This is a genomic window from Kitasatospora sp. NPDC004240, assembly GCF_053603215.1.
Genome location: NZ_JBSGFD010000043.1, coordinates 1 through 52,328 on the forward strand (window position 1 = coordinate 1; position 52,328 = coordinate 52,328).

Genomic DNA, 52,328 nt, shown 5'->3' on the forward strand with positions numbered 1-52,328 from the left:
GCGCGAGGCCCCGCGCCGACCGCTGCTGGCCGCCGCGGCCGTGGCGCTCGTGTCGCTGCTGATCTACGCCGTCGTGCGGCACTTCGTCGGCACCTCGATGGTCGACATGATCGTCTACCGTGCGGAGGGCGCGGCCGTCGCCGACGGCGGCGACCTCTACGGCCTGCGGGTCACCGAGTGGAACCTGCCGGCCACCTACCCGCCGTTCGCCGCGATGCTGTTCGTGCCGACCACCTGGTTCGGCATCGGCTTCCTGCGGGTGGCGATCACGCTCGGCAACATCGGGCTGCTCGGACTGCTCGCCCACCTGTCGTTCAAACTCGTCGGCTGGCCGCGCCGCGAGCTGCGCCCGGTCGGCGTGCTCCTGATCGCCGGCCTCGGCGTCTGGCTCGAACCCGTCTTCACCACGCTGCGGTACGGCCAGATCAACCTCGCCCTGGCCTGCCTGATCCTCTGGGACCTCACCCGCCCGGACGGGCGGCGCAGCAAGGGCGTGGCCATCGGCATCGCCGCCGGGATCAAGCTCACCCCCGGCCTGTTCGCCGTCTACCTGCTGATCACCGGCCGGATCCGGGCCGCCTTCGTGGCCGGCTTCACCTTCCTCGCCACCTTCCTCCTCGGCGCGCTGGTCCTGCCGGACGCCACCTGGGGCTTCTGGACCAAGTACCTCTACGACTCCTCCCGGGTCGGCAAGACGGAGATCGTCGACAACCAGTCCGTACGCGGCGCCGTCGCCCGGCTGCTGCACACCCCCGAGCCCGGGCTGCTCGCCACCGCGGCCGGCGCCCTGGTCGCCGTGGGCGGCCTCGCCGTCGCCGCCTGGGCCGCCAACAGCGCCCGCTGGCTGCCGCGCTCCGAGGCGTGGGGGGTCTGCTGCGCGGCCGTCACCGCCGTCCTGATCTCCCCGATCAGCTGGACCCACCACTGGGTCTGGTGCGTCCCGGTGCTCGTCCTGCTCGCCTGCGAGGCCGCGACCGAGCACGCCCGTCCGGCGACCGTCCGGCGGCTGCGCTGGCGGGCGGTGTTCGGGGCGACGCTGCTCGGCTACTTCTCCTTCGCGATGTGGGTGGTCCCGCACAAGGGCGACCTCGACCTGCACCTCGGCCCGCTCAGCCAGATCCCGGCCGCCGTCTACCCGCTGGTCGGGATCTGCTTCCTGCTCGTCGCGGCGCTGCGCATAAGGGCGCGCAGGCTGGCCGCCGGTGCCCCGCTGCTACGGGTGCCCGGCCAGCGCTCGGGCGACCGGCCCGGCCCCGCGCACGACCGTCAGCAGGCCCCCGCGGCCCGCTGAGCCCGTCCGCGCCGGGGCGGTGGTGCGGCCGGTGCCGTCCCGTCCGCGGTCGCGGACCGCCAGGCTCGGGGCTCGATGCGTCACGTCGGTGGCCCGGTGCGTCACGTCGGCGACCCGGCGCGTCACGCCAGCAGCTCGGCGAGCGAGCCGTCCAGGTCGAGCGCGGCCAGCTCGCTGCCGGGCGGGACCAGCCGGTGCGCCCGCTCCAGCCACGCCGCCACCGCCGGCAGCGGCGCCTCCAGCAGCGCGTCACCGGCCGGGGAGCTCAGCGCCAGGCAGAGCACGCTGCGCCGTCCCGTGGAGGCGCCCCCGGCCGAGGAGCGGGGCAGCGTCGGCCAGATCCGCACGTCCCCCTGGCCGCACGGCCGGAAGGTCCCCTCCACCAGCAGCTCCCGGGCGAACACCCAGGTCACCGGCGAACCGGTGTCCAGGTGGAAGGTCATGTGGACCGCGTACGGGTCGTGGCTGCCGTACGACAGCCGGGCCGGGACGGGCACGCTGTGCTCGGGGGAGAGCACCAGGTTGAGCTCCAGTTCGTGCTCGACGACGCCCGCCGGGCGCTCCATGCGCTCCATGATCGGCTTCCTCTCTGCCTTGGGTTCATGCCCGTTTCCGGGCCCTTCCACCTTTGAGAGCGCGGCCCACGCGGGCCCTTACACAGGTTTTCGCGATTTCTTTGCGGGGCTCGGTGAGGAGTGGTGAACGCGGGTCGGCCGGCGCGTGAGCGGGTCCGCGCGCCGGGGGGTGGGGGAGGGGCGGCGGCGGGCGCCCGGCGCGGGCCGGGGTCCGGTAGTACCCCGAATGGACCTGCGCTGTCCGGTGAATGGCCAACTTCCAACCAGAACGCCGCCGAAGTACTACCCTTTGTGACTGCCCCGCGACTGTCCGCCCATCGGCGGCGCCCTGCGCGCCGACGGCGAATCCGCACGTCGGGCGCGCCGCATCGGCCCTGCCAGGAAAGAAGACCCCCATGACGGACCGGCCTTACGGTGGTGGCGCGGACACGGCCGTAGGCCCCACGCCGGGCTACTACCCCGACCCCTCCGTCCCCGGTTTCGTCCGCTACTGGGGCGGCGCCTCCTGGGTGCCCGGCACCAGCCGGCCCGCCCCCGCCGAGGGCGAGGTGCTGGAGCCGCCGCGCTTCGCGGCCCGCCACCGCCCGCCGGTCGGTGCCCGGTACGTACCGCCGCCGGCCGCCCCGGCCGGGGAGTCCGCGACGGGGCCGGAGCCGGGAGAGGGGGCGGGCGCGGGGGTCGAGCAGGCGTCGGGGCCCGGGCCGGGGGACACCGGGCCGGTGTACTTCGACCAGACCACGGGCGGGGCCTCGTTCACCCTCGCGCCGCACGTCGAGCGGGAGCTGGAGCTCGGGCTGGAGCTCCGGGCCGGCGCCGCCGCCGAGGAGGCCCGGCAGGCTCCCGGGGCGACCGGGGCGACCGGCTGGCAGGCGGACCCGCGGGAGCAGCGGGGGCTGCTGGAGCCGGGCGGGGCCTCGCGGCCGATCTCCTGGGGCGTGCAGCCGGCCCCGGGGGAGACGGCGGTGGAGCCCGTCGGGATCGTGGCCGGTTCCGCGGCTCCGGACGATGTCGCCGCCCAGGGCGGGTCGGTCGGGGCCGCCGAGGTGCGGGAGCCCGAGCCGGTCGCGGAGCCCGTACCCGCGTCCGTGCCCGCGCCCGCGCCTGTCGCCGTACGGGCCGCGCCGACGCGGGAAGCCGTCCAGGTGACCATCCCCGCTCCTTCCTCCGCCTCCGCCTCCGCCTCTGCCCCTGCCTCCGCCTCTGCCCCTGCCTCCGCCTCCGCCTCTGCCCCTGCCTCTGCCTCGGCCTCTGCGCCTGCCTCGGCCTCCGCCCCGGCCCGGCCGCGACCGGCCGCGCGTCGGCGACGGCCCGCGGCGCTGCCGCCCGCCGGGCCCGTGCGCCGGCTCGCGGCCCGGGTGGTGGACACCGCCGTGCTGGTCGTGGTCGCGGTCGCGGCCGGTCTGCCGCTCGGCAACTCGGCCGCCGCCCACGTCGAGCAGAAGCTCGCCCAGGCACGGATGGCCAGCACCCTCAGCCGGCACCAGGTGCAGGTGTGGCTGGTCGACGGGGTGGTGCTGGGAAAGGTCGCGGTGCTGCTGGGGATCCTGGTGTTCGTCGGCGTGCTGTACGAGGTCCTGCCGACCGCCCGCACCGGCCAGACCTTCGGCAAGCGCCTGGTGGGCATCCGGGTGGTGGACACCCGCACCTCGCTCGGGCCCGGTCCGATCGGCCTGCGCCGCTCGCTGCTGCGATGGCTCGTCAGACAGGCCGGGGTGCTGCTGCTGATCGGCGTCTGCTGGCCGCTGTTCGACCGTTCGGCCCGGCGCGGCTGGCAGGACCGGGCGGCCGGCACCCGGGTGGTCCGGGGCTGAGCCCGTCCGCCGTGCCGACCGGCCACGGCGCAGACCGGCCGCAGCGTCGGCGCCCCAGGGCGAGCCGGGCAAAACGGACTGAATATCCCAAGCTCGAACAATCCCTGATGTTCTACTCGGGTCATGAGTACCCACGACCCCTCAGGCCCCGAGCCGGAGGGGGGCGGCACGCCCTCCTTCGACAAGCAGCCCCCGCGGCAGGGCGGCGGCACTCCGGAAGGTACGCCGTCCGACCCGTACGGCAACCAGCCGCCGCCCGGCGGCCCGTCCGACCGGCCGGGCGCCTACGGCGGAGAGTACGGCGGCGCCCCCGGCGGCTCCCCGTACGGGCAGAACCCCTACGGCCAGTCCCCGTACGACCAGCCGCCGCCGGGTTACGGCCAGCCCGGTCACGGGCAGGCGGGCCCCGGACCGGTGCCCGGGATGCCGCCGCTCGGCAGCTGGCCCAACCGCATCCTGGCCCGGCTGATCGACTACCTGCTGGTGCAGGTCGTCGCGATCCTCATCGTGCTGCCGTTCGCCAGCCTCACCGACCGCTCGGGTTCGGCCGGTTCCTTCTGGCTGGCCTGCGCGATCTGGCTGATCTACGAGGGCGTGATGGTCAGCCGCGACGGCCAGACCCTCGGCAAGAAGGCCATGAAGGTCCGCGTCGCCATGCTCATCGACGGCAGCACCCCGACCCCGGCCGCCTCCTGGACCAGGTCGGCGGTCTTCATCCTGCCCGCCGTGGTCTGCTGCGCCGGCCTCTGGTGGTTGATCGACGGGCTGTTCGGGGTCTTCGACAAGCCTTACCGCCAGTGCGTCCACGACAAGGCGGCCAAGACGGTGGTGGTCTCCACGGCCTGAGCTCCGGGTGCCGGGGCCGGGGCCCGCGCGGACGGTACCGCCCGGTGGCGCGTCAGTGCTGCCGGGCGTACTCGCGCGCCGCCCCGGAGGCACCCGCGGTACCGGGCCCCCCGGAGGCACCGGCGGCCGGCCCGGGGCGGTGACCCGGCGCGGCGGAACGGGCGGTGACGGACATCGACAGCAGCGTCGCCAGCGTCCCGAGTGCGAGCGCGAACGCCACCAGGACGGCCACCTGCAGGACGCCCGTGGCGCCCGAGACGGCCAGCAGCGCCACCACGGCGGCGACGACGGTGAGGGTGCCGGTGCAGAGCTGGGCGGCGGTGGGGCGCGTCATGGCGGTCGGTCCTTCACGCGTCGGGTTCGTCGGGCCGGGTCGGTGCGGGGGCCGGCCGGGACCGGTGGGTCCGTACAGGAGTCCTACCCGGCAGGGGAGTTGGGTAAGTCCAGGCTAACCCGCCGGATCCGGGGCACGGGGGGCGCACGGGCTCACCCACGGGTCGTCCGCCCCGGTCGGTACGGTGAGCACCGCCGGCCCGGGTCCGCCCCCCGCCGGCACCCGCGCATCCGCACCGCCCGCACCCGGGCACTCCAGGGGGACCGAGCATGCCCATTCCCGCCGACTGGCCGACCACCGAGGCCGAGGCCCTCGCCGAACAGGAGCGGCTGCGCCCGCTCGTCCTCCCGTACGGCGGGGCGGCCCCCGCCGACGGGCTGATCGCCGGGGTCGACGTCGCGTACGACGACGAACGGGACCTCGTGGTCGCCGCCGCCGTCCTGCTCGAACGCGACGGCCTGACCGTCGTCGAGGAGGCCACCGCCGTCGGCCGGATCGCCTTCCCGTACGTCCCCGGGCTCCTCGCCTTCCGCGAACTCCCCGCCGTCCTCGACGCACTGGCCGCCCTCGGCCGCACCCCCGACCTGGTCGTCTGCGACGGCTACGGACTCGCCCACCCCCGCAGGCTCGGACTGGCCAGCCACCTCGGCGTCCTCACCGGCCTGCGCACCCTCGGCGTCGCCAAGACCCCGTTCACCTTCGACCACCGCGAACCGGGAGCCGAGCGCGGCGCCTGGACCCCGCTCGTCGACACCGCCACCGGGGAGGAGGTCGGCCGCGCCGTCCGCACCCGGCCCGGCGTCAAGCCCGTCTTCGTCTCCGTCGGCCACCGCATCGGGCTCACCGAGGCCGTCGACACCGTCCTCGCCCTCGCCCCGCGCTACCGCCTCCCCGAGACCACCCGGCACGCCGACTCCCTCTGCCGACGGGCGCTCGCCGCGCGGACGGGCGGGGCGGGGGAGCGGACCGGTTGAGCGGTTGAGCCGTTCTCAGGGACTGAAGAACCGGCAGTTACCCGGCGGTTCCGCGCCCGTCGGCCCTGCCCGGGGCCCGCGGCGCGCGGCGCGGGCGGCATTCTGGTTGACCGGAGCATGTGTTAGACATGTCCTTCCGGGACCCGGCACGCGCGGCCGGGACACACGGCTACGGGCACGGGGGAGGCACCGGGAGTGGGTACGGGCACGGGTTCGACCGGCGGAGGAGCCGCCGGTTACCGCGTGGAGGTCGAGCAGCTACGGGCGTTCGCCGCCCAGGTGCGCGGCCTGCTGGCGGAGTTCCAGAACCAGGCGGACGGCAGCAAACTGCACGGCCAGAGCGGCGTCGGCAAGACCGCCTTCGGCACCTTCGCCGAGGCCGTCGACATCCACAACCGCTACCAGGTCATGCGCGACAGCCTGCGCGACGTCCTCAACCAGCTCCAGCAGGCCGTCGACGACGCCCAGCGCAAGGCCGAACTCACCGCCACCAACTACGAGGAACACGAGCACAACACCTCGCAGAAGCTGAAGGTCAAGCTCGGCGAGGACGGCTGGTCCGTGGCCAACCCCTCCGCCACCAGTGCCGCCGCCTACACCCGGACCGTCGCCCCGGCCCGGCACGCCGACGGGAAGAACACGTGGTGACCGCGACCGCTCGTACCGCCGGGGCCGCCGGGACCGCAGCGGGGTGGGGAGAACGCCGATGAGCTACACCGACTTCCACCAGTACAGCCACGGCGACCTCCGCAAGATGGTGCAGGCCCTCAACTCCGGTGAGGTCATGGCCGCCGGAGACCCCTGGCGCCGTGCCGCCACCACCCTCAAGGCCATCCGCGCCACCCTCACCCGGGCCAGCACCGACGCGGCCGTCAGCTGGGAGGGCGTCACCAGCGACGCCTTCCACAGCCGGATGCTCCACCTCGCCAACACCATCAACAACGCCGCGTCCTACGCCAACGACGCCGCCAACACCCTCAAGTCCATGGCCGAGGCCATCGACCAGGCCAAGCGCGAGATGCCCGAGGAACCGGGCAACTGGGACAAGCTCAAGGACGGCGTCGGCGACACCCTCTCCTCCGCGTTCGGCGGCGACGACGAGGACACCAAGACCCCGGTCGCCGACCAGAAGCGCGCGGAAGCCATCGCCGTCATGCAGACGCTGGCCCTCAAGTACCGCACCGCGGCCCCGATCCTGAAGCCGGTCCCCCCGGCTCCCCCGCCGCCGCCAGGCAAGGGCGGCCGCAACGACGAGTTCCAGGAGCAGCCGGACTCCGGCTCGGCGGCCATCGGTGCCCTGATGGCCGGTAGCGGTCCGTTGACCGGCAGCACACAGCAGAGGAGGTCCGGGAACCCGGCGCCGTCGGCACCGAAGTCGATCACGCCCACGGCGCCCAAGCGTGCGCCCGCTCCGCCGCCCCCGCCCACTGACGCCGGAATCAAGGGCGGCACCGCTCAGACGATCCCGAAGCCCCCGTCCACCGCCAACGTCGGACCGGGGACGGGGCTCGACAGCGCGAACCACACCCTGCCCTCCACCTCGAACAACACCACGACGACGCCGACCACCACAGGTCCGGGGACGGGGACCAACCCCAACCAGCCCGGCACCCCTCCCGGGGGTCAGGGAAGCGGCTACGGCAACAAGCCCTTCAACGGCGGTGGTTCCTCCGAGAAGCCCCCGGGTGGCAGCCAGCCCAAGACCGGCGGCCCGACGGGCAAGGCACCGGCAGGTGGCACCAACCCGATCTCAGGGCCTGCGGGCACCCGTGCGGGGAACGCGTTCGGCACGGGTGGGATCCAGGGCGGCGGCCTCGGTCCCGTCGGCGGCGCCGCCCGCGGTGGCAAGGCCGTAGCCGACACAGGTCGCCGGTCCGGAAGTGTCGTCGGCGGGAGTGAGCACGCACCTGCCGGATCCAGTGGGAAGCGGGCGGCGTTCACCGAGGGCGGCTCCGGCCTGGGCGCTCGTGGCCGGATCAAGAGCGAGATGGGTGCCACCGCCGGTATGAGCGGGATGGCTCCCGGGATGCCGATCGCCAACGCCCAACGCCGGAAGAAGGACGAGGAGAACGGCGGCAAGCGCCCCGACTACCTGGTCGAGGACGAGGAGACGTGGGCGTCGGACAAACCGAGGAACCCGAACGTGGTGGAATGACCTTCGGTCGTGGGAGGACCGGCCGAAACTGACCGCTTCGCTGAGTGAGGTGACCTGGCTTGACGAGCAGCCGATGGGTGAGGGGAGCGGCCGTCGTTGCTGCCGGGAGCCTGTTGTGGGCGAGTGCGTCCACACCCGCGGCTGCGGATCAGGTCCGGGACTCACAGTGGGCGCTGCAGAAGTACGAGGCCAAGAGCCTGGTTTGGCCGGTGAGCCAAGGAGACGGTGTTGTCGTCGCGGTCGTGGACAGCGGCGTCAACCCGAACCATCAGGATCTGGTGGGCCAGGTCGTGCCCGGCGCGGACTTCAGCGGTGAGAAGACCGATGGCAGGGTCGACACCGATGGCCACGGCACCGGGATGGCGAGCCTGATCGCCGGGCATGGACACGGCCCCGGTGCCGACTCCGGCGTGATGGGTCTTGCACCCAAGGCGAAGATTCTCCCCATCAGGCTCAACTGGAGCGAGGATGCCCCGGCGCAGCAGAGTTCGGACATCGGACAGGCCATCCGCTTCGCGGTCGACCATGGGGCCAAGGTCATCAGCATGTCGATCGGTGGCTATTCGCGGCTCGACTCGCAGGCGCGGGCTGCCATCAGCTACGCCGTGTCCAAGGATGTCGTGCTGGTCGCGTCCACCGGCAACGGCGGGGGAGTCCAGTCGGCCCCGGTCGAGTACCCGGCGGCCTTTCCCGGCGTCGTGGCGGTGGGAGCGGTCGACTCCGAGGGATTCATGTGGGAGAAGTCGACGGCCGGCCCCGAGACGACGATCGCAGCACCCGGTGTCGGGATATACACCGCATCGGGGAAGTCCAACACCAGCTACGGGGTGGGAAAGGGTACCTCCGGGGCCGCGGCGCACGTCTCCGCGACCGCCGCCCTCATTCGGGCGAAGTACCCCAGCCTCTCCGCCGGGCAGGTCATCAACCGGATGATCAAGAGCGCCACGCCTCCGCCGGACGCGTCGTCGGTGCCCAACAACCGGTACGGGTACGGGATCCTCGCGCCCGCGAAGGCGTTGGAGGCCAATCCCGCCGTGGACAACGGTCCGCGGGAGAACCCGCTGGTGGCGCGCGCCGAGTCGCAGGGGCCGCCGCCGGCGAGTGAGCCCACCGCCGAGCCCGGGGACGGGGCGAGCGGGTATCCGCCGGCGCCGGGGGCGGCGACCGGGGAGAACCGGGGGATCACGTACACGCTGTACGGGATGGCGGCGCTGGTCGGGCTGGTGCTCGTGGTGCTGGTGGTGATCCTGGTGGTGCTGCGCCGGCGTCGGCGCCGGCGGGCGGAGGTGCCCCCGGCGCCGGTGTACGGCTACGCCCCGCCGCCGCAGGGCCCGCCGTATCACTGAGCGTGGTGCCACTCGTCACGCAGGGCGGCCATGTGCAGGACGTCGTACCGCTCGCCGTCCCAGAGGTGGGCCTGGCGGGCGCGGCCCTCGTGGACGAAGCCGGCCTTCTCGTACGCCCGGGCGGCGCGCGGGTTGTAGGAGTAGACCTCCAGCGAGACGCGGTGGAGGCGGACCTCCTCGAAGGCGTACCGGAGCAGTAGCCGGGTGGCCTCGGTGCCGATGCCGCGGCCGGTGCTGTCGGGGCCGAGGGCGATCCGGAACTCGGCGCAGCCGTTGTCCCGGTCGAGCTCGTTGAGGACGGCCTCGCCGAGGAAGCGGCCGGTGGCGGGGTCCTCCACGGCGAGGTCGAGGCGGTCGGGCTGCTCGGGGCGGCTCGCGCACCAGTCGCGGATCTCGTCCCGGGTGAAGTCCCGGCGGGTGCCGGTCAGGCGGTTGGTCCCGGGGTCGCCGAGGGTCCGCCACATCGCGTCGGCGTGGCGGGCCTCCAGGGGCACCAGGCGGACGGTGGGACCGATCAGGGTGGGCTTCCGGGCCAGCGCGGCCTCGTCGATCACGGTGGTGGCCTTCTCAGAGCTTCTGGTACATGACGTGCAGGCCCACGTAGCCCTTGTCGGGGTGGTGGAAGGCCTCCGGGACGGTGGTGAGGATCTCGAAGCCGAGCGACCGCCACAGGGCCACGGCCCGGTGATTGGTCTCCACCACGGCGTTGAACTGCATGGCCCGGTAGCCGTCGGCGCGGGCCTGGTCGAGGACGTGGGCGCAGAGCGCGCGGGCGACGCCGCGGCCGGAGTGGCGGGGGTCGACCATGAAACCGGCGTTGGCGACGTGGGAGCCGCCGCCGTGCTGGTTGCGGTGGATCTCGGCGGTGCCGAGGACGGTGCCCCGCTCGTCGACGGCGACGAAGGTGCGCCCGGGTGCCTCCTTGAGCCACATCGCGCGGGCGTCGGCCTCGTTGATGTCGCGGTCCCAGGTGAAGGTGTCGCCGGCGGCGACGATGTCGTGGAGGAACGGCCAGATCGCCGGCCAGTCGTCGGGGGTCGCTTCGCGGATGAGCATGGTGTCCAGCATCTCCCGGACCGTCCCGTCCGGACCAGCGGTTTTCGCCGTGCACGATCCGTGGCGGCTCCCGACGGGCGTGGCAGCATCTGGGCGTCCGCTGGCGGTTACGCCGCTGGTGGCGGGGCCGGGGCGGCGGCCATGCTGGGCACATGACCACTCCCGACAGCACCGCTCCCGCCGCCGACCCGACCGCTCCCGCGAACGCCGCCGGGGCCACCCCCGCGACCGCTCCCGAGGACGGGATCACCCCGGACACCAAGGACTGGACCTGGGTGCTGGAACGTCCCTGCCCGGACTGCGGTCTGGACACCCCGGCCGTGGCCCCCGAGGACGTGCCCGGCCTGATCCGTGCCAACACCGCGGTCTGGGCGGCCCTGCTGGAGGGCGAGGACGGGGCGCTGCGCCGCCGGCCCCGCCCGGACGTGTGGTCGGACCTGGAGTACGCGTGCCACGTCCGGGACGTCTTCCGGCTGTTCCACGTCCGGCTGGACCTGATGCTCGACCGGGACGACCCGCTGTTCCCCAACTGGGACCAGGACGAGACCGCGGTCACCGCCCGCTACGGCGAGCAGGACCCGAAGGCGGTGGCGCTCGACCTGGCCGACGGTGCCGCGGTCCTGGCGGACGCCTTCGCGCGGGTCGCGGGCGACCAGTGGGCGCGGACCGGACGACGGAGTGACGGCGCGCGCTTCACGGTCGAGTCGTTCTCGCGCTACCTGATCCACGACCCGGTCCACCACCTGTACGACGTGACGGGCGAGCGGGTCGACGCGGCCGGGGCGCGGGAGGTCTGAGGGGGCCGCGGGGCGCGGTCCGGCGGTGCCGGCCCCGCGCCCGGGGTCTGCGATGACGGGGTCTGCGGTGGCGGGGCGCGCGGCGCTCGGCGGGGGTCACCAGCCGGAGGCCTCGCGCAGCATGGTGCGGCGCAGTCGGCCGGCCACGCTGGCGGTGTCGGTGCCGATCACGTCGGCGATCTCGGGGGCGGCGAGCCCGACGACGTAGTGCAGGATCGCCAGGTCGTCGTCGGCGGCGTGGTGGTCGCGTGCGCGGTCGCCGCAGCGCAGGGCGTACTCGCCGACCGCGCCGCGCAGGATCTGCCAGGCGTTCGCGGTCGGGTTGGAGCTGCCGAGCAATTCGCGCCAGTGGACGGCGATCTCGGCGAAGGCCTGTTGCACGGCGCCGGAGGCGTCGCTCTGGTCGGGCAGCCAGACCCGGGCGTAGCTCAGGTACCGGGGTCGGTGCAGCTCGCAGAACGCCGCGAACTCCAGCGGTACGTCGGGCGGTTCGCCGGGCCTCGGGGGCGGCTCGGCGGTGCTGTCATGACGGTTGGTCATCTCTGCTTCTCGCCACGGGAGATGGGCTGCTGACGGGGTCGATCACGTGTGCTCACTCTACGGTAGGCGCTCGGTGCACTGGGTTACCAATCGGATTGAATGCCCGGAACGCGCCGCCGCTCGTCCGGTTCCACGGGGGTCCGGCGCCAGGGGTCGGTGGGAGAGGGGTGCGCAGCGGCACCCGGGGGGTTGTTGCGAGCACGTCGCAGCTGGTCAGAGGCGGTAGAACGGCAATAGCCGCAAGGCAGTTGATGTGCCACCGTAGGGCCTATGGAGGCTCACGTCCACGCCCGCGACAGTCATCCGCACCCGCACGAGCATTCCCACCCGCACCGTGATTCCCACTCGCACGACGGCGCACACCAGGCCGCTCACCACCATGGGGACGGTCACCCGCACGGCGACGCGCACGGGTATGCGCACGAGGGCGCGCACGAGCACTCTCACGACGGTCCGCGCGCCTCCCCGCGCCACCGGCCCGCCCATCTCCGCCAAGGAATCGCCCATCTGCGCCACCGGTGGGGCCATGAGCTCGCCCATCTGCTGCGCCCGCACTCGCACGACGCCGCCGACCGGGTGGACACCGCGCTGGAGTCCTCGGCCGAGGGCCTGCGCACGCTCCGGACGTCCCTGGTGGTGCTCGGCGCGACCGCGGCGCTGCAGGCCGTGACCGTGGTGCTCTCCGGCTCGGTCGCGCTGCTCGGCGACACCGTGCACAACCTGGCCGACGCGCTGACGGCGGTCCCGCTGGGCATCGCCTTCCTGCTCGGCCGCCGGGCGGCCGACCGCCGCTACACCTACGGCTACGGGCGGGCGGAGGACCTGGCCGGGGTGGCCATCGTGTTGGCCGTGGCGGCCTCGGCGGTGTTCGCCGGGTTCACCGCGGTGGAGCGGCTGCTGCACCCGCGCCCGGTGGACCACCTGGGGGCGGTCGCGGTCGCGGCGCTGGTGGGCTGCCTGGGCAACGAGTGGGTGGCCCGCTACCGGATCCGGACCGGTCGGCGGATCGGTTCGGCGGCGCTGGTCGCGGACGGGCTGCACGCCCGCTCCGACGGGCTGACCTCGCTCGCGGTGCTGCTCGGGGCGCTCGGCGCCGCGGCGGGCCTGCCCTGGGCGGACCCGGTGGTCGGGCTGCTGATCACGGCGGCGATCCTGCTGGTGCTGCGCGGCTCGGCGCGCGAGGTGGGCCGGCGGCTGATGGACGCGGTCGACCCGGCGCTGGTGGAACGGGCCGAGGCGGCGCTGCGCGCGGTGGACGGGGTGCGCGCGGTGGGCGGGCTGCGGATGCGCTGGATCGGCCACACGCTGCGGGCCGAGGCCGAGGTGGTGGTGGACGGCGCACTCACGGTCGCGCAGGGGCACACGGTGGCGGTGGCGGCGGAGCGGGCGCTGATCGGGGCCGTCCCGCGCCTGCTGGCCGCCACCGTGCACATCGACCACACCGAGCACGCCGGGTGCACCGATCACGCTGATCACGTCGGCCACGCCGAGCACGCCCGTCACGCCGAACAGGCCGGCCGCACCGAACGATCCGACCACGCCGAACGATCCGGCCGCACCGAACGGGCCGGCCACGCCGGTCACGACGGCCACACCGAGCACGCAGGTCTTCCGGGGAACGCTGCCCGTACCCCGCGGACCGGGCCCGGTGAGCCGTCCGCCCCCGCCGTGTCCGACGGTCATCCGCGGCAGGGTCACGCGCGGGCCGCGTGACCTCCGCCCACCCCCGCTCCGCCGGGGTTCAGGGAGCCCGGCGCTCCACCGGGGGGAGCCGGTCGTCGACCGCGTTCTCGCGCTCGACCTGGACCGGGAAGCACTCCACGGCGCGCCGCCCGGCCAGCCGGGCCGCCGGGGCGCCCGCCGTTCCCGCTGCCGCGCCGACCGCTCCGGCCCGGCCCGCGGTGGTGTGTTTGCGGCCGTCGACGGGCTTTCTGACGGCCCGTTCGGCGTGTTCCTCGGCCGCCTGTCTCGCCGCCAGGTAGGCCTGGACGGCCGCCATCCCGTAGACGGGCTGGATCAGTTGATGGCCTTTGAAGAAGGGTCGGGCCGGGGCGAAGCCGGCGGCCACCACCAGGTCGCGGATCTCGGCTATCTCGGCCTCGCTCCGGGCGGTGAACCGGACCTCCCAGCCCTTTTTGTACGTATGGCCCTGTTCGCCGGTGCGGCGGGCCGGGTCCGGCCGGCGGACGTATCCGGGCAGTCGGCCGAGTCGGAGCTGGGCCGCGCGTAGGCCGGCGGTCTCGTCACGTGACATGAAGGTAAGGGTAGGCAATGCGGAGTGGTGAGGTGACTCCTGGTATGCCTTTACCGTACACCTGTGGTCACCGACCGTCAGACTTCCTGGTCAGCGATCGAATCTGATCGAGTGCGACAAGCGTATGATCGCCCATTACTCCAAATGGGTGAGGGTATGGGGACTTTAGTACGGGTAGGTCCCCGTTTCGCGACGGTTGGGTAACAGTGCGTCAGGCCGCCGATGGCGCGCCCGGGGTGTTGGGGATGGTGTCGGCATGAGCTACCAGATCCCCTCCCCGCCGCCCTCCCTGGAGGAGCTGGCGAAGCGTCAGCAGAACGTCATCACCGCGAGCCAGCTGCGCGCCCGCGGCGTGCCGGCCCGGGTGATCAGCGAGCACTGCCGCCGCGGCGGCCCCTGGCAGCGGCTGCTGCCGCGGGTGTACCTGCTGCAGTCCGGCGAGCCCACCCCGGAGCAGCGGATGTGGGCGGCCCTGCTGTACGCCGCGCAGAACGGCCGGGAGGAGGGCCGCCGCGAGGGTGCGGTGATCACCGGTGCGGCCGCGCTCGCGCTGTACGGCTTCAGCGCGGTGCCCCGGCTGCCGGCCGTCACCGGGGTGGCCGTCCTGGTGCCCCGCCAGCGCCGGCTGAAGGATGCCGGCGAGGTGCGGATCCGGCGCACCGAACGGGAGTTGGTCGCCCGGTCGGTACACGGGCTGGCCTGCGCGCCGGTGGCCAGGGCGGTCGCGGACGCGCTGCGCGAGTGGGCCGACGAGGGCGTGCCGGACTGCGCCGAGGCCGGTTCGCGGCTGGTCCGCGCGGTGCTGCGCGAGGCGGTGGCCCGTCCGGAACAGCGCTGCACGCTGCGGGAGTTGATCGCCGAGCTGGCCGAGTCGGGGCTGGCGGAGGACGTCCGGGTCCGGGCAGCCCTGGACGAACTCCTCGCCGCCGAACGGGAGTCGGTGCTCGACCGGGTGGGCGAGCTGGTGGACGAGTGGCTGCTGCCGGTCCCGCTGACCGGCCCGGAGCTGCGGATGCGCGGCGGCACGTACATCGCGGTGCCGGACCTCTACTGGCCGCAGGCCGGGGTCGCGGTGGAGGTCGACTCGGAACTGCGCTGCGTCAGCGAGGGGGAGGAGGCCTGGGTGCGCGGCGGCCAGCACCGCATGGAGTACCTGGGGGTGCGGGTGGTCTACGTGTCCGGCGACCGGCTGGCCGCCGAGCCGGACGCGGTCGGCGAGGAGCTGCGGGAGGCGTTCCGGGCGGGCGGCACCGACGTGGTGGAGCTGCTGGTCGCCGAACGGTGACCGGCCGCCGGAACGGGCCCGTTCCGTACCGGCCCCGGCACGCCCGTGCCCGGCCCGCCCTGTTCGCTCGTCCCGAACCCGGTCAGGCCGCCCCGGTCAGGCCGCCCGCACCACCGGCGTGCCGACCAGCTCCACGCCGGCCGCCCGCAGTTCCTCCAGCGCGGCCTCGGTGGTCGCCGGTGCGACCCCGGCGGTCAGGTCCAGCAGCACCCGGGTGGTGAACCCGGCGCGGGCCGCGTCCAGGGCGGTGGCCCGCACGCAGTGGTCGGTGGCGATGCCGACCACGTCGACCTCGCCGACCTGACGCTCGCGCAGCCACTCGATCGGCCCGCGGCTGTTCTCGTCCAGTCCCTCGAACCCGCTGTACGCCGCCGAGTAGGCGCCCTTGTCGAACACCGCCTCGACGGCCCCCGAGATGACGGAGGGCGCGAAGTTGGGGTGGAAGCCCACGCCCTCGGTGCCGGCCACGCAGTGCACCGGCCAGCTGTCGACGTAGTCGGGCTGCTCGGAGAAGTGCTCGCCCGGGTCGATGTGGTGGTCCCGGGTGGCGAGGATGTGCTGGTAGCCGGGGGAGGCCTCGGCGATCAGGTCGGTGATCGCGGCGGCGACCTCGGAGCCGCCGGCGACGGCCAGGCTGCCGCCCTCGCAGAAGTCGTTCTGCACGTCGACGACGATCAGTGCCCGGTGCATCTCTACGCATCCTCGGTCGGGGGGCCTGCGGCCCCGGCGGTGCGCGCCCCGGCGGCGGGCACTCCTGGGAACTCTGGGAATTCTCTGGGAACTCTACGGCCGACTCTAGGGAGTGGCGCGCGGAGGCGGAAGGGCTGTGACCGCCCCGGCCGGACGGACCCGCCCGACCGTACGGGGCTGTACGCGGCCGTACGGGCCGGCGCGCCCGCCGTCCGGGTCAGACCCGCAGCTCGGTGGCCAGCACCGGTTCGCCCTTGGACAGCTGGGTCGCCGACAGCGGCAGCCCGGCGCGCGCCCGGACGTGCCGTTCGCGCGCGGCGGCCAGCGGTTCGCGGCCGACCACCTCGCCGCCCAGCACCAGCGGCACCTGCACCAGGTGCGGGGCGAGTTCCGCCGGGAGGGGGCCGGTGCCGACCACCTCGGCCTCGGCGACGCCGTCCGCGTCGGGCCGGCGGGCGGCCCACTTGCGGCCGCCGACGCTGCTCTTGGCACCCGCCGAGCGCTTGGCGACCGGCACCAGCGGGCCGCCGTCGTCCTCCTCGCGGGCGACCAGCTTGTAGACCATCGCGCAGGTGGGGTGGCCGCTGCCGGTGACCAGGCTGGTGCCGACGCCGTAGCCGTCCACCGGGGCGGCGGCGAGCGCGGCGATGGCGTACTCGTCGAGGTCGGAGGTGACGATGATCCGGGTCCGGTCGGCGCCCAGCTCGTCCAGCTGACGGCGGACCCGGTGGGCGAGCAGGGTCAGGTCGCCGGAGTCGATGCGGACGGCGCCGAGCTCCGGACCGGCCACCTCGACGGCGGTGCGGACGGCCTCGCGCAGGTCGTAGGTGTCCACCAGCAGCGTGGTGCCGCGGCCCATCGAGGCGATCTGCGCCCGGAAGGCGTCCCGCTCGCTGTCGTGCACCAGGGTGAAGGCGTGCGCGGCGGTGCCGGTGGTCGGGATGCCGTGGACGAAGCCCGCCTCCAGGTCGGAGGTGGCGGTGAAGCCGGCCACGTACGCGGCGCGGGCGGCGGCGACGGCGGCCCGCTCGTGGGCGCGGCGGGCGCCCATCTCGATGCAGGGGCGGCCGCCGGCGGCGGCGGTCATCCGGGAGGCGGCCGCGGCCACCGCCGAGTCGAAGTTGAGGATCGAGAGGATCACCGTCTCCAGGATCACCGCCTCGGCGAAGGTGCCCTCGACGGTGAGCAGCGGCGAGCCGGGGAAGTAGACCTCGCCCTCCGGGTAGCCGTGGATGTCGCCGGTGAAGCGGTAGTCGGCCAGGAAGCGCAGGGTGTCCTCCTCGACCACGCCCTGCCCGGCCAGCCAGTCGAGCTGGGCGCTGGTGAAGCGGAAGTTCTCCACGGCGTCCAGGACCCGGCCGGTGCCGGCCACCACGCCGTAGCGGCGGCCGTCGGGCAGGCGGCGGGTGAACACCTCGAAGACGGAACGGCGGTGCGCGGCCCCGCTGCGCAGGGCGGCCTGCAGCATGGTGAGCTCGTAGCGGTCGGTGAGCAGCGCGGTCGAGGCGGCCGCGGGCACGGAAGTGGCGTCCATGAGGATGATGCTACTACCACTTAGCGTCAAAGTGACGATTTCTCTTCCGCGGCCCCGGGGCGGAATCGCCCGGGGATCCCCCGGATGGCAGCATGGGGACTGAAAGAGGCATGTGGACAGGTGTGCAGCGAGGAGGAGTCCCCTGTGGGTGTCGCGCCCGTGGAGATCGAACGTCCGGAGGTCGAGAGCCTGCCGGTGGTCGAACCGGACACGCCGTGGGTGACCATCGTGCACAACGACCCGGTCAACCTGATGAGCTACGTCCAGTACGTCTTCCAGGCCTACTTCGGCTACCCGAAGGACAAGGCCCGGAAGCTGATGATGGAGGTGCACACCAAGGGCCGGGCGGTGGTCTCCAGCGGTTCCCGCGAGGAGATGGAGCGTGACGTCCAGGCGATGCACGGCTACGGCCTCTGGGCCACCCTGCAGCACGACTGACCGCGCGCCGCACACACCACCGAGACGACGAGACGGGCTGACCGAAACTGATGGCTGGGTTGTTCGAGAGTGCCGGGGACGGGAGCGCGGCGATCGCGCTGGACGAGGTCGAGGCATCCATCCTGCGCTCCTTCGAGGTGCAGATGCTGGAACTGATCGGGCCCGGGCCGGGGGCGGAACACGAGGACCCGCTCGCCGCGCTGTTCGCCGAGGGGCCCACCGAGGCGCCCGCCGACCCGGCGCTCGCCAGGCTCTTCCCCGACGCGTACGGCGACCCGGAGAAGCCCGCCGACGCCGAGAGCCGGGCCGCCGCCGGTGAGTTCCGCCGCTACACCGAGCCGGACCTGCGCACCCGCAAGCGCGAGGACGCCCTGCACGTGGTGAAGACCCTGGACGGCCTCGGCGGCGAGGGCGGCCAGCTCGAACTCGACGGCGCCGACTGCCGGCGCTGGCTGGGCGCGCTCAACGACCTCCGGCTGACCCTGGGCGTCCGACTGGAGGTCACCGAGGAGGACGAGGAGGGCCTGTACGGGCTGCCCGACGAGGACGAGCGCAAGCCGCTGGTCGGTGCGTACCTGTGGCTGGGCGCCCTCCAGGAGTCGCTGCTGGAGGCGATCACCGCCTGAGCTCCCCCGCCTGCGCCCCCGCTCGGGCGCCCCTGCGGAACGCCTCGGCCCCCGTCCGGTATCCGGACGGGGGCCGAGGCGTTCCGGCCGCCCCTCGAACGGTGAGCGACCGGCCCTCGGACACCCCGCGGGCCGCCGCCGCGCCGTGGCTATCCTGACCGCATGCTGACCATCACCCGAGAACTGCGCGACGCGATCGTCGCCCACGCGCGCGCCGACCACCCGGACGAGGCCTGCGGCGTGGTCGCCGGACCGGAGGGCACCGGCCGGCCCGAGCGGTTCATCCCGATGCTCAACGCCGCCCGCTCGCCCACCTTCTACGAGTTCGACTCGGGTGACCTGCTCAAGCTCTACCGCGAGATGGACGACCGGGACGAGGTGCCGGTGATCGTCTACCACTCGCACACCGCGACCGAGGCCTACCCGTCCCGGACCGACGTCAGCTACGCGTCCGAGCCCGAGGCCCACTACGTCCTGGTCTCCACCGCCGAGGGCAACGGCCCGGAGGACCCCTTCGAGTTCCGCTCGTTCCGCATCGTGGACGGTGTGATCACAGAGGAAGACGTCCAGGTAGTCGAGGCCTACACGGCCTGACCAGCACCCACCTGGGCCCCGGCCCGCCGACCGTCCGCGAACGGCCGGCGGGCCTTCTCGTCGCCCCGGGTCTCGACAGGAGAAACGGAAACATCCGAGCCGTGAGACGGGCATGGAGGAGCGGGCCCGGGAATCTATACGATGAGCCCATGCGTTCCGTCGATGTGAGCAACCAGGCCCCGGGCACCCGCCTCGTGGCGCGCCTGCACATCGACCTGTGCCGGCACGCCGGAGCGATCTGTCCCGGTACGCCCGCGCGCTCGCGCTGAGCCGCCCGCACCACCGGCCCGCCCGCCGACCGGGCCCCGGGCCGACACGCCCTGCCGCGCCGCCGCGGCCGACCACCTCACGACTCGCACAGGAGCGCACCCATGGCCATCGAGGTCCGCATCCCGACCATCCTCCGCACCTACACCGACGGCGCCAAGGCCGTCGAGGGCTCCGGCAGCAACCTCGGGGAACTCTTCAACGACCTCGACGCCCGCCACCCGGGCATCGCCGCCCGCCTGCTGGACGGCGGCGAGCTGCGCCGCTTCGTCAACGTCTACCTCAACGACGAGGACGTCCGCTTCCTGGAGGGCATCTCCACGGCCGTCGCCGACGGCGACAGCGTCACCATCCTGCCCGCCGTGGCCGGCGGCGCGCGCTGACCTCCCGCCCTCCCGTCCGCGCCCGCGGACGGGAGGGCCGCCGTCCACGACCCTCACCGCGATCCTCGTCGCCGTTGCCGGAGGCATCCCTTGCGTTACGACAGCCCGCTCGAAGCCGTCGGCAACACCCCGCTGGTCCGCCTGCCCCGACTCTCCGCCGCCGTCCCCGGCAACACCGACGGCCTGGTCACCCTCTGGGCCAAGCTGGAGGACCGCAACCCCACCGGGTCCATCAAGGACCGCCCGGCGCTGCACATGATCGAGCGCGCCGAGGCCGACGGCCGGCTCACCCCGGGCTGCACCATCCTGGAGCCCACCAGCGGCAACACCGGCATCTCCCTCGCCATGGCCGCCAAGCTCAAGGGCTACCGGATGGTCTGCGTGATGCCCGAGAACACCAGCGAGGAGCGCCGCGAGCTGCTGCGCATGTGGGGCGCCGAGATCATCTCCTCCCCGGCCGCGGGCGGCTCCAACACCGCCGTCCGGATCGCCAAGGAGATCGCCGCCGAGCACCCCGACTGGGTGATGCTCTACCAGTACGGCAACCCCGACAACGCCGGCGCCCACCAGGCCACCACCGGCCCCGAGATCCTCGCCGACCTGCCCACCGTCACCCACTTCGTCGCGGGCCTCGGCACCACCGGCACCCTGATGGGCGTCGGCCGCTACCTGCGCGAGAAGGTCCCCGGCGTGCAGATCGTCGCCGCCGAGCCGCGCTACGACGACCTCGTCTACGGCCTGCGCAACCTCGACGAGGGCTTCGTCCCCGAGCTGTACGACGCCGAGGTGCTCACCACCCGCTTCTCCGTCGGCTCCGAGGACGCCGTCCGCCGCACCCGCGAACTCCTCCAGCAGGAGGGCATCTTCGCCGGCGTCTCCACCGGCGCCATCCTGCACGCCGCGATCGGCGCCGGCCGCAAGGCCGCGGCCGCCGGGCAGCGCGCCGACATCGTCTTCGTCGTCGCCGACGGTGGCTGGAAGTACCTCTCCACCGGCATCTACACCGCCGCGACCACCGAGGAGGCCGTCGAGGCGCTCCAGGGCCAGCTCTGGGCGTAGGGCCCGTCTTCAAACCCCCGCCTGCCGGGCGGACGACGGGGGTTTGAAGACGGCCCCTGAGCCCCGCGCTCCTTCCGAACGCCCGGGGCGTCACGGCGGCCGGTCCGCCGTGACACCCCGGGCGTTTGTCCGTACCGTGCTCCCGGTTCGTCACGGTACGACCACGGCGACCGCCGCGCGGCGAGGCGGCCACGCGGTGCGGAAAAGCTGATCACGCACGCCCCCACGCACCATCGGAGGTACCCGTGAGCCGCAGCGCCGACCTGTGGACGTACGCCGAGATCGCCCGCCACATCAACGTCCGGCCGGAGACCGTCCGCAACTACCGCCGGCACGGGCTGCTGCCCGACCCGGACCTCGTCGACGGCAACGGACACCCCCGCTGGTACGCCGACACGATCAGGGACTGGGCCCGCCGCCGCCCCCGTCACCGCTGAGGCCGCACCCCCCCGGCGTTCTGGTGATTCCAGCCACAGCGCGGCACGGAGACGGGGGCAAAGTGCCCCTCCGCCCTTACCCTCGACACACGCGAGGGCAGCGCTACCGGCCGGTTCACCCGGCCGGCACTGTCCTGACCAGCAGCAGCCAGGACGTGTCAGGGCGGAGGGGCTCGGATGAAACTGACCGTGGTGGGGTGCTCGGGGAGCTTCCCGTCCGCCGAATCGCCGTGCTCCAGCTATCTCGTCGAGGCCGACGGCTACCGCGTGGTGCTCGACCTCGGCAACGGCGCCCTCGGCGCGCTGCAGAAGTACTGCAGCATCTACGAGGTCGACGCGGTCCTGCTCAGCCACCTGCACGCCGACCACTGCATCGACCTGTGCGCCTACTGGGTCGCCCGCAACTACCGCGCCGAGGGCTGCCCCGACCCGATGCCCGTCCACGGACCCCAGGGCACCGCCGAGCGGCTCGCCCGCGCGTACGACATGCCGGAGAACCCCGGGATGAAGGAGGTCTTCGACTTCCACACCCTCACCCCCGGCAGCTTCGACCTCGGCCCGCTGAGGGTCACCGTCGCCCGCGTCAACCACCCCGTGGACGCCTTCGCCTTCCGCCTCGACCACGCCGGACGCTCCCTCGTCTACTCCGGCGACACCGGCGAGTGCGCCGAACTGGTCGAGCTCGCCCGCGACGCCGACCTCTTCCTCTGCGAGGCCGCCTACATCGACGGCCGCGACACCTACCGGGCCGTCCACCTCAACGGCCGGGAGGCCGGCGAGCACGCCGCCGCCGCCGGAGCCCACCGTCTGGTGCTCACCCACATCCCCCCGTGGACCGACGCCGAGCACAACCGCCGCGACGCCGCCGCCGCCTTCGCCGGCCCGGTGGAGATCGCCCGGGCCGGCGCGGTGTACGAGCTCTGAGCCGGCGCCCGGATCGCGCGCCCGGCTCCCACCCCGGCGCCGCGCATGCGCACTACACGTACGTCAGCCAGCGCCGGTAGCGCGGATCCGCCCCCGAGACCGCCGCCCCGTACGCCTCGCGCAGCCGCACGGTCAGCGGGCCCGGCGCGGACGGCAGCTCCCGGTCGTCCAGCGAGCGCACCGCCACCACCCCGGCCGCCGTGCCGCAGACGAACACCTCGTCCGCGCCGTACAGGTCCGAGCGCAGCAGGCCGGTCACCCGGGTGGGCACCCCCAGGTCGCGGGCCAGCGTCAGCACGGTGTCCTGGGTGATCCCCTCCAGCGCGCCCGCGCTGGCCGGCGGCGTCAGCAGCACCCCGTCGCGCACCGCGAACACGTTCTCCGAGCTGCACTCGCTGACCGAACCGTCCGGGCCCAGCAGCAGCGCCTCGTCGTAGCCCGCGTCGGTCGCCTCCCGGCGGGCCAGCGCCGAGTTCAGGTACGGGCCGGTCGCCTTCGCGGCGGGCGGCACCGCGTTCGGATCGGTCCGCCGCCAGCTGCTGGTCTTCACCCGGATCCCCGGCACGTCCCCGGGCAGCTGGGCGGTCCACTCCCAGCCGGCGATCGCCGTCACCGTCGGGGCGTGGCGCATGTCCAGCCCCATCGAGCCGTAGCCCAGGAACGCGAAGTGCCGCAGATAGCAGGAGCGGTGACCGTTCGCCCGCACCAGATCCACCGTCGCTCTGGTCAACTCCTCAGAACTGTAAGGCAGTTCGAGACGCAGCATCCGGGCGCTGCGGTCCAGCCGGCGCAGGTGCTCGGGCAGCCGGAACACTGCCGGGCCGTCCGCCGTCTCGAACACCCGGGTGCCCTCCAGCACCCCGGTGCCGTAGTGCAGCCCGTGCGAGAGCACATGCGTCCGCGCCCCGTGCCAGGGCACCAGCGCGCCGTCCAACCAGATCGTCGAAGCTTCGGGAAGAACCATGCGCCCCATCCTGGCCATGCCCCGGCCGCGGGTCAGGCACCCCGCCCCGGCCGGAACCGGCCATGACCGGGAGCGGAACCCCCCGTCTCGCCACGCGAAACCCCCGGACCCGCCGCATCCGCCTCAACTACCCTGCGGCGGATGGAGAACGGCACACCCCGGGACGACGGCGCCACGCTGTACGCCCACCTGCTCGCCGAACCCGGACCCGCCCCCGCCGCCCTCGGCTGGGAACCGGCCCGCCTGACCGCCGCCACCGCCGAACTGCGCGCCCTCGGCCTGCTCCAGCCCACCGCCGGCCCCACCCCCGGCGGCCGCACCACCGTCTCGGCCGTCTCCGTCGACACCGCCGTACGCCAACTGCTCCTCGACGCCGACACCCAGGTCGCCGCCCTCTTCGACGCCCTCCGCCGCACCCGCGAGTCCGTCGAGCACCTGCACACCGGCTACCTGCCGGTCCAGCACCGCCACCGCGACGGCACCGCCCTCGAACTCGTCCGCGGCGCCGACCGGATCGCCGCCCTGCTGGAGGACGCCGCCCGCGGCGCCCGCACCGAGGCCCTGTCGCTGCGCCCCGGCCAGGACCTCTCCGGCCTGGCCCTGGCCGGCAAGCTCGCCCGCGAACGGCTCGCCCTCGACCACGGCGCGGCGCTGCGCACGATCTACCCCGCCGCCGTACTGCGCCGCCCCGCCGTGTTGGCGCACGTCCGGGAGCTGACCGCGGCCGGGGCCCGGATCCGGGCGGCGCACACCCTGCCGCTGTGGTTGATCGTGGTGGACGCCCGGCTGGCGATCCTGCCCGCGCCGGGGGCCGGCCCCGGCGGGGACGGCGCGGCCGCGGAGGCCGCGGTGGTGGTGCGCGAGCCGTCCGTGGTGGCGCTGGTCGCGGAGCTGTTCGAGTACTTCTGGGCGGCCGCCTGGATCCCGCCCGAGCTGCTCGAACAGCCCTCCTCGGCAAGGGAGTTGGGTGGCCGCCAGCGGGAGGTGCTGCGGCTGCTGGCGGCCGGTCTGACCGATGCCGCGATCGGTCGCAAGCTGGAGGTGTCCGAGCGGACGGTCCGCCGGCTGGTCGCCGAGCTGACCGCCGACCTGGGAGCGGAGAGCCGCTTCCAGGCCGGCGTGCACGCCACCCGGCTGGGGCTGCTCTAGAGCTTCTGGAGCGGTGCGGGCACCGGGAGGCCGAGGTGCTCGCGCAGGGTCGTCCCGGTGTACTCGGTGCGGTACACCCCGCGCTCCTGGAGCAGCGGGACGACCTTGTCGACGAACTCGTCCAGCCCGCCGGGGGTGAGGTGCGGGACCAGGATGAAGCCGTCCGCCGCGTCGGTCAGCACCCACTCCTCGATCTGGGCGGCCACCGTGGCCGGGGTGCCGACGAAGGTCTGCCGGCCGGTCAGCTCGATGACCAGCTCGCGGCTGCTCAGCTTCCGCTCCTCGGCCACCGCCCGCCACCGGGCGGCGATCTCCAGCGGGTCGCCGATCCTGGTCCGGCCCTGGACCAGACCGCTGTCCGGCACCGGGTCGACGGCCGGCAGCGGCCCGTCCACGTCGTGGTCGGACAGGTCGATGCCCCAGACCTGCTCCAGGTGGGCGATCGCGGTCCGCGGCCCGACCTGGGCGCGGCGGATCACCGCGGCGCGCTCGGCGGCCTCCGCCTCGGTGTCGCCGAGGACGTGGCCGACCCCGGGCATGATCTTCAGCTGGTCGGGGGTGCGTCCGTACGCGGCCAGCCGGCGCTTGACGTCGGCGTGGAAGGCGCGGGCGGCGGCCGGTTCGGAGTGCCGGCTGAAGATGACGTCGGCCGATGCGGCGGCGAACTCGCGGCCCTCGTCCGAGTCGCCGGCCTGGATGACCACCGGGTGGCCCTGCGGCGGGCGCGGCAGCGAGAGCCGGCCCTCGACGTCGAACTGGGGCCCGACGTGCCGTACCGGCTCCTCCCCACCGTCCCAGAACTCCCGCGCCAGCTGCAGGAATTCGGCGGCCCGGGTGTAGCGGTCGGCGCGGTCGAGGTAGCCGCCCCGGCGGAAGTTCTCGCCGGTGAAGGCGTCCGAGGAGGTGACCACGTTCCAGGCCGCGCGCCCGCCGGAGAGGTGGTCCAGCGAGGCGAGGCGCCGGGCCAGTTCGTACGGCTCGTTGAAGGTGGCGTTCACGGTGGCGGCCAGCCCGAGGCGGGTGGTGACGGCGGCCAGCGCGTTCAGCACGGTGAGGGACTCGGGCCGGCCGACCACGTCCAGGTCGTGGATGCGGCCCTTCACCTCACGCAGCCGCAGGCCCTCGGCGAGGAAGAAGAAGTCGAACAGGCCGCGCTCGGCGGTCGCGGCGAGGTCGCGGAAGGAGGAGAACTCGATCTGGCTGCGGGAGTCCGGGTCCGTCCAGACCGTGGTGTTGTTGACGCCGGGGAAGTGCGCGGCGAGGTGGACCTGCTTGCGGGGGCGGCCGGTGTTCATCGGGTCACCTCGGCGGTGGCGGTGGCGGTGGCGGTGGCGGTGGCGGTGGCGGACGCGGCGTAGCGGCTGGTGGGGCGGACCAGGCCGAGGTGGTCGCGCAGGGTGCGGCCGGTGTACCCGGTGCGGAAGAGACCGCGCCCGCGCAGCGCGGGGACCAGCCGGTCGGCGACGGCGGCGAGGTCGCGGGCGGGGTCGGCGGGCACCAGGTGGAACCCGTCCACGCCGGTGCTCGCGGCCAGCTCGTCGGCGAGGTCGTCCACCGCGCGGTCGTCGGGCAGGGCGACCGGGGTGCGGGCGAGCACCCGCAGGTCCTCGCCGGCCAGCAGGCGCAGCGCGGTGGCGGCCTCCCGGCGGGTGGCCGGGTCGGGGGCCTCCAGCAGGGCCACGTCGGCGTGCCGGACGGCGGTCGCCAGCCGGGCGCGGCCGCCGGGGGAGGCGTCCCGGGCCAGGTCGGAGGCGTGCACCGGGACGGCGATCACCGGCCGGCCCTGGGGCGGGCGCGGGGTGATCGAGGGGCCGCGGACCGAGAAGTACGGGCCCTCGAAGTCGATGTGATGGAGCTTGTCGCGGTCGATGAACCGGCCGGTGGCGACGTCCCGGATCTCGGCGTCGTCCTCCCAGCTGTCCCAGAGCCGGGAGGCCACCTCGGCGGCGTCGCCGGCCTCCGTCCAGAGCCGGTCGGCGGGGGCGGCGTCGCGCCGGCCGAAGGCCCTGGCCTCGGCCCCGGTGCCGGAGACGCCGACCAGCCAGCCGGCCCGGCCCTCGCTCACCCAGTCCAGGGTGTTGACGGATATCGAGGTGTGGAAGGGCTCGGTGTGGGTGGTGGTGACGGTCGGGACCAGGCCGAGGCCGGCGGTGACCGGCGCGATCCGGGCGAGGGTGGCGAGCGCGTCCGGGCGGCGCGGCTCGGGGGCGTAGGAGTCGTCCAGGGTGACGAAGTCGAGGGTGGCCCGTTCGGCGAGCCGGGCGAGGGCGGTGAAGTGCCCGGCGTCGACGTGGCCGGGACTGTCCAGGGCGGCGGAGAGGTGCAGCTGGCGGGGCATGGTGAGGCCTTGACTTTCCTCGTGCGGGAACGCGGGTGCGCGGTGGGCGGGGGTGCGCCGTGCGCGGGCGCGCCGGGGCGTGGCGGTGCGCCGGGGCACGGAGGTGCCGGGCGTACGGACGCCGCGGGGCGCAGGGGAGCCCTGGGAAGGGCGGACACGAGAGGCGGGCCGGCGGGGAGGTCAGCCGGGCGGCCGGGAGGAACGGGTCAGGCGCAACACGCCGCGGACCACACACGACCGAAGTCGATGTGGCTGCGGGTGACCAGCGGGCGCGGGGCGTTCATCGCCCCAGTTGACCAGCGCGGCCGGTGGTTCGTCAACCGCCTTCCCGAGGGGCGGGACCGTGCGGCCCGCGGCCCGTCCCGGCCGGGCCCGGGGACGGGAACGGCGCCGCCCCGCCACTCGGGGGAGCGAGTGGCGGGGCGGCGCCGGGGTGCGCGGGGGTGACGGGCGTCAGGCCTTGGTCACGTCCTCCAGCTCGTCGTCGTCCTCACGACCCGGGGTCTTGAGGTCGAACTTGGTGATCGCGAAGCGGAAGAGGAAGTAGTACAGGGCCGCGAAGACCAGACCGATCGGGATGATCAGCCACGGGTCGGTCGCCTTGTTCCAGGCGAGGATGTAGTCGATCAGACCGGCCGAGAAGGTGAAGCCGTCGTGCACGCCGAGCGCCCAGGTGACGGCCATCGAGACGGCGGTCAGGACGGCGTGGATGACGAACAGGGCCGGGGCGATGAAGACGAAGGCGAACTCGATCGGCTCGGTGACACCGGTCACGAAGGAGGTCAGGGCCAGCGACATCATCATGCCGAGGACGGCCTTGCGGCGGTGCGGCTTGGCGGCGTGGGCGATGGCCAGCGCGGCGGCCGGCAGGGCGAACATCATGATCGGGTAGAAGCCCGACATGAACTGTCCGGCGGTGGGGTCGCCGGCGAAGAAGCGGTGCAGGTCGCCCTGGACGACGGTGCCGTCGGCCTTGGTGAACTCGCCGGTCTGGAACCAGGCGTACGAGTTGACGAACTGGTGCATGCCGACCGGCAGCAGCGCGCGGTTGATCAGGCCGAAGGCGCCCGCACCGGCCGCGCCGGCACCGATCAGGCTGTCGTTCAGGCTCTTGATGACGTCACCGATCGGGCCCCAGGTCAGGGCGAACAGCACACCGACGGCGGTGCCGACGAAGGCCATGATGATCGGGACGAGGCGGCGGCCGTTGAAGAAGCCGAGCCAGTCGACCAGCTTGGTGCGGTGGTACTTCTGCCAGATCACGGCGCTGAGCAGACCGATCACGATACCGCCGAGCACGCCCGGGTTCTGGTACGTGGCGGCCTTCCACTTGCCGTCGACGATGGCGCCCTCGGTGATCGGGAACGCGGTCAGCACGTTCTTGTAGACCAGGAAGCCGACCAGCGCGGCGAGCGCGGTGGAGCCGTCCGCCTTCTTGGCGAAGCCGATGGCGATACCGACCGCGAAGAGCAGCGGCAGGTTGGCGAAGACCGCGTCACCGGCGGTGGCGAACACCGCGGCGACCTTGTCCCAGCCGAGGCCGTCCTTGCCGAAGGCGTCGTCCTGGCCCAGGCGCAGCAGCAGGCCGGCGGCGGGGAGAACGGCGATCGGTAGCTGGAGGCTGCGGCCGACCTTCTGCAGGCCCTGAAGCAGGTTCTGGCCGAACTTCTTGGTGGGGCTTGGCGCGGCCGGAGCCGTGGCGGGCGCCGGTGCCTGCGCGGACGACTGACTCATGGGGGTGGGTTCCTAACGGCAGGGCGGGTCGGTCGGGGGAAGGTGCACAGGGGGCCGAACCGCGAACTGGTCTACACCACACGTGGTGTAGACCAGTTTTGTAGCACGCGTGGAGAAGGGGGGGAACCCCTGAAAGCGCCGCTGGTGGGAAGCGCTATGAAATCGAAACCTAGTTGCGGATCGACGATCATGATTACCCGCCGTGATCGGTATTTTGGCTATTTGCGCAACAAAAAGAGCCGACGCCGCGACGTGAACGCGGGGGAGAGGTGCGCGCAGTGGGCGGGTGCCGAAGGCGGGCAGGGCCGCCGGCCGGGCCGGCGGGCCGGACCGTCCCCCGGGGGCGGCCGTGCCGCGGTGAGGAGGGGGTGGAGGTGGACCGGGCCCGACCGGGGCGTCCGGGCGCGACCCGATCCCGGGCGCGGCTCGGCCCGGGCGCGGAGGCGACCGTGCGCGGTGCACGCGTGTCGGTACGGGCGGGAGCGATCGGCGGGGCCGGTCACCGGGGCGCGGGACATCGCGATTCCGCGGATTTCCGCTCATCGGCGCGCCGTCCCGGGGAATCCGGTCACCCCCGCGGCCGGGGGATTGCCGTACGCGGTGGTGATCGTGAACGCCGTCGCGGCCTACGCCGCCCCCGCCCCCACCGCGCCGCCCGCCCTTCCCCCACCCGCCCGGCGCCCGCCCCGGACGTCCCCGGGCGCCCCCGGCCCGGCCGGGCGGCGGGCGGATTCCACGGGGGCGGAACGGGGGATTCCCGGGCGCGGCGGATATCCCGCCCTTTCCGGGAAATGCCGGAGGCCCCCGGCCGGACGATCCGGGGGCCATTTCCGGGAAATGCGCGGTGACGCTCGGTTTCAGGCCTTCGTCACGTCCTCGACCTCGCTCTCGTCCTCGCGTCCGGGCGTCTTGAGGTCGAATTTCACGATGATGAAGCGGAACAGCGCGTAGTACACGACGGCGAAGGCGAGCCCGATCGGGATGATCAGCCAGGGTTTGGTGGCCAGGCCCCAGTTGATCACGTAGTCGATCAGGCCGGCCGAGAAGCTGAAGCCGTCCTTCACCCCCAGCCCCCAGCTGATCCCCATCGACGCACCGGTCAGCAGCGCGTGCACGCCGTACAGGGCGGGGGCGATGTACGCGAAGGAGTACTCGATCGGCTCGGTGACGCCGGTGACGAAGGAGGTCAGCGAGACCGAGAGCATCAGCCCGTAGATCTCCTTGCGCCGGTGCGGTTTGGCCGAGTGGGCGATGGCCATCGCGGCGGCCGGCAGCGCGAACATCATGATCGGGAAGAAACCGGTCTGGAACTGGCCGGCCGTCGGGTCGCCCGCCAGGAAGCGCGGGATGTCGCCGTGCACGATCTCGCCGTCCGGCTTGGTGAACGCGCCGAACTGGAACCAGACGAAGGTGTTCAGCAACTGGTGCATGCCGATCAGCAGCAGGGCGCGGTTGGCCACGCCGAAGATGGCGGCGCCCCCGGAGTCCAGGTCGGCGAGCCATTCGCTGAAGTCCGTCATGGCGTCACCGATCGGCGGCCACACCCACACCGACAGGCAGGCCAGCGCCAGTCCGGCCAGCGCGGTGATCATCGGCACCAGGCGGCGGCCGTTGAAGAAGCCCAGCCAGTCCACCAGCCTGGTGCGGTGGAAGCGCACCCACAACCACGCCGACATCAGGCCGATCAGGATGCCGCCCAGCACCCCCGGGTTCTGGTAGACCGCGTCGGCCGCGACCTCGGAGGTGTAGTCCACGCAGACCGAGCCGCGCGCCAGTACCGACCCCGGCGGGCAGTCCTCCGGGAAGGCGCGCAGCACCCGCCAGTACACGAGGAAGCCCACCACGGCGGCCAGCGCCGTCGAGCCGTCCGCCTTCTTCGCCATGCCGATCGCCACACCGATGCAGAACAGCATCGGCAGGCCGAGCGAGGAGTCGAGCAGAGCGCCGCCGGCCGCGGCGAAGACCTTGGCGACGTTGTCCCAGCCGAGGCCGTCCGCGCCGAACACGTCGGGCTGGCCGAGCCGGTTCAGCAGGCCCGCGGCGGGCAGGACGGCCACCGGCAGCTGGAGCGAGCGCCCCATCTTCTGGAGGCCGCCGTAGAAGGTGTGCCACCACGTGTGCTGTGGTGCCGTGGCGCCTGCCGAACTCATCATCGCCCTCCGCGAGCAGTGCCGGTCCGTGGTGCCCCGGGGCGTCCGGGGGCTTCGGGCGCGGCCCGGGAACGCCCGGGGCCCTTCCTGCGTTCATCGGAGTACACATATATTGGTGTAGACCACTTTGGGCCGCAGGGCGGACGCCGGGGCGGAGCCCCGCTGATCGTCATCCTCAGGTGAAGATCCAGAGCACGCGCGCCGAAATGGGCCGAAAGTGGACTAACCTGGCAAACCGGTCCCGGTCGGGTGATGCTTGACGCGCTGCCACGCGGCACCACGGCAGCTGAACCCGCGTCAACACCCCCGGCAGTGACCCACCCCCGGCCTCCTCCGGCAGGGGACCCCAGCACAGCGCAGGACGGCACCCGGCAGAGCAGCCGAAGGGCCGAGACAGAGGGAGAGAGCAATGGCCAGCAAGGCTGAGAAGATCGTCGCCGGTCTGGGCGGCATCGAGAACATCGAAGAGGTCGAGGGCTGCATCACCCGCCTGCGCACCGAGGTCAAGGACGCCTCCCTCGTCGACGAGGCCGCTCTCAAGGCCGCCGGCGCCCACGGCGTCGTCAAGATGGGCACCGCGATCCAGGTCGTCATCGGCACCGACGCCGACCCCATCGCCGCCGACATCGAGGACATGATGTGACCTGAGCCCCCGGCTCGGCGCCACGGCCCGCCGCCCCACCCGGACGGCGGGCCGAAGCGCGTCCCCGGACCGCCCGGGCCGTGGCCACACCGCCCGGACGGCGCCCCCGCCCCGCCCGCCCCGCCCCGCGACGGCGCCGGACCGGACCGCGCCCGCCGAACGACTACGCTCGGTGGCATGTCACGCATCGACGGCCGCACCCCCGACCAGCTGCGCCCCATCACCATCGAACGGGGCTGGAGCAAGCACGCCGAAGGCTCCGTCCTCATCTCCTACGGCGACACCAAGGTGCTGTGCACCGCCAGCGTCACCGAGGGCGTCCCCCGCTGGCGCAAGGGCAGCGGCGAAGGCTGGGTCACCGCCGAGTACTCCATGCTCCCCCGCGCCACCAACACCCGCGGCGACCGCGAGGCCGTCAAGGGCCGCGTCGGCGGCCGCACCCACGAGATCAGCCGCCTCATCGGCCGCTCCCTGCGCGCCGTCATCGACCACCGCGCGCTCGCCGAGAACACCATCGTCCTCGACTGCGACGTCCTCCAGGCCGACGGCGGCACCCGCACCGCCGCGATCACCGGCGCCTACGTCGCCCTCGTCGACGCCGTCTCCTGGGCCCGCGACCGCAAGCTCCTGCGCGCCAAGGGCCAGCCCGTCACCGGCGGCGTCAGCGCCGTCAGCGTCGGCATCATCGACGGCGTCCCCATGCTCGACCTCCAGTACGAGGAGGACGTGCGCGCCGAGACCGACATGAACATCGTCTGCACCTCCGACGGCCGCTTCGTCGAGGTCCAGGGCACCGCCGAGGGCGCCCCCTTCGACCGCGCCCTGCTCGACCGCCTGCTCGACCTCGGCACCCTCGGCTGCGCCGAACTGGACGAGATCCAGCGCAAGGCCCTGGAGGGCTGAGGGACCGGCACACCCCCGCGATCCCGGGCCCGCGGGCTCCGGACCACGGCCGCTGTACAGGCCGGGCCCGGAGCCCGTACGGTTCCCGGAGCAGCCCCGCCACGGGACCGCGAAGGGGAACCGCGCGCCCCCCGGCGCGCGTCCTCCACCGACGGAACCCGCGTCCCCAGGAGGATCCGATGCCCCACAGCATCACCCGACCCGCGACCCTCGCCGTGGCCGCACTCATCGCCGTCCTCCCGCTCAGCGCGGTCAGCTGCTCCGCCGCCCAGAAGGCCCTCGACTGCGGCAACCTCGCCATCAAGATCACCAGTGACATCAACGAGGTCCAGACCGCCGTCGCCAACGTCGCCAACGACACCGCCGCCGCCACCCAGGCGCTCCAGAAGCTCCGCGACGACCTCGACCAGCTGGGCAAGAACTCCAAGAACACCGACGTCGCCAAGGCCATCACCGACCTCAACACCCAGGTCGGCGTCGTCCAGCAGGCCGTCAACGACAAGCGCATCCCCGACCTCAAGCCGCTCGGCGACGCCGCCGGCAACCTCAGCAAGGTCTGCACCGGCTGAGCCCCGGCCCTGGTTAGGGTGGAGCCCATGTCCACCCGACTGATCCTCGCCACCCGTAACCAGCACAAGGTCGCAGAGCTCCGCGCCATCCTCGGCGACGCCGGCCTGGACGTCGAACTCGTCGGCGCCGACGCCTACCCCGAGATCCCGGACGTCCCCGAGACCGGCATCACCTTCGCCGAGAACGCCCTCCTCAAGGCGCACGCCCTCGCCGCGGCCACCGGCCTGCCCGCCGTCGCCGACGACTCCGGCCTCTGCGTGGACGTCCTCGGCGGCGCTCCCGGCATCCTCTCCGCCCGCTGGGCCGGCAAGCACGGAGACGACCGCGCCAACCTCGACCTGCTGCTCGCCCAGCTCTCCGACATCGCCGAACCCCACCGCGGCGCCCACTTCGCCTGCGCCGCCGCGCTCGCCCTCCCCGACGGCACCGAACGCGTCGTCGAGGGCCGCCTCCTCGGCACCCTGCGCACCGCCCCCGCCGGTGACGGGGGCTTCGGCTACGACCCGATCCTCCAGCCCCTCGGCGAGACCCGGACCTGCGCCGAGCTCACCCCCGCCGAGAAGAACGCCATCAGCCACCGGGGCCAGGCCTTCCGCGCCCTCGCCCCGGTCGTGAAGTCCCTCCTCGGCTGAACCCCACCGGGACGCCGAAGGGCCCGCTGACCTTGGAATCCAAGGTCGGCGGGCCCTTTCGCCAAGTACGCCCGGTGGGACTCGAACCCACGACACTACGGACCTAAACCGTATCTCTCTAGCCAGCTGGAGTACGGGCGCACGCTGTGGACAAGGGTACCCGCTGGCCGGTCGGGCGGAGCACAGTTTCGAGGCCGCTACCTGCCCCGGTTCCGCCCGCAGTAGGTCGGGGTGATGGCATGGCAGTTGGGGCAGAGCAGGCGCAGGTTCGCCTCGCGGTTGTCGAGCGGGTTGCCGTTGACGTGGTCGACCTCCAGCGTCAGCGGGTGTCCGAGCCAGCTCGGCGGGGTGCCGCACGAGGCGCAGCGGTCGGGTCGGCCGATGTGGAGCAGCATCGCCCGCAGCCGGTCGCCGGGGACGCGGTGGCTGCCCGGTGCACGTTCGGTCAGGACCTGGTCGGGGCGCAGCCGGGGGCCCGTCCGGCCGCGGTTGTGGGCGCTGCCGGTGAAGTGCGAGGTGTCCAGATCCAGCCGGGCGATGGTGTCCTTGACCAGCTTTCGGGCGCCGCCCGCCTCGACCAGTCCGAGCGCCCGGATGACGCCCGCGACGCTGCGCTGTTCCCGGACCGCGGCCACCACGGCCTCGTCGGGGTGCCGGGTCCTGAAGTGCGAGGTGTCGATGCCGAATTCGGCCAACCTTCGCTTCAGGTACGAGTACGCGCTGTCGTACGGCACGATGCCGAGGTGGCGCAGGACCCCGCCCATGCAGGTGCTCGCGGCGGCGGCCTCCGCGAGCTGGTCGCGGCTGTAGGTGTGGCGGGCGTAGGCGGGTCTGCCGCCGGTGAAGTGTGAGGTGTCGATCCCGTAGTGCTTCAGGCGCCGGCTCAGGTAGCTGTGGGTGCCGCCGGCCATCGGGACGCCGAGCAGTCGCATCAGGTCGTTCACGCTCGTGGCCTCGGCGGCGAGGGTGGTGAGGAGGGTGCGGGTGTACTTCGGCGGCATGCGGGTCCCCCTGTGGGCGTCGTGGTCGTCGCCCGTCCCCGAACGGTGAACGAGCGGGGTGGGGCGGGGGTTACGGGTGGGGTGGGGGACGGGGCGTCAGGTGGGGTCCCGGGGGCGGAATGTCGGGGTTTCGATCGCCAATTGGTACAGACCTATTGACCTATGTGGTTCAGACCACATAGCTTCGGCGCCAATCTGCAATCCCCCACGTGCGTGCTCCCCACAGGCACGCGCCGACACTCTCTCCCGGAGGACCGAGTGTTGATCCGAAGCACGGCGGAGCGGCGTCCCACCGCCGCCCGCCACCGAAAGAGCCCGGCCGCCCGGGCGGGCATGGCCTCGATGGCCGCGGCGTCGCTGGCCGGCCTGCTGGTGGCGACGCTGGGTGCGGCGCCCTCGCAGGCGTCGGCCACCGTCGACAACGCCGCGTGTCGCCCTGACGGTCTGTACGCCACGCCCGGCGTGGACGTCCCGTACTGCAACGTGTACGACACCGAGGGCCGCGAGAAGATGGGCGCGGACCACCAGCGCCGCATCATCGGCTACTTCACGGGCTGGCGGACCGGCAAGGACGGGACCGCCCCCTACCTGGTGAACAACATCCCCTGGGACAAGGTCACCCACCTCAACTACGCCTTCGGGCACATCGGCAGTGACAACAAGCTGTCGGTCGGCACGGACAACGACAAGAACGAGGCCACCGGGATCTCCTTCCCGGGCGTGGCCGGCGCCGAGCTGGACCCGACGCTGCCCTACAAGGGTCACTTCAACCTGCTGACGAAGTACAAGAAGCAGTACCCGAACGTCAAGACGCTGATCTCGGTGGGCGGTTGGGCCGAGACCGGTGGCTACTTCGGTGACGACGGCAGCCGCGTCAACTCGGGCGGCTTCTACTCGATGACGGTCAACGCGGACGGCAGCGTCAACCAGACCGGCATCAACACCTTCGCCGACTCGGCGGTGGACTTCATCAAGAAGTACGGGTTCAACGGCGTCGACATCGACTACGAGTACCCGACCTCGATGAAGGACGCGGGCAACCCGGCCGACTGGACCATCGCCAACGGCAAGCGCGCCTCCCTGAACAAGGGTTACGCCGCGCTGATGAAGACCCTGCGCGAGAAGCTCGACCGGGCCGGCGCCGCCGACGGCAAGCACTACATGCTCTCGGTCGCGGCCCCGTCCTCGGGCTACCTGCTGCGCGGCATGGAGACGTTCCAGATCGGCCAGTACCTGGACTACGTCAACATCATGTCGTACGACCTGCACGGCGCCTGGAACAAGTACGTCGGCCCGAACGCCTCGCTGTTCGACGACGGCAAGGACGCCGAGCTGGCCTCGGCCAACGTGTACGGCACCTCGCAGTACGGCGGCATCGGCTACCTGAACACCGACTGGGCGTTCCACTACTTCCGCGGCTCGATGCCGGCCGGCCGGATCAACGTCGGCCTGCCGTACTACACCCGCGGCTTCAAGAACGTCACCGGTGGCACCAACGGCCTCTGGGGCACCGCGTCGACCACCAACTGCCCGCTCGGCTCCGGCCTGACCACCTGTGGTGACGGCGCCGTCGGCATCGACAACCTGTGGCACGACAAGGACGACGCGGGCAAGGAGTCCCCGGCGGGCTCCAACCCGATGTGGCACGCCAAGAACCTGGAGAAGGGCGTCGTCCCGGACTACCTCTCCAAGTACGGCGTGGGCGACACCGCACTGCAGGGCAGCTACACCCGCAACTACGACTCCACCCTGGTGGCGCCGTGGCTGTGGAACGCGGACAAGAAGGTCTTCCTCTCCACCGAGGACGAGCAGTCCGTGGGCGCCAAGGCCGACTACGTGATCAACCAGGGCGTCGGCGGTGCGATGATCTGGGAGCTCGCGGGCGACTACAAGTGGGACGCGACCGCCAACGGCGGCAAGGGCCAGTACGTTCCGGGCTCGACGCTGACCAACCTGATGTACGACAAGTTCAAGGCGGCCTCGCCGTACGGCGCGACCCGCTCGACGATCGCGCTGCCGCAGCAGACCCTGCCGATCGACGTGTCGTTCACCAACTTCGCGCTGGGTGACTCGAACTACCCGATCAACCCGAAGCTGCACATCGTGAACAACTCCACGGTGACCCTGCCGGGCGGCACGGAGTTCCAGTTCGACTACGGCGTCTCGGCGCCGGGCAACGCCAAGGACCAGTCGGGCTTCGGCAGCCAGGTGATCCGCAGCGACCACACGGGCAGCAACGTGGGCGGCCTCAAGGGCACCTACAACCGCGTCTCGGTGAAGCTGCCGGGCTGGCAGTCGCTGGCGCCGGGCGCGTCGATCGACATGGACTTCGTCTACTACCTGCCGGTCTCGACCCCGTCGAACTGGACGGTCAACGTCGGCGGCACGCTGTACGGCCTGAAGGGTGACCTGACCCGCGGCTCGACCGGCGGTTCCACCTCCTCGCCGACCCCGACCGGCACGACCACCGCGACCGCGACGGCCACCGCCACGGCGACGGCCACGGCCACCGCGACGGCGACCGCGACCTCGACGGCCACCTCGGGCACCTGCTCGGGCGCGCCGAGCTGGGACGCGGGCACCACCTACGCCACCCCGACCAAGGTGTCCTGGAAGGGCCACTACTACCAGAACAAGTGGTGGACCAAGGGCGACGACCCGGCGCTCAGCGGCAGCTGGGGTGTCTGGAGCGACCTCGGGGCCTGCTGATCGGTTCGTCCGATGAGTCCGGCTCACTGAGGTGAGAGACGGCGGTGGCGGTGCACCCGGTCGGGGGGTGCGCCGCCACCGCTGCTTCGTTCCGGTGCGCGCCGACGGTCCGGGCCGGGGCCCGCCGGTGCTACTTCTCCAGGTCGCCGCGCATCGCCGCGAAGAGGGTGGCCGCGGCGGCCGGGGTGGTCTTCGGGAACAGCGCCACACCCGCGGTGGACCCGTCGGCCCAGCCGCAGATGACGTCGGTGGTCGCGGCCTCGGGCAGCGACAGGCACTCCAGCGAGCCGCCGAGAGGGCCGGCCGCATAGGGCTTGGCGGTGGTGGGGTCGCCGGTCGAGCCGTTCTTCAGAGCGTGGTCGATCATCCCGCGCCACAGGTGCTCGCGCCGCTTGTTGGGGTCCTCGGGGACGTTGTCGACCGCGACCACGAGGACCTTGCGGGCCGCGCCCTGGCCGGGGTTGTCGTAGTTGGCGACCACCAGGTTCATGCCGGGGCGCATCTCGCCCGGGTCGACCGGGACGTCGGTGACCGCTCCGGCGCCGGTGGCCTTGGCCAGCCCGCCCGCGGTGGGGGCGTCGACGACCTTGTGCTTGCCGGCCGGGGCGGTGCCGGTCGGGGCCGGGGCGGGCTTGGTGGTGGCGGCGCCGCTCGGGGCGGGCTTGGTGGTGGCGCTCGGCTGGCCGGTCGCGGCGGTCGGGGCCGCGGTGGGCTGGGCGGTGGCCGCGGGGCCCGCGTTCTCCGCGTTCTCGGGGCCGCACGCGCTGAGCGCGAGGGCCGCCACGACGGCGCCCACGGTGACGGCGAGGCGGGCGGAACCGGTTCTGACGCTCTGCACGGGTGAACTCCTGTGGTGACGAACGGAATCCGGGCTGCTGGACCCGGGCGCCGGGCCTGCGCGGCCCGGTGCGCTGATCACGTTAGGACCGTTGAAGGCCTGGTGGATACCCGTTCGTCGAGTGCGGACACCCCCGGTACACGGCGGTGACAGAGTGACACCGCCGTCCACCGCCGCCGGGTACCGGGGGGCCGCGGCAGGGGTCAGGCCGTGCCGACCTCCAGGTCGCGCAGCAGCTTGGCGACGTGGCCGGTGGCCTTCACGTTGTAGAGGGCCCGCTCGACCTTGCCCTGCTCGTCGACGATCACGGTGGAGCGGATCACGCCGGTGACCGTCTTGCCGTACAGCTTCTTCTCGCCGAAGGCGCCGTACGCCTCCAGCACCGCCTTCTCGGGGTCGGAGAGCAGGGTGACCTTGAGGTCCTCGGCCTCGCGGAACTTCCCGAGCTTCTCCGGCTTGTCCGGGGAGACGCCGATCACGTCGTACCCGGCGCCGGCGAAGACCTCCAGGTTGTCGGTGAAGTCGCAGGCCTGCTTGGTGCAGCCGGGGGTGAGCGCGGCCGGGTAGAAGTAGACGATCACCTTGCGGCCGAGGTGGCCGGCCAGGGACACCTGGTTGCCGTCGGCGTCGGACAGGGTGAAGGCCGGCGCGGTGTCGCCGGGCTGAAGACGCTCGCTCACGGTGGACTCTCCTGAAGCGTGGACCGGTGGTCGTACCACGGCAAACTTACCCCCGATGGTGGGTGGGGCCGCGCGGCCCCGCTCGGCAGCTGACAGACTGGGCCGGTCGCACCGGACGACAACAGTGACGTAGTAGTGAAGTGGGGTGGCCCGCGTGGGCGAGGCGAGGACGAAGGACCAGGCGGGGCGGACGACCGCCCAGATCGAGGCGGACATCGCCCGTACCCGCACCCAGCTGGCGGCGACCCTGGACGAGCTCGCGATGCGGGTGCACCCGACCACCGTCTCCGCCCAGGTCAAGGCGAAGGCCGTGGCCGCCGTCGAGGAGCGGGCCGGCCGGGCGTACGTGGCCGCCCACGCCGCGGTCGAGAGGGCCCGGGCCCAGTTCGTGGACGAGCAGGGGCAGCCGCGCAAGGAGCGGGTCGTGCCGGCCGCGCTGGTGGGCGTCGGTCTGGTGCTGCTGGTGGCCTCCGCGCGCCGGCGCCGCAAGCGCTGAGCCGCTCCCCGGCGGCCGCCGCCCGGCTCCGGTGACCGCCCGCGGCGCCGCCCGGATGTCGGTCGGCATCACGTCGGGGGCCGTGGGGCGGTACCTTCGGGGCGTGAGTACGAACGACGAACGTGAGCAGTCCGACTCCCCGCGCCACGACCGGCTGGGCGAGAAGCTGCCGATCAAGATGCTGCACGACCGGGTCCTGGTGAAGACCGAGGGCGGCGAGGGCGAGCGGCGCTCGACCGGCGGCATCCTCATCCCGGCGACCGCGGAGCTGAGTAAAAGGTGCGCGTGGGCGGAAGCTGTTGCGGTCGGCCAGAGCGTGCGCTCCGTCGAGCCGGGCGACCGGGTGCTGTACGACCCGGAGGACAAGCTGGAGGTCGAGGTCCGCGGCGCCACGTACGTGCTGCTGCGCGAGCGTGATCTGCACGCGGTCGCGGCGATGCGCTTCGGCGACACGGAGGGCTCGACCGGGCTGTACCTCTGAGCCTCCCCGGGATCCCCGGGCCGCCCGGGACGTCCGGACCCCTCGGGACGTCCGGGCCCCTCGGGACCCCCGGGCCGGGAGCGGCTCGCGGCGGGCCGTCACGCGTGAGGCGTGACGGCCCGCCGTCGTCTGTCGGTGGCGGGTAGTAGCGTCCGGCCATGAGCTCTCGTCTGCCCACGGTCGATGACGGTCAGCGGCGTGCCCGGCTCGGGCGGCGTCACCTCCTGGTGCCCGCGGCGCGGGCGGGCCGGGTGGAGGAGGTGGCGGACGCGGTGGTCGGGCTGCACGCCTCGGACCCCGCGACGGTGTACCTGTCGGCGTGCGCGCGCCTCGCGGAGCCCTCGGCCGGGGAGGTGGAGCGGGCGCTGTACGAGGACGTCACCCTGGTGAAGCTGCTGTCGATGCGGCGGACGGTGTTCGCGGTCACCGAGGGCTTCGCGCCGTACGTCAGCTCCTCGACGGCCCGGGCGATCGCGGCCAAGGAGCGGGCCACGCTGCTCAAGCACCTGGCACAGTTCGCGGAGGGCTGGGACGCGGCGAGGCTGGCGGCCACCGAGCGGGAGGTGCTGGCCGCGCTGGAGCGGCGCGGCGAGGCGACGACGTCCGAACTCGGTGCCGACGTACCGGCGTTGCGTGAGACGATGCTGATGGCGGTGGGCAAGCCGTACGAGAACCGGCAGAGCGTGGGCAGCCGGCTGCTGCGGCAGCTCGCCTCGGACGGGCACGTCCGCCGCTGCCGGCCGCGTGGCTCCTGGCTGAGCAGCATCTACCCGTGGGCGCCGGTGCCGCAGTGGCCGGAGCTGCCGGTGCGGGAGTCCAAGGCCGAGGTGGTGCGGCGCTGGCTGGCGGCGTTCGGGCCGGCCACGGTGGAGGACGTGAAGTGGTGGACGGGCTGGACGCTCGGGGACACCCGCAGGGCGCTGGCCGACGTGGCCGCCGAGGAGGTCGCGCTGGACGGTGGGGGGAGCGGCCTGGTGCTGCCGGGGGACGCCGCCGCGGTGGCGGAGCCGGAGCCGTGGGCCGCCCTGCTGCCGGGGCTGGACCCGACCGTGATGGGCTGGCGCGGGCGTGACTGGTACCTGCGGCCCGAGGACGTGCCGGCGCTGTTCGACCGGGCGGGCAACGCCGGGCCGACCGTGTGGTGGAACGGCCGGGTGGTCGGCGGCTGGGCGCAGCGGGCGGACGGCGAGGTGGTGTGGCGGCTGTTCGAGGACCTGGGCGCGGAGGCCGCGGCGGCGGTCGGGGTGGAGGCCGCGCGGTTGTCGGGCTGGCTGGGGGAGGTCCGGGTGACACCGCGGTTCCGTACGCCGCTGGAGCGGGAGCTCAGCGCCTAGGGTCGCGGGAGCTCAGCGCCTGGGGACGCGGCGGATCACGGCTTGGGGGGCGGGGTGGTGCCGGCGGCCGGGGTGGGGGTCCGGTCGGTGGTCGGGCGGGTGGGGGTCGGCTGGGCGGTGGGGGTGGCCGCCCGGCTGGGCTCGGGGCCCGGCTGGGCGGGGGCCTGGGTGGGCTGGGGCGGCGGGGTGCCGCCGGGGCCGGGCCGGGGCTGCTCGGTGGGCGCGGCCGGGGTGCTGGGCGTGGTGGTGGCGGTCGGGCCGGGGGTCCGGGGCGGGGTGGTGGTGAACCGTTCGGGCCGGCGGTTGGCGCGGGTGAACTGCAGGTCGAAGTCCTGGACGTCGGTGCCGTCCAGGGCCTCGCTCATGTAGGCGGTCCAGATCTGGGTGGGGAAGGCGCCGCCGTTGACGCGGTCGAAGCCGGCGGTGCCGGCCAGCGGCTCCTTGGCGTGGGTCTTCGGGTGCTCGCGGAACAGGCCGACGGTGGTGGCGAGTTCGGGGGTGTAGCCGGCGAACCAGGCGGAGAGGTTGGAGTCGGTGGTGCCGGTCTTGCCGGCGGCCGGGCGGCCGAGGTCGAGGGCGGCGGCTCCGGTGCCGCGCGTGCTGACGACGTCGCGCAGCACGTCGGTGACGGCGTCGGCGGTGTTGCGGTCGATGGCGGTGGTGGGCACGTGTTCGGGCAGTCCGGGTACGTCGGGGTAGCCGGTGCGTTCGAGCTTGAGGACGGCCCACGGGGTGTGGGCCTGGCCGTGGTTGGCGAGGGCGGCGTACGCGCCGGCCAGGTTGACGGCGCTGGGGGTGGCGGTGCCGAGGGTCATCGAGGTGTGGGCCGGGTCCATGCCGGGGACGTTGTCGGGGATGCCGAGCCGGATGGCGGTGTCCCGGACGTGGGCGAGTCCGGCGTCGACGCCGAGCTGCGCGTACACGGAGTTGACCGACTTCGCCATGGCGAGCCGCAGGCTGATGTGGCCGTAGTCGATGTCGTCCTCGTTGGGCGGCGCGTACGGGGTGGGGCCGCCGACGACGGGCCGTTCGCTGGTGCCGTCGTACCGGGTCTCGGCGGTGATCGGGCGTCCGTCGCCGCTGCTGCGGCCGGAGTTGAGGCCGGCGGCGAGGTCGAAGGGCTTGAAGGTGGAGCCGATCTGGTTGTCCTGGCGCAGCGCGTCGTTGTAGGGCTGCTTGGCGTAGTCGGGGCCGCCGTAGACGGCGACGATCCGGCCGGTGGCGGTCTCGACGGAGGCGCCGGCGACGCGGACGTCGGTGTCGGTGGTGGGGCGGGCCTTGGCGTCGAGCTCGTCGGTGAGCTCCTGCTGGACGGCCTTGGTGAAGGCGTCCTGCTTGGCCTTGTCGAAGCTGGTGGTGATCCGCCAGCCGCCGGCCTTGAGGGTGGCGCTGTCGAGGATGCCGGCGGAGACGAGGTAGTCGTCGGCGACGCCGACCAGGTAGCCGGCCTGGCCGGCGAGGCCGGTGGCGGGCTGCGGTTCGATCGGTTCGGGGAAGGTGGTGGCGGCGCGGGTGGCGGGGTCCAGGAAGCCGAGCTGGACCATGCCGTCGAGGGTGTAGTTCCAGCGGGCGACGGCCTTCTCGCGGTTGGCGGGGGTGGCGACGCGCACGTCGTAGGCGCTGGGGGCCTGGAGGACGGCGGCGAGGTAGGCGCCCTGGGCGAGGCTGAGCCGGTCGACGTCGACGCCGTAGTAGGCGTTGGCGGCGCTCTGGATGCCGTAGGCGTTGCGGCCGAAGTAACTGGTGTTGAGGTAGCCGGTGAGGATCTCCTCCTTGTCGCGCTGCTGGTCGACCTTGAGCGCGATGAAGAGTTCGCGGCCCTTGCGGGAGAAGGTCTGGTCCTGGGTCAGGTAGTAGTTCTTGACGTACTGCTGGGTGATGGTGGAGCCGCCCTGGGTGCCCTGGCCGAGGAGGGTGTTCCAGCCGGCGCGGACCATGCCCTTCAGGTCGATGCCGCGGTTCTGGTAGAAGCTGCGGTCCTCGGCGGCGACGACGGCGTGCTGGGTGTCGAGGGGGACCTGCGCGAGGGTGACGTCGATGCGGTTGACGGCGCCGGTGCGGGCGATCTCGGTGGTGCCGTCGGCGTAGAAGTAGATGTTCTTCTGGGCGACGGCGTGCGCGTTGGGGTCGGGGACGGGCACGATCAGGTAGAGCACGGCGAAGGCGCCGACGGCCAGCAGGACGACGGCGGTGAGCGCGCCCAGGGTGACCCGCCAGGTGGGCAGCAGCCGCCGCCAGAGCGGCAGGGCCCGGCGGGCCTCGCGGCGGGCCTGCCGTTTGGCCTGGCGGCGGGTGCGCAGCTTCGCGCTCAGGTTCATGCCGCGATTATGTGCTATTTGATCCGGAATCAAGCGCTTCTCTTTTGGCGCAGTTTCACGGCGGCGGGTGTGCGGTGGTCCGGCCGCCGGGGTCGGGGGGCGCCTCGGCCGGTGCCCCGGCCGCGGCCGCGGGGGCGGTTCCGGCCGGGTCCCGGCCGTCGGCCCCGGGGCCACTTCGGGGGGCCGCTCCGGGGGCGGGGGTGACCGGGGGTCAGTGGCGGTGCGGTGGTGGTGCGGCGGTGCGGTGGGGGTGTCACCGGGGTGGGGAAACCGGGTGCGCCGGGTGATCGGCGGCGCTACGGTGAAAGGTGCAAACCGCATAGCGAAGTCACTCGGCGCAGCTCCGCCCGCCCCCGCCCGGGACCCCCCGGTCCGGCCGGTCGGAGCCGGTCCGGCGTGCGTTCGCGTGGATGCGCACCCTTGTACGCCCCTATTTGTCGACAAGGAGACAATATGCCGAATGCTGTGCCAGCAGCGTCGCAGCTCAGGCCCCCTCCACCGCCCGGGGACGACGGGGGCGCCGCCAGGCTCTACCTCGCCGTGGCCCGGGGGGCGTTCCGCCGCTACGCCACCTACCGGGCGGCGACCTTCGCCGGCGCCTTCACCAACACCGTCTTCGGCTTCATCCTCGCCTCCACCTTCCTCGCCCTCTGGCAGGCCCGCCCCGGCCTCGGCGGCTACGACCAGCACGAGGCGGTCACCTACATCTGGGTCAGCCAGGCCCTGCTGGTGACCGTCGCGGTGTGGGGCGGCGGCTTCCAGGACGACCTCCAGGAGCGCTTCCGCACCGGCGACATCGCCATCGACCTCTACCGCCCGGTGGACTTCCAGGGCTGGTGGCTGGCCACCGACCTCGGCCGGGCCGGCTTCCACCTGGTCACCCGGGGCGCGGTGCCCACCGTGGTCGGCGCCCTGGTCTTCCGCACCCGGATGCCGGAGCGGCCGCTGACCTGGGCGGTCTTCCTGCTGTCCGTGCTGCTCGCGGTCGTGGTCAGCTTCGGGCTGCGCTACCTGGTCTCGCTCACCGGCTTCTGGCTGCACGACATCGACGGGGTGCGCTCGGTGGTGCTGGTGGTGTCGATGTTCTTCTCCGGGATGCTGCTGCCGCTCTCCCTGTTCCCCGGCTGGCTCGGGCCGGTGGCCCGGGCGCTGCCCTGGGCGGCGCTGGTCCAGTCGCCCACCGACGTCTTCCTGGAGCGGAGCACCGGCGCCGGCCTGGCCGGCACGCTCGGCTTCCAGCTGTGCTGGGCCGTGGTGCTGCTGGCGCTCGGCCGGGTGGTGCAGCTGCTCGCGACGCGCAGGGTGGTGGTCCAGGGTGGCTGAGCTCCTGATCGGCGGCGGGGGCGGCCGGGCCCGGTGGGCGGTGCGGTCCTGGTGGCTGATGGCCGGGATGTGGGTCCGCGCGACCATGTCCTACCGGACGTCCTTCGTGCTGATGCTGCTGTCCAACGTCGTGCTCAACTCGCTGGACTTCGTGGTGGTCGTGCTGATGTTCCTGCACACCGACCAGCTCGGCGGCTGGACCCTGGCCGAACTCGGCTTCCTCTACGGCACCTCCGGCTTCGCGCTCGGCGTCTCCAACGCCGTGGTCGGCAGCGTGGACTCGCTCGGCCAGCGGATCACCGCCGGCACGCTGGACACCATGCTGATCCGGCCCGCGCCCGCGCTCGCCCAGGTCTGCGCGGAACGCTTCGCGCTGCGGCGCCTGGGCCGCCCGCTGCAGGCCTCGGCCGTCCTGGCCTGGTCGCTGACCGCGATCGACGTCACCTGGACCTGGGACCGGGTGCTGCTGGTGCCGGTGCTGCTGCTCTGCGGGGTGGTCATCTTCGCGGCGGTCTTCATCGGCTTCGCGGCGCTGCAGTTCTGGTGGGGCGAGGCCAAGGAGATCCAGAACTCCTTCACCTACGGCGGCGCCACGCTGCTGCACTACCCGCCGACCATCTTCGCCAAGGAACTGGTGGCGGGCGTGGTCTTCGGCATCCCGCTCGCCTTCGTCAACTGGTTGCCCGCGCTGCGCATCCTCGACCGCCCCGACCCGCTGGGCCTGCCCACCGCCTTCCAGTTCGCCTCACCGGTCGCCGCCGCCCTCGCGGTGGCCGCGGCCGGCCTGATGTGGCGCGCGGGCCTGCGGGCGTACCGCGGCACGGGCAGCTGATCACCCCCTCCGGCACCGCCCCTCCGATCCCCGTCGTCACGACCGGTCGTACCGCAGAGAGGAAGCACACAGCCCATGGCACTGATCGAACTCGAGGACGTCAGCCGCATCTTCACCGTCCGCGCCAAGGCGGGCCGGTTCAGGCGGGAGAAACGCGAGGTCCGGGCGGTGGACGGCCTGACCTTCACGGTCGACGCGGGGGAGTGCGTCGGCTACATCGGCCCGAACGGCGCCGGCAAGTCCACCACCATCAAGATGCTCACCGGCATCCTGGTGCCCTCCGGCGGACGCCTGCGGGTGGCCGGCGTCGACCCGGCCCGCGAACGCGTCGCGCTGGCCCGCCGCATCGGCGTGGTCTTCGGCCAGCGCACCACGCTCTGGTGGGACCTCCCGCTGCGCGACTCGTACGAGCTGGCGCGCCGCATCTACCGCATCCCGGAGGCCCGCTACCGCGCCAACCTCGCGCGCTGCGTCGAACTCCTCGACCTGGGCGCCCTGCTGGACACCCCCGTACGGCAGCTCTCGCTCGGCCAGCGGATGCGCGGCGACCTGGCGGCGGCCCTGCTCCACGAGCCCCAGGTGCTCTACCTGGACGAGCCGACCATCGGGCTCGACGTGATCAGCAAGGGCAAGGTGCGGGAGTTCCTGCGGGAGGTGAACCGGGAGCAGGGCACGACGGTGCTGCTCACCACCCACGACCTCACCGACATCGAGCAGCTGTGCGGCCGGGTGATGGTGATCGACCACGGCCGGGTGGTCTACGACGGTGACCTGGACGGTCTGCACACGGCCGGCGACAGCGAACGGACGCTGGTCGTCGACCTCGCCGAGGCCCGGTCGGCGATCGAGGTCCCCGGGGCGCGGGTGGTCAGGGTCGAGGGCCCGCGCCAGTGGCTGGCCTTCCCCGCCCAGCAGAGCGCGGCCCCGATCGTGGCGGCCGTCGCCGACCGCTACCCGATGGTCGACCTCTCGGTGCGCGAACCGGCGATCGAGGACGTCATCGCGCGGATGTACGCGGAGGTCGCCATCGGCTGAGCCGGGGGCGGGGGCGGGGTCACGCCGGCGGGGTCAGGAGGCCGTCACGCCGGCCGGGCCGGGCGCCGACCCGGTCCGGCCGGGCGTGGGGCCGGTCCGGCCGGGAGCGGCCCCGGCGCCCCCGTCGGCGCCCCCGCGCACCTCGTCCAGGTACTCGGCGATGGCGTCCCGGTTGCGGGTGAGGTTGCGGATGCGTTCGGTCATCCGGTCCCGCTCGTGCTCCAGGGTGGCGATCATCTCCGGTGTGGCGTCCGGGAGGTGGATGGCGCGGGGCCTGTCCAGGCAGGGCAGGATCTGACGGATGATCCGGGTGGGCAGGCCCGCGTCGAGCAGCCCGCGGATCTGCGCCACCCGGTCGACCAGCCGCTCGTCGTACTCGCGGTAGCCGTTGGCGGTGCGCAGCGGCAGGATCAGCCGCTGCTCCTCGTAGTAGCGCAGCAGGCGGCGGGAGGTGCCCGTACGGGCCGAGAGCTCTCCGATGCGCATGTGACCGACCCCACATCCGATGGCTTGACCCTCACATCTGTGTGAGGGTTCGAGCATAGGCGGCGCGCAGAGCACACGGCTACCCCCCGGAACCGTCCCCGACACCCCGGCCCGAGCGCGGCGGCCCGGTCGTCGCAGACCCGGGCCGGCCCGCAGGAGCGCACCGCCCGGGGCCGCGGCACGCGGAATCCGGGTGGGGCCGTCCGCCCGGGACGGGCACCGGGCAGACTGGCGGGGTGAGCGACGATGCCTTCAGCGGGACCGGACCCGGGGTCAGGTTCACCGCGGCCGACGAGGAGAAGAGACGCGGCGTCCGCCGGATGAAGACCATCGCGACGGGCCTGCTGGCCCTCGCGACCGTGGTCTTCGCCCTGGCCACCTGGGCCGGGGCGGCCGGTGCGGGCGCCTGGACCGGGTACGTGGCGGCGGCCGCGGAGGCCGGCATGGTCGGCGCGCTGGCCGACTGGTTCGCCGTCACCGCGCTGTTCCGCCGCCCGTTCGGGCTGCCGATCCCGCACACCGCGATCATCCCCACCAAGAAGGACGCCTTCGGCAAGTCGCTCGGCGACTTCGTCGGCGAGAACTTCCTCTCCGGGCACGTGGTGCGCGGCCGGCTCGCCGCGCTCGGCATCGCCCGGCGGCTCGGGGAGTGGCTGGCCGCGCCCGGCAGCGCCGAGCGGGTCACCAAGGAGGCGTCGGCGGCGCTGCGCGGCGTGCTCGCCGTCCTGCGGGACGACGACGTGCAGGCGGTGGTCGGCGAGGCGGTCACCCGGCGGGCGGCCGCCACCTCGGTGGCCGAGCCGATGGGCCGGATGCTCGGCAAGGTGGTGGCCGACGGCGGGCACCACGGCGTGGTCGACCTGGTCACCGTACGGGCGCACGACTGGCTGACCGAGAACCACGAGGAGGTCGTGCGGCGGGTCACCCAGAAGACCCCGGGCTGGACCCCGAAGTTCCTCGACCACCAGGTCGGCGAGCGGGTGTACAAGGAGCTGATGCGCTTCGTCACCGACATACGGGACGACCCGGACCACGCGGCCCGGGGCGCCATCGACAACTTCCTCGCCGACTTCGCGACCGAGCTGCAGACCGACCCGGACACCATCGCCCGGGTGGAGCGGGCCAAGGCCGACCTGTTGGCCCGCCACGAGGTGCAGGAGCTGATCGCCTCCACCTGGGCCGCCGTGCGCACCCTGGTGCTCAACGCCGCCGAGGACGAGGACAGCGAGCTGCGCCGGCGCATCCGCGACGGGGTGCGCCGCTTCGGGGAGCGGCTGGCGAGCGACGAACGGCTCCAGGCGAAGGTGGACGGCTGGCTGCAGGACGCCGCCCAGTACGTCGTCGACACCTACCGCACCGAGATCACCTCGCTGATCTCGGAGACCGTGGCCGGGTGGGACGCCGACGAGGCCTCCCGCAAGATCGAGGCGAACGTGGGCCGCGACCTCCAGTTCATCCGGATCAACGGCACCGTGGTCGGTGCGCTGGCGGGGCTCCTGATCCACACCGTCGCGGTCTCCCTCGGCGGGTGACTTACCCTGGCTGGACCGCGAGATACGCGCGTAGCGGAAGAGGGAGACACCGTGGTCCAGCCGGACGGAAGTCGGGTCGTCGGTCGTGGCATCGAGGCGTTCATCGCCGGCATGCCGAAAGCGGAGCTGCACGTCCACCACGTCGGATCGGCCTCGCCCCGGGTGGTGGCCGAGCTCGCGGCCCGTCACCGGGGCAACTCGAAGGTGCCGGTCGACCCCGAGGCGCTCGCCGAGTACTTCACCTTCACCGACTTCGCCCACTTCATCGAGGTCTACCTGAGCGTCGTGGACCTGGTCCGCGACGCCGAGGACGTCCGCGCGCTGACCTACGGCGTCGCCGAGGACATGGCCCGGCAGAACATCCGGTACGCGGAGCTGACCATCACCCCGTACTCCTCGGTGAGCCGGGGCATCCCCGACGTCGCCTTCATGGAGGCGATCGAGGACGCCCGGGTGCGTGCCGAGAAGGACCTCGGCGTCGTGCTGCGCTGGTGCTTCGACATCCCCGGCGAGGCCGGCCTGGCCGCCGCCGAGGAGACCGCCCGGCTGGCCGTCGACCTCGCCCCCGAGGGCCTGGTCAGCTTCGGCCTCGGTGGGCCGGAGATCGGTGTCCCGCGCCCGCAGTTCAAGCCGTACTTCGACCGCGCCCGGGCGGTGGGTCTGCGCAGCGTCCCGCACGCCGGCGAGACCACCGGCCCGGAGACCGTGTGGGACGCGCTGCGCGTCCTGGGCGCCGAGCGCATCGGCCACGGCACGCAGGCGGTCAAGGACCCCGCGCTGCTGGACTTCCTCGGCGAGCACCGCATCCCGCTGGAGGTCTGCCCGACCTCCAACATCGCGACCCGCGCGGTGGAGCGGATGGAGGAGCACCCGATCCGGCGGATGGTCGACGCCGGGCTGCTGGTCACGGTCAACAGCGACGACCCGCCGATGTTCGGCACCGACCTCAACACCGAGTACGCGGTCGCGGCCCGGCTGCTGGACCTGGACGAGGCCGGGGTCGCCGCGCTGGCCCGCAACGCCGTCGAGGCGTCCTTCCTGGACGCGGCGGGCAAGGCCCGGATCGTCGGCGAGATCGACGGCTACCTCGCCGGGTGGGACCGGGGCTGACCCGGCCCCGCCCCGCGGTGTCCGCGGTGCGCCCCGGCGGCCCGGCCGTCGGGGCGCACCGCCGTCCGGGCGGCCCGTCCCGCTCAGAACAGCAGCAGGTACAGGAGGCAGGCCAGCCCGACGGAGAACAGCGCCATCGGGAGCGAGCGGGTGGCCCGCATCGCGGTCAGGTGGGGGAACGGCAGGACGAGGGCGGAGGACGCGGCGGCCGAGGCCGGCGGGGACGAACCCGGCGGGGACGCGCCGGCCCGGGACGGGCCGGACGGTGACGAACCCCACGCGGAGCCCGACGGTGTCGGGTTCGCCGGTGCCGGTGCCGGTGCCGGTGCCGGGGTGGGCGGTGCCGGGTTCGAGGGTGTCGGGGCGGCCGGTGTCGGGTTCGACGGTGTCTGGGCCGGCGGGGACGCACCCCACGGGGCCGGGGCGGCGGCCGGCGGTCCGTAGGGCACGTGGGTCCAGACCGGCGGGGCACCGCTGACGAGGGTCGTGCGGTACAGGGCGCCGGTGCCGAACTTCCGCCAGCGGCGCTGCCCGACGTCCGTGAACTCGACGCTCAGGTCGGCCAGGCGCAGCGGCTTGTCCTCCGGCGCCAGGTCCGGTACCCGGACGAGCAGGCGGTTGGTCCAGCGGCCGCCCGCCGAATGCGCCTCGGTGCCCGTCCCCGTCCCCGTACCCGTGCCCGTGTCCTCGCCCTCGTCGTGCCCGGACGAGCCGTAGGGGGAGGGTCTGCCCTGCAGGTCGAGGTCCCGGCCGCCCGGGGTGATGTCGTACTGCCGCCAGAACAGCCGGACCGCGGTCACCGGGAGCCGGCCGAGGTTGATGACCACGACCGCGGTGCCCCACGACTCCAGGTGGATGAGCTGGGCCTGCGAGGTCTGCAGCTCCTGCTCCCGCCGGGCGGACTCGCGTTCGCTGCGGGCTCTGGCCTCGTCGGCAAGCCGCTCGGCCCGGGCGGCGCGCTCCTCGGTGCGGCGCGCGTAGACGGATTGCTGGCGATAGGTGGCCACGCTTATCCCCAGACCGAGGACGGTGCAGACCGCCCCGATCAGGGCCACGATCGTCTCGACCATCCGAACAGACTGACGCTCTGTCACGTTCATGTCCAGGGCGCCCCGGCGGCCCCGCGGGCGACGGCCTGCCACCCGCGGGAACGCACCCCCCGTGGGCTGCTTCAGGCCAGCGCCACCCCCGGGGCGGGCACGGTGCCCCGGTGCAGCCAGGCGCGTTCGGCGGCGGACCAGGCGCTCGTGGTCAGCAGGTAGATCCCGGCGGCCAGCGGGACCAGGGCGGCGAACAGCACCGTCCCGAAGGACAGGTACGGCAGGAAGCCCGTCCCCGGCTGCGGGGCGGTGGTCGCCGCCGCGGTGGCCCGGCGGGCCCGGCGGAAGGTCACGTAGCCGACCCCCGCCAGCGCCGCGTACAGCAGACCGAAGACCACCAGCTGCCCGGCGCCGTGCGCGCCGCCCACGTGCAGGCCGAGCGGGACGCCGAGCACGGTGTGGTCGAGCAGGTCGTTCGGCGTGGTGAAGAGGCGGTACATCACCGAGAAGAACGGGATCTGCACCAGCATCGGCAGGCACCCGGCGAAGGGCGAGGCCTTCTCCTCCTTGTAGAGCGTGGCGAGCGCGGCCTGGAGCTTCTCCGGGCGGTCCTTGTGCTTGCGCTGCAGCTCGGCGATCCGCGGGGCCAGCCGCATCCGGGCCTTCTCGCCCCGGGCGGCGGCCCGCGCCAGCGGGTGCAGGGCGAGCCGGACGCCGACGGTGAACAGGACGATGGCCAGCGCCGTCGGCAGGACCTGCGCGAGCACGGCGACGACGTCGTGGGCCAGGGAGACGACGGGGTCGAGCACTGAGAGAACGGACATGGTGGAGCGAGCCCTCCGGGGTCTCGGGGAAACGGGGTACGAGACGGAGGGCGGCCGCGGAACGCGGGAGCGGAAGGGTTACGCGGCCGCCGGGGCCGCGCCGGGCGCCCTGGGGCGTCGCCGGCCCCGGGCGTCCGGGTCGCGCTGGGGGAGGAAGGCGGTGCGCAGGGCCCGGCGTCGCAGCACCCCGGCCCGTACGGCGGCGGGTGCCCGCGCGCCCAGCAGCCGCGAGGCGGCCAGCGTGCCGGTCACCGCCCCGGCCAGCAGCACCATCGCGGCCGCGGCGGCGACGGAGGTCAGGGTGGCGGAGTCCGCGGTGAGCTCACCGGTCAGCACCCGGAGCAGGCCGAGCAGCATCGCCACGACTGTCACGGGTCCGCCTCCTCGGTTCGGCCGCCGGCGCCGGGGTGTTCCGGCGGGGGTGCTCCAGACAGTGTGGACGACGGTGGAGCGCGCGGAGTTCCCGGGGGGCGGGAAGTGCGCCGCCGCGCCGTAGCGAAGGGGGCTACACGGGGCTACCGTGGATGGATGAGGACGATTACCCAGCGGGAGTTCCGGAACAACTCCGCCGCGGTGATGGACGCGGTGGAGGCCGGCGAGACCTTCCACATCACCAGGAACGGGGTCGAGGTCGCCGAGCTGCGACCGGTGTCGGGGCGGCGGCGCCTCAGCGCGGAGGAGCTGGTGGCCCGGCACGCCAAGCTGCCGCGCGTCGACTACCAGCAGATGCGCAAGGAGGCGGAGGAGTACCTCGGCCCGGAGGAGCTCATCGGCGACCCGGGCGACGACCCCTTCGAGCGGCCGCGTGGCTGAACGGCGGCGCGGCCGGACGGCGGGGCCGCCGTCGGACGGGTACGGGGCGGCCGGGAGCGCCGGGGGCACCGCGAGCGCCGAGGCCCGGGGCGCTGTGGCCCGGGGCGCCGTGGCCCCGGGCGTGGCGGAACTGACGTCGGTACTGAAGAGCGCCCAGGGCCAGGCTGTGGTCGTGAC

General features: G+C 73.5%; 54 protein-coding genes, 1 tRNA gene and 1 pseudogene. 34 read left to right on the forward strand and 22 right to left on the reverse strand.

What is annotated here, in order from left to right:
• On the forward strand, positions 1–1,291 hold a 1,291-nt coding region (locus ACWEQL_RS14210; protein ID WP_452150518.1), incomplete at its 5' end, for a glycosyltransferase 87 family protein.
• A 122-nt stretch (positions 1,292–1,413) separates the two neighbouring features.
• On the opposite strand, the gene ACWEQL_RS14215 is transcribed toward ACWEQL_RS14210, so the two are convergent.
• Entirely contained in the window at positions 1,414–1,866 is a 453-nt protein-coding gene (locus tag ACWEQL_RS14215) for an SsgA family sporulation/cell division regulator (protein WP_452150519.1), read from the reverse strand.
• 395 nt (positions 1,867–2,261) lie between these two features.
• On the opposite strand from ACWEQL_RS14215, the gene ACWEQL_RS14220 reads away from it, so the two are divergent.
• Positions 2,262–3,677: an RDD family protein gene (locus ACWEQL_RS14220; protein WP_452150520.1), complete on the forward strand. Its 1,416-nt coding sequence runs from the start codon at positions 2,262–2,264 to the stop codon at positions 3,675–3,677.
• Between the two features lie 123 nt (positions 3,678–3,800).
• Complete coding sequence (locus ACWEQL_RS14225) at positions 3,801–4,523, forward strand: RDD family protein (RefSeq protein ID WP_452150521.1); 723 nt, start codon at positions 3,801–3,803, stop codon at positions 4,521–4,523.
• A 52-nt stretch (positions 4,524–4,575) separates the two neighbouring features.
• On the opposite strand, the gene ACWEQL_RS14230 is transcribed toward ACWEQL_RS14225, so the two are convergent.
• Positions 4,576–4,857 (reverse strand): hypothetical protein, encoded by a 282-nt coding sequence (locus tag ACWEQL_RS14230; RefSeq protein ID WP_452150522.1) that lies wholly within the window; start codon positions 4,855–4,857, stop codon positions 4,576–4,578.
• A 269-nt stretch (positions 4,858–5,126) separates the two neighbouring features.
• Here ACWEQL_RS14230 and ACWEQL_RS14235 point away from each other — a divergent pair, with 269 nt between their 5' ends.
• The 4 genes from ACWEQL_RS14235 (at position 5,127) to ACWEQL_RS14250 (ending at position 9,332) form a co-directional block, all read left to right on the forward strand.
• Positions 5,127–5,831, forward strand: coding sequence for an endonuclease V (locus ACWEQL_RS14235; protein ID WP_452150523.1), 705 nt, complete (start codon positions 5,127–5,129; stop codon positions 5,829–5,831).
• A gap of 243 nt (positions 5,832–6,074) precedes the next feature.
• Positions 6,075–6,479 (forward strand): hypothetical protein, encoded by a 405-nt coding sequence (locus ACWEQL_RS14240; protein ID WP_452150524.1) that lies wholly within the window; start codon positions 6,075–6,077, stop codon positions 6,477–6,479.
• A 58-nt stretch (positions 6,480–6,537) separates the two neighbouring features.
• Positions 6,538–7,986, forward strand: coding sequence for a WXG100 family type VII secretion target (locus tag ACWEQL_RS14245; protein WP_452150525.1), 1,449 nt, complete (start codon positions 6,538–6,540; stop codon positions 7,984–7,986).
• 209 nt (positions 7,987–8,195) lie between these two features.
• On the forward strand, positions 8,196–9,332 hold the full coding sequence (locus ACWEQL_RS14250; protein WP_452150526.1) for a S8 family serine peptidase: 1,137 nt from the start codon (positions 8,196–8,198) through the stop codon (positions 9,330–9,332).
• Here ACWEQL_RS14250 and ACWEQL_RS14255 read toward each other — a convergent pair.
• The gene (locus ACWEQL_RS14255) at positions 9,326–9,886 is read right to left on the reverse strand and encodes a GNAT family N-acetyltransferase (protein WP_452150527.1); all 561 of its coding nucleotides are present in this window, start codon (positions 9,884–9,886) and stop codon (positions 9,326–9,328) included. The two genes, ACWEQL_RS14250 and ACWEQL_RS14255, sit on opposite strands and share 7 nt — an antisense overlap.
• 13 nt (positions 9,887–9,899) lie before the next feature.
• Positions 9,900–10,388 (reverse strand): N-acetyltransferase family protein, encoded by a 489-nt coding sequence (locus tag ACWEQL_RS14260; RefSeq protein ID WP_452150566.1) that lies wholly within the window; start codon positions 10,386–10,388, stop codon positions 9,900–9,902.
• A gap of 152 nt (positions 10,389–10,540) precedes the next feature.
• Here ACWEQL_RS14260 and ACWEQL_RS14265 point away from each other — a divergent pair, with 152 nt between their 5' ends.
• Positions 10,541–11,185 (forward strand): DinB family protein, encoded by a 645-nt coding sequence (locus tag ACWEQL_RS14265; RefSeq protein WP_452150528.1) that lies wholly within the window; start codon positions 10,541–10,543, stop codon positions 11,183–11,185.
• Positions 11,186–11,281: 96 nt separating this feature from the next.
• On the opposite strand, the gene ACWEQL_RS14270 is transcribed toward ACWEQL_RS14265, so the two are convergent.
• On the reverse strand, positions 11,282–11,725 hold the full coding sequence (locus ACWEQL_RS14270) for a hypothetical protein (protein ID WP_452150529.1): 444 nt from the start codon (positions 11,723–11,725) through the stop codon (positions 11,282–11,284).
• 270 nt (positions 11,726–11,995) lie between these two features.
• Here ACWEQL_RS14270 and ACWEQL_RS14275 point away from each other — a divergent pair.
• Positions 11,996–13,219 (forward strand): annotated as a pseudogene (locus ACWEQL_RS14275) (cation diffusion facilitator family transporter); the annotation flags it as partial.
• A gap of 247 nt (positions 13,220–13,466) precedes the next feature.
• Here ACWEQL_RS14275 and ACWEQL_RS14280 read toward each other — a convergent pair.
• The gene (locus tag ACWEQL_RS14280) at positions 13,467–13,979 is read right to left on the reverse strand and encodes a hypothetical protein (RefSeq protein ID WP_452150530.1); all 513 of its coding nucleotides are present in this window, start codon (positions 13,977–13,979) and stop codon (positions 13,467–13,469) included.
• 256 nt (positions 13,980–14,235) lie between these two features.
• Here ACWEQL_RS14280 and ACWEQL_RS14285 point away from each other — a divergent pair, with 256 nt between their 5' ends.
• Positions 14,236–15,264 (forward strand): hypothetical protein, encoded by a 1,029-nt coding sequence (locus ACWEQL_RS14285; RefSeq protein ID WP_452150531.1) that lies wholly within the window; start codon positions 14,236–14,238, stop codon positions 15,262–15,264.
• A 96-nt stretch (positions 15,265–15,360) separates the two neighbouring features.
• On the opposite strand, the gene ACWEQL_RS14290 is transcribed toward ACWEQL_RS14285, so the two are convergent.
• On the reverse strand, positions 15,361–15,954 hold the full coding sequence (locus tag ACWEQL_RS14290) for an isochorismatase family protein (protein ID WP_452150532.1): 594 nt from the start codon (positions 15,952–15,954) through the stop codon (positions 15,361–15,363).
• 217 nt (positions 15,955–16,171) lie between these two features.
• The gene (locus tag ACWEQL_RS14295; RefSeq protein WP_452150533.1) at positions 16,172–17,488 is read right to left on the reverse strand and encodes a nicotinate phosphoribosyltransferase; all 1,317 of its coding nucleotides are present in this window, start codon (positions 17,486–17,488) and stop codon (positions 16,172–16,174) included.
• A 144-nt stretch (positions 17,489–17,632) separates the two neighbouring features.
• Between ACWEQL_RS14295 and clpS the strand changes: the two genes are divergently transcribed.
• The 8 genes from clpS (at position 17,633) to ACWEQL_RS14335 (ending at position 22,216) form a co-directional block, all read left to right on the forward strand.
• Positions 17,633–17,926 (forward strand): ATP-dependent Clp protease adapter ClpS, encoded by a 294-nt coding sequence (clpS, locus tag ACWEQL_RS14300; RefSeq protein ID WP_452150534.1) that lies wholly within the window; start codon positions 17,633–17,635, stop codon positions 17,924–17,926.
• 50 nt (positions 17,927–17,976) lie between these two features.
• Positions 17,977–18,552 carry a DUF2017 domain-containing protein gene (locus ACWEQL_RS14305; RefSeq protein ID WP_452150535.1) on the forward strand — a complete coding sequence of 192 codons (576 nt, stop codon included), beginning with the start codon at positions 17,977–17,979 and terminating at the stop codon, positions 18,550–18,552.
• Positions 18,553–18,714: 162 nt separating this feature from the next.
• Positions 18,715–19,146, forward strand: a complete 432-nt coding sequence (locus ACWEQL_RS14310; protein ID WP_452150536.1) for a Mov34/MPN/PAD-1 family protein — start codon at positions 18,715–18,717, stop codon at positions 19,144–19,146.
• Positions 19,147–19,295: 149 nt separating this feature from the next.
• On the forward strand, positions 19,296–19,415 hold the full coding sequence (locus ACWEQL_RS14315; protein WP_317621128.1) for a putative leader peptide: 120 nt from the start codon (positions 19,296–19,298) through the stop codon (positions 19,413–19,415).
• Positions 19,416–19,517: 102 nt separating this feature from the next.
• Entirely contained in the window at positions 19,518–19,796 is a 279-nt protein-coding gene (locus ACWEQL_RS14320) for a MoaD/ThiS family protein (protein WP_452150537.1), read from the forward strand.
• Positions 19,797–19,886: 90 nt separating this feature from the next.
• On the forward strand, positions 19,887–20,855 hold the full coding sequence (locus ACWEQL_RS14325) for a PLP-dependent cysteine synthase family protein (protein WP_452150538.1): 969 nt from the start codon (positions 19,887–19,889) through the stop codon (positions 20,853–20,855).
• Between the two features lie 245 nt (positions 20,856–21,100).
• On the forward strand, positions 21,101–21,292 hold the full coding sequence (locus ACWEQL_RS14330; RefSeq protein WP_452150539.1) for a MerR family transcriptional regulator: 192 nt from the start codon (positions 21,101–21,103) through the stop codon (positions 21,290–21,292).
• A gap of 177 nt (positions 21,293–21,469) precedes the next feature.
• On the forward strand, positions 21,470–22,216 hold the full coding sequence (locus ACWEQL_RS14335; protein WP_452150540.1) for an MBL fold metallo-hydrolase: 747 nt from the start codon (positions 21,470–21,472) through the stop codon (positions 22,214–22,216).
• 52 nt (positions 22,217–22,268) lie between these two features.
• Here ACWEQL_RS14335 and ACWEQL_RS14340 read toward each other — a convergent pair whose 3' ends face one another.
• Entirely contained in the window at positions 22,269–23,180 is a 912-nt protein-coding gene (locus tag ACWEQL_RS14340; RefSeq protein ID WP_452150541.1) for a branched-chain amino acid transaminase, read from the reverse strand.
• 141 nt (positions 23,181–23,321) lie between these two features.
• Between ACWEQL_RS14340 and ACWEQL_RS14345 the strand changes: the two genes are divergently transcribed.
• Positions 23,322–24,329, forward strand: coding sequence for a response regulator transcription factor (locus ACWEQL_RS14345; protein WP_452150542.1), 1,008 nt, complete (start codon positions 23,322–23,324; stop codon positions 24,327–24,329).
• On the opposite strand, the gene ACWEQL_RS14350 is transcribed toward ACWEQL_RS14345, so the two are convergent.
• The 4 genes from ACWEQL_RS14350 to ACWEQL_RS14365 form a co-directional block, all read right to left on the reverse strand.
• Entirely contained in the window at positions 24,326–25,624 is a 1,299-nt protein-coding gene (locus ACWEQL_RS14350; protein WP_452150543.1) for an LLM class flavin-dependent oxidoreductase, read from the reverse strand. The two genes, ACWEQL_RS14345 and ACWEQL_RS14350, sit on opposite strands and share 4 nt — an antisense overlap.
• On the reverse strand, positions 25,621–26,667 hold the full coding sequence (locus ACWEQL_RS14355; RefSeq protein ID WP_452150544.1) for an LLM class flavin-dependent oxidoreductase: 1,047 nt from the start codon (positions 26,665–26,667) through the stop codon (positions 25,621–25,623). The genes ACWEQL_RS14350 and ACWEQL_RS14355 overlap by 4 nt, the downstream gene beginning before the upstream one ends.
• Positions 26,668–27,120: 453 nt before the next feature.
• The gene (locus ACWEQL_RS14360; RefSeq protein ID WP_452150545.1) at positions 27,121–28,401 is read right to left on the reverse strand and encodes a PTS transporter subunit EIIC; all 1,281 of its coding nucleotides are present in this window, start codon (positions 28,399–28,401) and stop codon (positions 27,121–27,123) included.
• Between the two features lie 857 nt (positions 28,402–29,258).
• On the reverse strand, positions 29,259–30,551 hold the full coding sequence (locus ACWEQL_RS14365; protein ID WP_452150567.1) for a PTS transporter subunit EIIC: 1,293 nt from the start codon (positions 30,549–30,551) through the stop codon (positions 29,259–29,261).
• Positions 30,552–30,960: 409 nt separating this feature from the next.
• Here ACWEQL_RS14365 and ACWEQL_RS14370 point away from each other — a divergent pair, with 409 nt between their 5' ends.
• From ACWEQL_RS14370 to rdgB, 4 genes are all read left to right on the forward strand, one after another.
• On the forward strand, positions 30,961–31,194 hold the full coding sequence (locus tag ACWEQL_RS14370) for a glucose PTS transporter subunit EIIB (RefSeq protein WP_238862766.1): 234 nt from the start codon (positions 30,961–30,963) through the stop codon (positions 31,192–31,194).
• Between the two features lie 177 nt (positions 31,195–31,371).
• Positions 31,372–32,097 carry a ribonuclease PH gene (gene rph / locus ACWEQL_RS14375; RefSeq protein ID WP_452150546.1) on the forward strand — a complete coding sequence of 242 codons (726 nt, stop codon included), beginning with the start codon at positions 31,372–31,374 and terminating at the stop codon, positions 32,095–32,097.
• A gap of 179 nt (positions 32,098–32,276) precedes the next feature.
• On the forward strand, positions 32,277–32,666 hold the full coding sequence (locus ACWEQL_RS14380) for a hypothetical protein (RefSeq protein WP_452150547.1): 390 nt from the start codon (positions 32,277–32,279) through the stop codon (positions 32,664–32,666).
• Between the two features lie 27 nt (positions 32,667–32,693).
• The gene (rdgB, locus tag ACWEQL_RS14385) at positions 32,694–33,299 is read left to right on the forward strand and encodes an RdgB/HAM1 family non-canonical purine NTP pyrophosphatase (protein ID WP_452150548.1); all 606 of its coding nucleotides are present in this window, start codon (positions 32,694–32,696) and stop codon (positions 33,297–33,299) included.
• 66 nt (positions 33,300–33,365) lie between these two features.
• Here the strand turns inward: rdgB and ACWEQL_RS14390 are convergent.
• Together ACWEQL_RS14390 and ACWEQL_RS14395 are read right to left on the reverse strand one after the other, a co-directional pair.
• Positions 33,366–33,440: transfer RNA gene (locus ACWEQL_RS14390), tRNA-Leu, on the reverse strand.
• 56 nt (positions 33,441–33,496) lie between these two features.
• Positions 33,497–34,300 (reverse strand): HNH endonuclease signature motif containing protein, encoded by an 804-nt coding sequence (locus ACWEQL_RS14395; RefSeq protein WP_452150549.1) that lies wholly within the window; start codon positions 34,298–34,300, stop codon positions 33,497–33,499.
• A gap of 333 nt (positions 34,301–34,633) precedes the next feature.
• Here ACWEQL_RS14395 and ACWEQL_RS14400 point away from each other — a divergent pair, with 333 nt between their 5' ends.
• Positions 34,634–37,009, forward strand: coding sequence for a chitinase C-terminal domain-containing protein (locus ACWEQL_RS14400; protein ID WP_452150568.1), 2,376 nt, complete (start codon positions 34,634–34,636; stop codon positions 37,007–37,009).
• 130 nt (positions 37,010–37,139) lie between these two features.
• Here the strand turns inward: ACWEQL_RS14400 and ACWEQL_RS14405 are convergent, their stop codons facing one another.
• Both ACWEQL_RS14405 and bcp read right to left on the reverse strand, forming a co-directional pair.
• Positions 37,140–37,847, reverse strand: a complete 708-nt coding sequence (locus tag ACWEQL_RS14405) for a hypothetical protein (protein WP_452150550.1) — start codon at positions 37,845–37,847, stop codon at positions 37,140–37,142.
• Positions 37,848–38,050: 203 nt separating this feature from the next.
• Entirely contained in the window at positions 38,051–38,527 is a 477-nt protein-coding gene (gene bcp, locus ACWEQL_RS14410) for a thioredoxin-dependent thiol peroxidase (protein WP_452150551.1), read from the reverse strand.
• A 154-nt stretch (positions 38,528–38,681) separates the two neighbouring features.
• On the opposite strand from bcp, the gene ACWEQL_RS14415 reads away from it, so the two are divergent.
• From ACWEQL_RS14415 to ACWEQL_RS14425, 3 genes are all read left to right on the forward strand, one after another.
• On the forward strand, positions 38,682–39,023 hold the full coding sequence (locus ACWEQL_RS14415) for a DUF3618 domain-containing protein (RefSeq protein ID WP_452150552.1): 342 nt from the start codon (positions 38,682–38,684) through the stop codon (positions 39,021–39,023).
• A 178-nt stretch (positions 39,024–39,201) separates the two neighbouring features.
• Entirely contained in the window at positions 39,202–39,504 is a 303-nt protein-coding gene (locus ACWEQL_RS14420) for a GroES family chaperonin (protein WP_375934398.1), read from the forward strand.
• 158 nt (positions 39,505–39,662) lie between these two features.
• Entirely contained in the window at positions 39,663–40,838 is a 1,176-nt protein-coding gene (locus tag ACWEQL_RS14425) for a winged helix DNA-binding domain-containing protein (protein WP_452150553.1), read from the forward strand.
• A 35-nt stretch (positions 40,839–40,873) separates the two neighbouring features.
• On the opposite strand, the gene ACWEQL_RS14430 is transcribed toward ACWEQL_RS14425, so the two are convergent.
• The gene (locus ACWEQL_RS14430; RefSeq protein WP_452150554.1) at positions 40,874–43,156 is read right to left on the reverse strand and encodes a transglycosylase domain-containing protein; all 2,283 of its coding nucleotides are present in this window, start codon (positions 43,154–43,156) and stop codon (positions 40,874–40,876) included.
• A 453-nt stretch (positions 43,157–43,609) separates the two neighbouring features.
• On the opposite strand from ACWEQL_RS14430, the gene ACWEQL_RS14435 reads away from it, so the two are divergent.
• The 3 genes from ACWEQL_RS14435 (at position 43,610) to ACWEQL_RS14445 (ending at position 46,346) form a co-directional block, all read left to right on the forward strand.
• Positions 43,610–44,479, forward strand: a complete 870-nt coding sequence (locus tag ACWEQL_RS14435; protein WP_452150555.1) for an ABC transporter permease — start codon at positions 43,610–43,612, stop codon at positions 44,477–44,479.
• Positions 44,472–45,311, forward strand: a complete 840-nt coding sequence (locus ACWEQL_RS14440; protein WP_452150556.1) for an ABC transporter permease — start codon at positions 44,472–44,474, stop codon at positions 45,309–45,311. Before ACWEQL_RS14435 ends, ACWEQL_RS14440 begins: the two co-directional genes overlap by 8 nt.
• Positions 45,312–45,386: 75 nt before the next feature.
• Positions 45,387–46,346: an ABC transporter ATP-binding protein gene (locus ACWEQL_RS14445; RefSeq protein ID WP_452150557.1), complete on the forward strand. Its 960-nt coding sequence runs from the start codon at positions 45,387–45,389 to the stop codon at positions 46,344–46,346.
• A 33-nt stretch (positions 46,347–46,379) separates the two neighbouring features.
• Here the strand turns inward: ACWEQL_RS14445 and ACWEQL_RS14450 are convergent, their stop codons facing one another.
• Positions 46,380–46,832, reverse strand: a complete 453-nt coding sequence (locus ACWEQL_RS14450) for a MerR family transcriptional regulator (RefSeq protein ID WP_452150558.1) — start codon at positions 46,830–46,832, stop codon at positions 46,380–46,382.
• 236 nt (positions 46,833–47,068) lie between these two features.
• Here ACWEQL_RS14450 and ACWEQL_RS14455 point away from each other — a divergent pair, with 236 nt between their 5' ends.
• Both ACWEQL_RS14455 and ACWEQL_RS14460 read left to right on the forward strand, forming a co-directional pair.
• Positions 47,069–48,364, forward strand: coding sequence for a DUF445 domain-containing protein (locus ACWEQL_RS14455; protein WP_452150559.1), 1,296 nt, complete (start codon positions 47,069–47,071; stop codon positions 48,362–48,364).
• 51 nt (positions 48,365–48,415) lie between these two features.
• Positions 48,416–49,474: an adenosine deaminase gene (locus tag ACWEQL_RS14460; protein WP_452150560.1), complete on the forward strand. Its 1,059-nt coding sequence runs from the start codon at positions 48,416–48,418 to the stop codon at positions 49,472–49,474.
• An 83-nt stretch (positions 49,475–49,557) separates the two neighbouring features.
• Here the strand turns inward: ACWEQL_RS14460 and ACWEQL_RS14465 are convergent, their stop codons facing one another.
• The 3 genes from ACWEQL_RS14465 to ACWEQL_RS14475 all read right to left on the reverse strand — a co-directional run bounded on the left by ACWEQL_RS14465 (position 49,558) and on the right by ACWEQL_RS14475 (position 51,710).
• A complete protein-coding gene (locus tag ACWEQL_RS14465; RefSeq protein ID WP_452150561.1) occupies positions 49,558–50,544 on the reverse strand; it encodes a hypothetical protein in 987 nt (328 codons plus the stop codon).
• Positions 50,545–50,645: 101 nt separating this feature from the next.
• A complete protein-coding gene (locus tag ACWEQL_RS14470) occupies positions 50,646–51,338 on the reverse strand; it encodes a YidC/Oxa1 family membrane protein insertase (RefSeq protein WP_452150562.1) in 693 nt (230 codons plus the stop codon).
• A 78-nt stretch (positions 51,339–51,416) separates the two neighbouring features.
• Positions 51,417–51,710, reverse strand: a complete 294-nt coding sequence (locus ACWEQL_RS14475; RefSeq protein WP_452150563.1) for a DUF6412 domain-containing protein — start codon at positions 51,708–51,710, stop codon at positions 51,417–51,419.
• 156 nt (positions 51,711–51,866) lie between these two features.
• On the opposite strand from ACWEQL_RS14475, the gene ACWEQL_RS14480 reads away from it, so the two are divergent.
• Both ACWEQL_RS14480 and ACWEQL_RS14485 read left to right on the forward strand, forming a co-directional pair.
• Positions 51,867–52,151 (forward strand): type II toxin-antitoxin system Phd/YefM family antitoxin, encoded by a 285-nt coding sequence (locus ACWEQL_RS14480; protein ID WP_452150564.1) that lies wholly within the window; start codon positions 51,867–51,869, stop codon positions 52,149–52,151.
• A partial coding sequence (locus ACWEQL_RS14485; RefSeq protein WP_452150565.1) for a hypothetical protein occupies positions 52,144–52,328 on the forward strand: 185 nt, incomplete at its 3' end. The genes ACWEQL_RS14480 and ACWEQL_RS14485, both read left to right, overlap by 8 nt.

Coding starts and splice junctions, on each gene's coding strand:
- ACWEQL_RS14215 (WP_452150519.1), bottom strand. CDS start 1,866: ATGGAGCGCATGGAGCGCCCGGCGGGCGTCGTCGAGCACGAACTGGAG.
- ACWEQL_RS14220 (WP_452150520.1), top strand. CDS start 2,262: ATGACGGACCGGCCTTACGGTGGTGGCGCGGACACGGCCGTAGGCCCC.
- ACWEQL_RS14225 (WP_452150521.1), top strand. CDS start 3,801: ATGAGTACCCACGACCCCTCAGGCCCCGAGCCGGAGGGGGGCGGCACG.
- ACWEQL_RS14230 (WP_452150522.1), bottom strand. CDS start 4,857: ATGACGCGCCCCACCGCCGCCCAGCTCTGCACCGGCACCCTCACCGTC.
- ACWEQL_RS14235 (WP_452150523.1), top strand. CDS start 5,127: ATGCCCATTCCCGCCGACTGGCCGACCACCGAGGCCGAGGCCCTCGCC.
- ACWEQL_RS14245 (WP_452150525.1), top strand. CDS start 6,538: ATGAGCTACACCGACTTCCACCAGTACAGCCACGGCGACCTCCGCAAG.
- ACWEQL_RS14260 (WP_452150566.1), bottom strand. CDS start 10,388: ATGCTCATCCGCGAAGCGACCCCCGACGACTGGCCGGCGATCTGGCCG.
- ACWEQL_RS14265 (WP_452150528.1), top strand. CDS start 10,541: ATGACCACTCCCGACAGCACCGCTCCCGCCGCCGACCCGACCGCTCCC.
- ACWEQL_RS14270 (WP_452150529.1), bottom strand. CDS start 11,725: ATGACCAACCGTCATGACAGCACCGCCGAGCCGCCCCCGAGGCCCGGC.
- ACWEQL_RS14280 (WP_452150530.1), bottom strand. CDS start 13,979: ATGTCACGTGACGAGACCGCCGGCCTACGCGCGGCCCAGCTCCGACTC.
- ACWEQL_RS14285 (WP_452150531.1), top strand. CDS start 14,236: ATGAGCTACCAGATCCCCTCCCCGCCGCCCTCCCTGGAGGAGCTGGCG.
- ACWEQL_RS14290 (WP_452150532.1), bottom strand. CDS start 15,954: ATGCACCGGGCACTGATCGTCGTCGACGTGCAGAACGACTTCTGCGAG.
- ACWEQL_RS14295 (WP_452150533.1), bottom strand. CDS start 17,488: ATGGACGCCACTTCCGTGCCCGCGGCCGCCTCGACCGCGCTGCTCACC.
- ACWEQL_RS14305 (WP_452150535.1), top strand. CDS start 17,977: ATGGCTGGGTTGTTCGAGAGTGCCGGGGACGGGAGCGCGGCGATCGCG.
- ACWEQL_RS14310 (WP_452150536.1), top strand. CDS start 18,715: ATGCTGACCATCACCCGAGAACTGCGCGACGCGATCGTCGCCCACGCG.
- ACWEQL_RS14315 (WP_317621128.1), top strand. CDS start 19,296: ATGCGTTCCGTCGATGTGAGCAACCAGGCCCCGGGCACCCGCCTCGTG.
- ACWEQL_RS14320 (WP_452150537.1), top strand. CDS start 19,518: ATGGCCATCGAGGTCCGCATCCCGACCATCCTCCGCACCTACACCGAC.
- ACWEQL_RS14335 (WP_452150540.1), top strand. CDS start 21,470: ATGAAACTGACCGTGGTGGGGTGCTCGGGGAGCTTCCCGTCCGCCGAA.
- ACWEQL_RS14340 (WP_452150541.1), bottom strand. CDS start 23,180: ATGGTTCTTCCCGAAGCTTCGACGATCTGGTTGGACGGCGCGCTGGTG.
- ACWEQL_RS14345 (WP_452150542.1), top strand. CDS start 23,322: ATGGAGAACGGCACACCCCGGGACGACGGCGCCACGCTGTACGCCCAC.
- ACWEQL_RS14350 (WP_452150543.1), bottom strand. CDS start 25,624: ATGAACACCGGCCGCCCCCGCAAGCAGGTCCACCTCGCCGCGCACTTC.
- ACWEQL_RS14355 (WP_452150544.1), bottom strand. CDS start 26,667: ATGCCCCGCCAGCTGCACCTCTCCGCCGCCCTGGACAGTCCCGGCCAC.
- ACWEQL_RS14360 (WP_452150545.1), bottom strand. CDS start 28,401: ATGAGTCAGTCGTCCGCGCAGGCACCGGCGCCCGCCACGGCTCCGGCC.
- ACWEQL_RS14365 (WP_452150567.1), bottom strand. CDS start 30,551: ATGAGTTCGGCAGGCGCCACGGCACCACAGCACACGTGGTGGCACACC.
- ACWEQL_RS14370 (WP_238862766.1), top strand. CDS start 30,961: ATGGCCAGCAAGGCTGAGAAGATCGTCGCCGGTCTGGGCGGCATCGAG.
- rph (WP_452150546.1), top strand. CDS start 31,372: ATGTCACGCATCGACGGCCGCACCCCCGACCAGCTGCGCCCCATCACC.
- ACWEQL_RS14380 (WP_452150547.1), top strand. CDS start 32,277: ATGCCCCACAGCATCACCCGACCCGCGACCCTCGCCGTGGCCGCACTC.
- rdgB (WP_452150548.1), top strand. CDS start 32,694: ATGTCCACCCGACTGATCCTCGCCACCCGTAACCAGCACAAGGTCGCA.
- ACWEQL_RS14395 (WP_452150549.1), bottom strand. CDS start 34,300: ATGCCGCCGAAGTACACCCGCACCCTCCTCACCACCCTCGCCGCCGAG.
- ACWEQL_RS14400 (WP_452150568.1), top strand. CDS start 34,634: ATGGCCTCGATGGCCGCGGCGTCGCTGGCCGGCCTGCTGGTGGCGACG.
- ACWEQL_RS14420 (WP_375934398.1), top strand. CDS start 39,202: ATGCTGCACGACCGGGTCCTGGTGAAGACCGAGGGCGGCGAGGGCGAG.
- ACWEQL_RS14425 (WP_452150553.1), top strand. CDS start 39,663: ATGAGCTCTCGTCTGCCCACGGTCGATGACGGTCAGCGGCGTGCCCGG.
- ACWEQL_RS14430 (WP_452150554.1), bottom strand. CDS start 43,156: ATGAACCTGAGCGCGAAGCTGCGCACCCGCCGCCAGGCCAAACGGCAG.
- ACWEQL_RS14435 (WP_452150555.1), top strand. CDS start 43,610: ATGCCGAATGCTGTGCCAGCAGCGTCGCAGCTCAGGCCCCCTCCACCG.
- ACWEQL_RS14445 (WP_452150557.1), top strand. CDS start 45,387: ATGGCACTGATCGAACTCGAGGACGTCAGCCGCATCTTCACCGTCCGC.
- ACWEQL_RS14450 (WP_452150558.1), bottom strand. CDS start 46,832: ATGCGCATCGGAGAGCTCTCGGCCCGTACGGGCACCTCCCGCCGCCTG.
- ACWEQL_RS14465 (WP_452150561.1), bottom strand. CDS start 50,544: ATGGTCGAGACGATCGTGGCCCTGATCGGGGCGGTCTGCACCGTCCTC.
- ACWEQL_RS14470 (WP_452150562.1), bottom strand. CDS start 51,338: ATGTCCGTTCTCTCAGTGCTCGACCCCGTCGTCTCCCTGGCCCACGAC.
- ACWEQL_RS14480 (WP_452150564.1), top strand. CDS start 51,867: ATGAGGACGATTACCCAGCGGGAGTTCCGGAACAACTCCGCCGCGGTG.